Consider the following 57,075-nt stretch of genomic DNA (forward strand, 5'->3'; position numbering starts at 1 on the left):
ACAAAAAGAAGCAGTACGGTTCCGATCTGCATAGCGATTCCTTATCTGAAGATGTCAGTGAACGACGTTGGGCCGATTGTAGCGGTCTGGTCACCGATAAGGACGGTTTCACGGCCCAACAAATAAAGGATTTGTTTCTGAATCCCCAGGCGTGACCCGTAATATTTCCGTCATCGTGGTCACGCCGGCGTTCACTTTATCGATGCCGGCCATGCGCAAGCTGTTCATGCCCTGCGCGAGCGCCTCACGGCGTAGCGCCTGTATGTCCGTACCGGGAGTCACCAGCGCCTTGAGCGCTGGGTCCAACGGCATGATTTCATACAGCCCGGCTCGGCCTCGATAACCGCTGTCACGGCATTCCACACAACCGACGGCCTCGTAGCAGCCTATGTTCTCTACATCCGTCACACGCTTGCAGTGGGGGCACAAAACCCTCACCAGACGCTGCGCCATGACGCCTATGAGTGTGGCCTTGATCAAATAATGAGCAATGCCAAGCTCCTGCAGTCGGCTGATGGCGCTGGGCGCATCGTTGGTATGCAGGGTCGAGAACACCAGGTGCCCGGTCAGTGCGGCCTGTATGGCCATCTCGGCGGTTTCCCGGTCACGGATTTCACCGATCATGATGATGTCCGGATCCTGGCGCAGCAGGGCGCGGACGCCGCTGGCAAAGGTGAGGTCGATATTGTGTTGGACCTGCATTTGATTGAACGCCGGCTCGACCATTTCAATCGGGTCTTCTACCGTGCACAGGTTGACCTCTCGGGTCGCCAGTTGCTTGAGGGTGGTGTAGAGGGTGCTGGTCTTGCCCGAGCCGGTCGGGCCTGTGACCAGGATGATGCCATTGGCTTGCCGAGTCATGGCGTGCCAGCGCTGCTGATCGGCGCTCGACAAGCCCAACTGGTCGAAGTCCTTGAGCAGCACCTGAGGGTCAAAAATCCGCATCACCAGCTTTTCGCCAAACGCCGTCGGCAGGGTCGAAAGGCGCAATTCCACTTCGGCGCCTGCCGGGTTCCTGGTCTTGACGCGACCATCCTGGGGTTTGCGTTTCTCGGCCACATTCATTCGCCCAAGACTTTTCAAGCGGCTGACCACTGCGGTGGTGACCTGAGGCGGAAATTGATAGACGTCATGCAACAGCCCGTCGATGCGAAAACGCACCCGACCCTGATCGCGACAGGGTTCGATATGAATATCGCTGGCCCGTTGGGCAAAGGCGTATTGCAACAGCCAGTCGACGATATTGACGATATGCGCGTCATTGGCATCGGGCTCCTTGTCGCTGGCGCCGAGGCTGAGCAGTTCGACGTTGCCGGGTACCGCCATTTTCTGATCGGCGCCGCTGACTGACTTGGCCAAGCGGTAAAACTCGTGGAGGCAGCGCTGGATATCGCGGGGGTTGGCCACCACGCGCTTGATGGTGCGTTTGAGCACTTGAGCGAGCCCGGCTTCCCAGCCGCTGATGTACGGTTGGGCGCTGGCGATCGTGACGCTTTGGGCATCCACGGCGACCGCAAGAATGCCGTGGCGCTGGGCGAAGGCATGGGACATCAACGGCACCACGCTCGCCACGTCGATCTTCAACGGGTCGATGCGCAGGTAAGGCTGACCTGCATGTTGTGCCAGCCATTGGGTCAGGGTCTCAAGACAAGGGCCTTGGGCTGCGATGCATTCCAGGGGGTGTTGAGTGCAAGATGCTGCCTGAATGCTATGCGCCGCCTGTGCGGTAATCAGCCCCTGCTCGATCAACGCCGGCAATAATTGGTGCAGTTCCAAGGGGTGGTCGAGGGAGGCAGCGGTCATGCAGGTTTCCTGGGTGGTTTGCGGTGTAATCCCAGACTAGTCAGTCGCTGGAAATCCTCGTTCCCAGGTGTATTGCAGGTTTTTACCGTGCCGTCGCCGCCAGTGCCTGAGGCCGCTCGGCATCAGCCGGCCACAACTCCAGGTCGCAGACACTGATCAGGTTTCGAATCTTTTCACCGATGACTTGGGCACGGTGCCAGCTAAGGCCGTCGATCACGATATCGATATTCAGCAGGTCGGCGTCCCGGCTCATATTGACGTGGGCTGGCGTCAGGAACTGCAGCGCAAAGTAGTTCAGCACCCGGCACAGCACGTCGGGCTCAGCCTCGGCGACGATCCGATAGTGCGCCTGACAGTGGGCGCTGTTGACGGCCCACGCATCGACGCGGGTGACAGGGTGGGCGGTTTCGACGGCGTGCATACTGACTCTCCAAAATCGACTGGAGGAATTTTCACATTCGCCTAGGGAGATTTCTTATCTAAGATGAGCCTTATTGGCGCATTATCGAATCAATCAATTCAAAAAATACACCTCTAAAGGTATTTCTATGCACAGCGAGTTGGACGTCTACGATCGCCGCATTCTGGCCCTGCTGCAAGAGGACGCCTCGCTCTCCAGCGCACAGATCGCCGAACAGGTCGGCCTGTCGCAGTCTCCGTGCTGGCGACGCATTCAGCGGCTCAAGGAAGAGGGCGTGATCCGGGGCCAGGTCACCCTCTTGGACCGCAAGAAAATCGGGCTCAACACGCAGATTTTCGCCGAGATCAAACTCAACGCTCACGGCCGCTCCAACTTCACTGAGTTCACCGAAGCGATTCGCGGATTTGCGGAGGTGTTGGAGTGTTATGTGCTGATGGGGTCGGTGGATTTTCTGCTGCGCATCGTCACCTCGGACATCGAGGCGTATGAGCGGTTTTTCTTCGAGAAGTTATCGATGGTGCCGGGGATCCAGGAGGTCAACTCCATCGTGGCGTTGTCGGAGATCAAGTCCACTACCAGCCTGCCAGTATTGCGCTGACAGGGCGGGCCTCATCGGGAGCAAGCCCCCTCCCACACAATGTGGGAGGGGGCTTGCTCCCGATGGCGATTTTACAGGCGCAGGAGGGTCTTCCAGGCCCGGTTCTGATACACCGCAATCGCCTGGTGCATACGCGCATCCAGCGATTCATCGGTGATCGGCTGGTTAGCCAACTGCGCCAGCTTGTTCAGCTCGCCGTACAAACGGTCCAGTTCCGCAATGTCTACCACATGGCGCGCATGGTGCAGCCAGGCCTGGATGCGTTCGATGCGCGGCAGTTGCTCGGCGAGGTCTTCGGGCTGTTGCTGGTAGCGCGGCAGTTGCAGGGCGACGGCGTCGTCGGCCAGCAGGCGTGGCAGCCAGTTGGTGATTTGCGCAGCGCCCTGGCGGTTGCCGCGCACGTTACGCTCGGCGGTCCAGGTGCGGGCCAGCAGCCAGCGCGAGGTATTCAGTGAGAACAGGCCCCAGCGTACATCTTGCAATTCTTCGATGAACTGCTCCGGCGCGGCTTTGCGAATGTCTTCATCGTCGTCACCGGCCTGGACCAGCGGGCGCCAGTCTTCCAGCAGTGCATCCAGGGCGCTGCGCAGTTCGCTGGTGGATTGGCGCGGCGCGGCCTGGCCGAGGCTGCCGATCAGCGCGCGCAACTCACCCAGGTTCTCGACCCAGTCCTGCAGCAAGCGCCAGTGGCCGTTGAAACGGTATTGCTCGGCCAGGCGCTGGCTGCTGCCCAACAGGTGCCACATGATTGCGGCGAAAGCATCATCCAAAGGCATTTCGGCGTGGATCTGCGGTGCCGGCAGGCTCAATGAGTAGCTGCTCGCGTCATACAGGCGGTAGCCGCGCTCGGCTTTGCTGATGTCACAGGGCATCAGCGCCAGGGTCGCAGCCAGTTCGGCGGCCAGCTCCAGCAGGGCGGCGGGTTCGCCTTCGCGCAATTCCAGTTCCAACTCGCAGATTTCTTCCTTCTGCTTGCCGACCACCACATGGCCCAGGTCCAGGGCGGCTTCGATCACCACCTTGGCCTTGCCACGGCCCCAAGCGATTTCGGCGCGTTCACGCACGAAGTCGGTGGTGAAGATCGGCTTGAGGGTCTTTTTGTCCAACTCGGCCAGTTGCTCGGGCCAGCACTCGCCGTCGAGTTTCTTCACATCGAGCTTGGCTTTGGGCAGGTCCCAGTTGTACTCGTTGCGTTCCGACAAGCCGGCGACGCTTTGGCCGCGGGTCTTGAGGGTCTGAATGATGTCGTCACCGTCCTTGCGCAGGCGCAGGGCGACCTTGGCCTGCGCCAGGTCGCGCTCGGGGGTGTCGAAGTATTGATTCATCAACTCACGGCGTTCCCAGCCACTTTTGTTGCGTTTTTTCAGTAGCGGGTGCTCACGTAGCGCGGCGAGTGTTTCGCGGCTGACGCGGAGCTTGATTTCGGTTTCTTTCTGCATGGCCGGAAAATCCAGGATCGGGAGCGCAGCCGGGGAAAAGTGTGGCTGCCAAGGTCGTGCAGTGTACAGGACTGAGCCCGGCAACGTGCCGCAACGGTTTATTGTGTTGGGCAGATGCCTCTATAGTGAGGTTCATCCGGGAAGTTGGGAGACCGCGCATGCCGTTACCGTCCATGAAAGAGCAGTTCGCCGCCTTGATCGCCGCGCCGTCGGTGAGTTGCACCCAAGCGTCTCTCGACCAGACCAACCGCCCGGTGATCGATCTGCTCGCCGCGTGGCTGGGCGACTTGGGTTTCGCTATCGACATCCAGCAAGTCAGCCCTGGCAAGTTCAACCTGCTCGCCAGTTTCGGCAGCGGCCCCGGTGGCTTGGTGTTGGCGGGCCATAGCGATACGGTTCCTTATGATGAGGCGCTGTGGAAGACCGATCCGCTCAAGCTGACGGAAGTCGATGGCCGTTGGGTGGGGCTGGGCAGTTGCGACATGAAAGGATTTTTTGCCCTGGCCATTGAAGCGGTGTTGCCGTTGCTGGACCAGCCGTTCAAGCAGCCGCTGCTGATCCTCGCCACCTGTGACGAGGAAAGCTCCATGTCCGGCGCGCGTGCCCTGGCCGAGGCGGGGAGGCCGTTGGGACGGGCGGCGGTGATTGGCGAGCCAACTGGGCTCAAGCCGATTCGCCTGCATAAAGGCGTGATGATGGAACGTATCGACATCCTTGGCCGCAGCGGCCACTCGTCGGACCCAAGCCTGGGCCACAGCGCCCTCGAAGCCATGCACGATGCCATCGGCGAACTGCGCGGCCTGCGCCTGGCCTGGCAGCGTGAGTATCGCAATGCGCAATTCAGCGTGCCGCAGCCGACCATGAATTTCGGCTGTATCCACGGCGGCGACAACCCTAATCGCATCTGCGGCCAGTGCTCCCTGGAGTTCGACCTGCGACCTTTGCCAGGCATGGACCCCGAGGTGCTGCGTGCGGCGATCCGGCAGAAGCTCGAACCCTTGGCCGAGCGTCATAAGGTCAAGATCGACTACGCGCCGCTATTCCCCGAAGTGCCGCCTTTCGAGCAGCCCGAAGACACCGAGTTGGTGCGGGTGGCGGAACGTTTGACCGGTCATCGTGCTGAAGCAGTAGCGTTCGGCACCGAAGCGCCTTATCTTCAGCGCCTTGGTTGTGAAACCCTGGTGCTTGGCCCCGGCGACATCGCCTGCGCCCACCAGCCGGGCGAGTACCTCGAAATGTCACGCTTGACGCCTACAGTGCGTCTATTGCGGGAATTGATCGAACATTACTGCCTGAAACCTGCATAAATTAACCTTTGCCCATTCGTACATAAGGAGAGCGAGCGTGTCGCCAAGCCTGTTCCGACGATAACCATCAGCCCGCTGTGCGTTTTTGCGACTCATCCTTTTTCGGCTGCTTTTTATTACAGGCCCAGGTGTTATGCCCGAATACGTTAATTGGCTTCGTCACGCTTCGCCCTATATCAATGCCCACCGCGACTGCACCTTTGTGGTCATGCTGCCTGGCGACGGTGTGGAACATCCCAACTTCGGCAATATCGTCCACGACCTGGTGCTGCTCCACAGCCTGGGCGTGCGGCTGGTGCTGGTGCACGGTTCGCGTCCGCAGATTGAAACCCGCCTTGAAGCACGCGGCCTGACCCCGGCTTACCACGAAGGCTTGCGCATCACCGATGCGGCGACGCTGGAGTGCGTGATCGACGCTGTCGGCCATCTGCGTATCGCCATCGAAGCGCGCCTGTCCATGGACATGGCCTCGTCGCCCATGCAGGGCTCGCGCCTGCGCGTGGCCAGCGGCAACCTGGTGACGGCGCGCCCGATTGGCGTGCTTGAGGGCGTTGACTATCACCACACCGGCGAAGTCCGCCGGGTCGACCGCAAAGGCATCAACCGCCTGCTGGACGAGCGCTCTATCGTGCTGCTGTCGCCGTTGGGCTACTCGCCTACCGGGGAAATCTTCAACCTGGCCTGCGAAGACGTCGCCACCCGCGCCGCCATCGACCTGGGTGCCGACAAATTGCTGCTGTTCGGCGCCGATCCCGGCCTGATCGATGAGAACGGCCGTCTGGTACGTGAATTGCGCCCGCAGCAAGTGCCTGCGCACCTGCAACGCCTGGGCAGCAACTATCAGGCCGAGCTGCTCGATGCCGCTGCCGAAGCCTGTCGGGGTGGAGTAGGGCGCAGCCATATCGTCAGCTACGCCGAAGACGGCGCCTTGCTCACCGAGCTGTTTACCCGCGACGGCGGCGGTACGCTGGTGGCCCAGGAGCAATTCGAACTGGTGCGCGAAGCGGCGATTGAAGACGTCGGCGGTTTGCTGGACCTGATCAGCCCGCTGGAAGAGCAGGGCATTCTGGTGCGTCGTTCGCGGGAAGTGCTGGAGCGGGAAATCGAACAGTTCAGCGTGGTCGAGCGCGAAGGCATGATCATCGCGTGCGCAGCGCTGTATCAGATTGCGGATTCGGATGCGGGCGAGCTGGCGTGCCTGGCGGTGAACCCGGAGTACCGCCACGGCGCACGCGGCGATGTGTTGCTCGAACGCATCCAGACCCGTGCACGTGCTCAGGGGTTGAAGACCTTGTTCGTGCTCACCACGCGCACGGCCCACTGGTTCCGTGAGCGCGGTTTTGTGCCGAGCAGCGTGGACCGCCTGCCGTCGGCGCGTGCGTCGCTGTACAACTATCAGCGCAACTCCAAGATCTTTGAAAAGGCCCTGTAAAAGAGTACGGCTCTGTGTGGGAGCTGGCTTGCCTGCGATAGCAGCGCCTCGGTTTATCTGAACGACCGAGTTGCTGGCATCGCAGGCAAGCCAGCTCCCACCGAAGACTGTATTTATTGTGTGATGAATTTGTCGGTCACATAGGCCGAATAGTCCGGCAACACCGTCTCCACCTTGGCTTGCTCTTTCAAGAACTTCGCCGTCTCCCCAATCGCCTTCGCCGTACCGCCCTTGAGCAGCGCTTCGGTCTGTTGTGCCTGCGCATCGGGAAACGTCGTGCCCGCCAGCAACTCTGGAATATCGTCGGCATTGGAGCCTGTCAATTTGGCGATCTTCTGCACCGGTTCCGAATCCACCGTCCAACTGTCTTTATGCGCGGCATAGTCGGCGAATGAATCGAGGGTGACCTTGGCAAACCTGGCCACTACCTCAGGATGTTTTTCGGCGAAATCCTTGCGTGCTACCCACACTTCAAACGTCGGTGCGCCCCATTGGCCCACCTGCGCCGCATCGGTCAGGGTTTTGCCGGTCTTGCGGATTTCGCCCAGGGCCGGTGACCACACGAATGCGCCGTCGATATCGCCGCGCTTCCAGGCGGCGGCGATTTCGGCCGGTTGCAGGTTCACCACTTTGACTTGTTTAGTGTCCAGCCCCCAATGCTTCAGGGCGCCGAGCAGGCTGTAATGGGAGGTTGAGACGAAGGGTGTGGCGATGGTTTTGCCGATCAGGTCTTCGGGTTTGTCGATGCCACTGCCATTACGCACTACCAGGGCTTCAGAAGCGTTGATCTGTGCCGATACGATAAACGCGACGATGGGTAGATTGCGCGAAGCGGCTGCGGCGAGGGGGCTGGAACCGAGGTTGCCGATTTGTACATCACCCGAGGCAATGGCCGTGACCACCTCCGGGCCACTGTTGAACCGGCGCCAGGCGATTTTCTCACCAATGGTTTTTTCGTAGAGGCCGTCAGCCTGGGGGACTTTGCTGGGATCGATGCCGGTCTGGTAGCCGACCGTCAAATCGGCCGCGCTGACACCAAAAGAAAGTAATACCGATACAAAAACTGTAACAAATTGACGGGAGGATGTGCGTTTGGCCATGATGGCGTCGCCTTTTTGATCGTGAGTGACGTATGCAACCGTACGGTCACACTAATCGATCTAAAAAAGCACTGGTAAATACCCTTTAGGAATTAGCTTATGGAGCGGTTCGTGTCACTCGACCCACCCGCTTCACGCATCCGCTTATTCCCGAATCGTATGAAAAAGAATGAAACAATTCTTTTTGGGTGTATGAAAAACTCATTACCCTGCAGGGACCAAATCAACTGCGATTAGACGAAGGTAGTAGACACACAAGGTTACGATTGACTTGCTAGTCACTATCTGGCGCTAATCGCGCATCTGTGGATCCAGGGCGTCAGACCCGGGGCCAAAGAAATACAAAAATTAGAAACGAGAGGAGCGGTACATGAAGAAGTCCACCTTGGCTGTGGCTGTAGCTTTGGGCGCAATCGCCCAGCAAGCAGGCGCCGCCGGTTTCATCGAAGACAGCAAGGCCACACTGGGCCTGCGTAACTTCTACATCAACACCGACAACCGTGAAGGTGCTGGTGCGAACAAGAACGAAGAGTGGGGCCAAGGCTTCGATCTGCGTTTCATCTCCGGTTACACCCAAGGCACCGTCGGCTTCGGTCTTGACGCTATCGGCCTGCTGGGTGTTCGCCTGGATTCCGGCGGCGGCACCAACGGCGCGACCGCCAGCTCGTATGGCGGCACCATCTTCCCGAGCAAGTCCAATGGCGAAGCCGTTGATAACTACTCCAGCCTGGGCCTGACCGCCAAAGCGAAGATCTCCCAGACCGAACTGAAGCTGGGTACCTTGCAACCCAAGCTGCCGGTCATCGTGACCAACGATGGTCGTATGCTGCCGCAGACCTTCCAGGGTGGCCAGATCACCTCCAGCGACATCAAGGACCTGACCCTGGTTGCCGGCCAGATCGAAAAAGCCAAGGGCCGTAACTCCAGCAACAACGAAAGCCTGTCCATCTCCGGCGCCAACAGCCGTGGCGTGAACTGGCGTTCGAGCAACAAGTTCTACTACGCCGGTGGTGACTACAAGATCACCAAGGACCTGACCGCCCAGTACTACTACGGCAACCTGGAAGATTTCTACAAGCAACACTTCCTGGGCCTGACCCACAACTGGGCTATCGGCCCTGGCGTGCTGAAGTCTGACCTGCGTTACTTCAACAGCTCCGACGACGGTAACAACGGCAACCAGTCTGCCTACTTCTCCACAGGCAACTACGGTGGCGTCAACTCCGGTCGTGGCAAGGTCGACAACAACCTGTACAGCGGCCTGTTCCTGTACTCGGTTGCCGGCCACACCTTCGGTGGCGGTTACCAGGTCAGCAACGGCAGCAGCGACTTCCCTTGGCTGAACCAGGGTGACGGCTCGTCGGCCTACATCACTACCGACATGCAGATCCAGAAGTTCGCCCGTGCCGGCGAGCGCACCTGGCAAGCTCGCTACTCCTACGACTTCGCCAAGGTGGGCGTACCTGGCCTGACCGCTGGTGTGGTTTACCTGAAGGGTGATCATATCGACACCGTTGCCAGCAACCGTGCCGAGTTCACCGGCCAGTCCGAGTGGGAACGTGACATCACTGTTGCCTACGTCGTACCGGAAGGTCCGCTGAAAAACGTCGGCGTGGCGTGGAAAAACGCTATGTGGCGCAGCGACATCGCCAACGCACGTAACCAGGACGAAAACCGCCTGATCGTCAGCTACTCGATCCCGCTGTTGTAAGACTGTAAAGCCTTGCCCGGCGCAATGCCGGGCAAGGTGTACTGCTTTCAAGTCGGGCTCAACCCCCGCAAGCCCCTCCTGAAACCCTCTTTACTACAGCGACTCAAGGCCTTCTCGAACCTTGAAAACAATGTTGATCTTCGCCTGTGCCCAAGTCCAATGAACACATTTTTAATATTCCTTTATCGTCTAGATAAATCGATATTTATTCTTTTTAAATAATTTCAAATCCATGCACAGTGGGCTCCATAAGCACTCATCAGGAGCCACACCATGAGCCTAAGACTGGGCGACATCGCCCCCGACTTCGAACAGGATTCCAGCGCCGGCAAGATTCGCTTCCACGAATGGCTGGGCGACAGCTGGGGTGTGTTGTTTTCCCACCCGGCAGACTTCACCCCGGTGTGCACCACCGAGCTGGGCTTCACCGCCAAGCTCAAGGACGAATTCGCAAAACGTGGCGTCAAGGCCATCGCCCTGTCGGTAGACCCGGTGGACTCGCATCACAAGTGGATCGAAGACATCAATGAGACCCAGAACACCGTGGTCAACTTCCCGATCCTGGCCGACGCCGACCGCAAGGTCTCGGACCTCTACGACCTGATCCACCCCAACGCCAGTGACACCCTCACCGTGCGCTCTTTGTTCGTGATCGACCCGAACAAGAAGATCCGTCTGACCATCACCTACCCAGCCAGCACCGGGCGCAACTTCCATGAAATCCTGCGGGTGATCGACTCGCTGCAACTGACCGACAACCACAAGGTCGCCACGCCCGCCAACTGGCAGGATGGGGATGAGGTGGTGATCGTGCCGTCGCTCAAGGACGAGGAAGAGATCAAGAAGCGCTTTCCAAAGGGCTACCGCGCGGTGAAGCCGTACCTGCGGCTTACCCCACAACCCAACCGCTGACACAGATCCCATGTGGGAGGGGGCTTGCTCCCGATGGCGGTCTGTCAGTTACCAAATACTTACCTGACCCACCGCTATCGGGAGCAAGCCCCCTCCCACATGTTAAGTGCATTTTCAAAGTAAGCATGCAGGGGTTTTCAGGCCGTTTTCACGGCCTTTTTTTTCGCCTGGCGATTGATAAACGGCTTATGTATTTATGGAATAAACAAATGAATAAATAAGATTTATAGATATATAAATCTGCTGATAAGGTCTATCCCATCTTGGCGCCATCGCCGCACAGCGAACCGCCGACACTTGCTCAAGGAATCTCCTGCATGCTGGTCGTAACACTTGGAGGCAGTCCCAGCCAGCGTTCGCGCTCCGGGGTGTTGCTGGATAAAACCCGTCAATGGCTGCAACAGCAGGGCGTGGAAGTGGTGAGTTACCAGATACGCGACTTCCCGGCTGAAGACTTGCTGCACGCACGGTTCGACAGCCCCAAGGTCATCGACCTGTTGCAACAGGTGGCCAATGCCGACGGCCTGGTGATCGCCACACCGGTGTACAAGGCGTCGTTTTCCGGCGCGCTGAAAACCGTGCTGGACCTGCTGCCCGAACGTGCCTTGGCCCATAAGGTGGTATTGCCGATGGCTACCGGCGGCAGCATCGCCCACATGCTGGCGGTGGACTACGCCCTGAAGCCGGTGCTGTCGGCTCTCAAGGCCCAGGAATTGCTCCACGGCATTTTCGCCGAAGACAGCCAGATCGCCTATGGCGAAGGCAGCGTCCAGGCGCAACTGGTGCCGGTACTTGAACGACGCTTGCACGAAGCCCTGGAGCAGCTCTACAGCGCCATGGCCCGACGCCCCAAGCCGCTGGACCCCGATGTGTTGAATGAACGCTTGTTGAGTGCTCGCTGGAGCATCTGACCCTTACCCGAAAATCGAGAAACACTCACCTTACTCAGCCGCCAACGGCCAAGCAGGTGCAGCCAAAACCCTAATCGCAACTGTGGAGAGAGCGCCATGCGCACTGTCATCTTGCGTCGTGGTCTGGTCGCACTGTTTGCTGCGGCTGTGTCCTTCGGCGCCATTGTTCAAGCCCAAGCCGCCGAGACCCTGCGGATCGGTTATCAGAAGTACGGCACCCTGGTGCTGCTCAAGGCCAAGGGCACCCTGGAAAAACGCCTGGCCGCCCAAGGTGTGCAGGTGCAGTGGACCGAGTTTCCCGGCGGCCCGCAGTTGCTTGAGGGCCTGAATGTCGGCTCCATCGACTTCGGCGTCACCGGTGAAACGCCACCGGTGTTTGCTCAGGCGGCCGGCGCCGACTTGCTTTACGTCGCCTACGAACCGCCTGCGCCTACCAGTGAAGCGATCCTGGTGCCCAAAGACTCACCGATCAAATCGGTCGCCGAGCTCAAAGGCAAAAAGGTTGTGCTCAACAAAGGCTCCAACGTGCATTACCTGCTGGTGCGAGCCCTGGAAGATGCCGGCCTCAACTACACCGACGTGAAAACCGTATTCCTGCCACCTGCCGATGCCCGTGCCGCCTTCGAGCGCGGCAGTGTGGATGCCTGGGTGATCTGGGACCCGTACCAGGCCGCCGCCGAGAAACAACTGCAAGCCCGTACCCTGCGTGACGGCACCGGCATTGCCGACAACCATCAGTTCTACCTGGCCACCAAACCCTACGCCGAGCAACACCCTGAAGTGATCAGGGCGCTGGTGGAAGAAGTGCGCGCGGTGGGCGAGTGGTCCAAGGCCAACCCGCAGGAAGTCACCGAACAAGTCGCACCGCTGCTGGGCCTGCCCGCCGACATCACCCTGACCTCGGTGAAACGCCAGGGCTACGGTGCGCTGTTCCTGACCCCGGAAGTGGTCGCGGCCCAGCAGAAAATCGCCGACAGCTTCTACCAGCTCAAACTGATCCCCAAGCCCTTGAGCATCAAGGACGTGATCTGGACGCCACCCGCCGCGGTTGCTAAAGCGCCGTAATCCGATTCCTTCAGGAGACAACTCCATGAGCCTCAATATTTTCTGGTTCCTGCCTACCCACGGCGACGGCCATTACCTTGGCACCGCCGAAGGCGCCCGCGCCGTCGATCACGGTTATTTGCAACAAGTGGCCCAGGCCGCTGACCGCCTGGGTTTCGGCGGGGTGTTGATCCCTACCGGTCGCTCCTGCGAAGACTCGTGGCTGGTGGCTGCCTCGCTGATTCCAGTGACCCAGCGTTTGAAATTCCTGGTTGCTCTGCGCCCCGGGATCATTTCCCCGACGGTCGCCGCACGCCAGGCCGCCACCCTGGACCGGTTGTCCGGTGGTCGTGCGTTATTCAACCTGGTGACTGGCGGTGACCCGGAAGAGTTGGCTGGCGATGGCTTGTTCCTCAGCCACGAAGAACGCTATCAGGCATCGGTGGAGTTCACGCGCATCTGGCGCCGCGTGCTCGAAGGCGAAACCGTGGACTACGACGGCGAGCACATCAGCGTCAAAGGCGCCAAGCTGCTCTACCCACCGGTCCAGCAACCGCGCCCGCCGCTGTACTTCGGCGGTTCCTCCGAAGCGGCCCAGGACCTGGCAGCCGAGCAGGTGGAAATGGTCCTGACCTGGGGCGAGCCGCCGGCTGCTGTCGCGGAAAAAATCGCCCAGGTTCGCGCCAAGGCCGAGAAACTCGGGCGTACCCTGCGCTTCGGCATTCGCCTGCATGTGATTGTGCGCGAGACCAACGAAGAGGCCTGGAAAGCCGCCGACAAACTCATCTCCCATCTGGACGACGACACCATTGCCCGCGCCCAGGCGTCGCTGGCGCGTTTCGATTCGGTCGGTCAGCAACGCATGGCCGCTTTGCATGGCGGCAGCCGTGACAACCTGGAAGTCAGCCCCAACCTGTGGGCCGGCGTCGGCCTGGTGCGTGGCGGAGCAGGCACGGCGCTGGTCGGCGATGGCCCGACGGTTGCGGCGCGGGTCAAGGAATACGCGGACCTGGGTATCGACACCTTTATCTTCTCCGGTTATCCACACCTGGAAGAGTCGTATCGGGTCGCCGAACTGTTGTTTCCGCATCTGGATATCGAACGTCCCGAGTTGCCGAAAAGCGCCGATTACGTCAGCCCGTTTGGCGAGATGGTCGCCAACGACATCCTTCCCAAAGCTGCGTCACAGAGTTGAGGCGCCGTTATGGACTTTGAAAAATTCAGCCATCGCGTGGCGCCCTGGGTGCTGCCGATCTTGTTGCTGGCGGTGTGGCAGTTGTCGGTGTCGGCGGGGTGGTTGTCGACGCGCATCCTGCCGGCGCCGAGTGCGGTGATCGAAGCCGGAGTCAACCTGGTGGTCAGCGGCGAAATCTGGACACACCTGGCCATCAGTGGCTGGCGTGCCGGCCTGGGCTTTGTGATCGGCGGCAGCATTGGTTTGGCCCTGGGCTTTATCACCGGGTTGTCGAAGTGGGGCGAGCGCTTGCTGGACAGCTCTGTGCAGATGATTCGTAACGTGCCGCACCTGGCGCTGATTCCACTGGTGATCCTGTGGTTCGGCATTGACGAGACCGCGAAGATTTTCCTGGTGGCACTCGGCACGTTGTTCCCGATCTACCTGAACACCTATCACGGTATCCGCAACGTCGACCCGGCGCTGGTGGAAATGTCGCGCAGCTATGGCCTGTCGGGGTTCAGCCTGTTCTGGCAAGTCATCCTGCCTGGCGCGCTGCCGTCGATCCTGGTGGGCGTGCGCTTTGCCCTGGGCTTTATGTGGCTGACGCTGATCGTGGCGGAAACCATCTCGGCCAGTTCCGGCATCGGTTACCTGGCGATGAATGCCCGTGAGTTCCTGCAAACCGACGTGGTGGTGCTGGCCATCGTGATGTACGCGATCCTCGGCAAACTCGCCGACCTGGCGGCGCGTGGCCTGGAACGGGTATGGCTGCGCTGGCACCCGGCGTATCAAGTCAAAGGAGGTGCGGCATGACAGCTCAACAACCCCCGCGCCTGCTCAAGGGCATTCCCCTGGCGGTGCGCAAGTTGCGCAAATCCTTCGGCACTCGCGAAGTGCTCAAGGACATTGACCTGCATATTCCGGCCGGTCAATTCGTGGCCGTGGTAGGTCGCAGTGGCTGCGGCAAGAGTACCTTGTTGCGCCTGCTGGCGGGGCTGGACAAGGCCAGTGGCGGCGAGCTGCTGGCCGGCTCCGCGCCGCTGCACGAGGCGATTGAAGACACACGATTGATGTTCCAGGAAGCGCGTTTGCTGCCGTGGAAAAAGATCATCGACAACGTCGGCCTCGGCCTTACGGGCAACTGGCGCCCCAGGGCGCTGGAGGCCCTGGAAGCGGTGGGTCTGGCCGAGCGCGCCAATGAATGGCCGGCGGCCTTGTCCGGTGGCCAGAAGCAGCGTGTGGCGTTGGCCCGTGCGCTGATTCACCAGCCGCGGCTGTTGCTGCTCGATGAGCCGCTGGGCGCACTGGACGCCCTGACCCGCATCGAGATGCAGCAACTGATCGAGAACCTCTGGCGCAAGCACGGTTTCACTGTGTTGCTGGTGACCCACGATGTCAGCGAAGCCGTGGCGATTGCCGACCGGGTGATTCTGATCGAAGACGGCGAAATCGGTCTCGACCTCGCCGTCGACCTGCCACGCCCACGGGCCCGTGGTTCACACCGCCTGGCCGCGTTAGAGGCCGAGGTGCTCAACCGCGTGCTGTCGCTGCCCGGTTCACCGCCGGAACCCGAACCTGTTTCACCGCTGCCGACGCAATTGCGTTGGGCTCAATAACCCACACAGGAAAAACATCATGACTATTAAAGCCATCAACGTGCGTAACCAGTTCAAAGGCACCATCAAGGAAATCGTGGTCGGTGACGTACTGTCGGAAATCGATGTGCAGACGGCGTCGGGTATCGTTACTTCGGTGATTACCACGCGCTCGGTGAAAGAGCTGGAGCTGGTGATCGGCAGTGAAGTGATTGCCTTTGTGAAATCGACTGAGGTGTCGATTGCCAAATTGTGATTGCTTGAGATCGCTATCGGGGGCAAGCCCCCTCCCACACTAGACCGCGTTTATTCAGGAACAATAAGGTCAAAATGTGGGAGGGGGCTTGCCCCCGATAGGGCCGGCCCAGCCAACACAAGGCTCACCGCTTGGGCAGATACGCCGGCAAATAAAGCCCCACATAGGCATCAAACACGCGCATCCCTTCTTGCGCCATACGCGGCGTGATCAGCCCATGCTGATGCACTGAGCGCGCATACACGCGGTCGCTCAACTCCAGCGCCAGGGCAAATACATCCACATCCTTGGGCAAGCTCGGCACTTCGAAGTGGCGGTTGAACACCTCCAGCATCAAGTCCCCCAACTCCAGGTCATGCTGACGATCGGCCTGGGTGACTTCGGTCAGCCCGTGTTGGGCCAGGATCAACTGGCGTGCAGCGGCGTCCTGGTCATAAACGGTGAGCATGCGTTGTTCAACGATGCAGGACAGGTCGCGCCAATGCCTGAGTGACTCATGCTCGATAGGCGCCTGGATGGCGGCGCGGAAAGCGGCGTGTACGTCAGAAGTCAACGCCTCCAGCAACGCCGGCACGCTGGCGAAGAAGTGATACACCGACGACGGTGGAATCTGCGCCCGGTCGGCCACGCTGTAGATCGACAAACTCGCCACGCCTTCGGTGGCCAGCAAGGTGCGGGCGGCTTCAAGGATCGCGTCGATCCGGGCCTGGCTGCGGGCGCGGGGTTTGCGAGGGGCGGCGGGGCGGGTGGTCATGGATGTCTCCTACAAGGCAGCGGGCATTGTATGAGCAGGGAGGTGTGTTGTCTTCCAGACCGCCATCGGGAGCAAGCCCCCTCCCACAGTTGACCCCATTCCAAGTGTGGAACTCGGTCAGTGTGGGAGGGGGCTTGCCCCCGATGAGGTCGACTCGGTCTCCCAGGATAAACCCATAAAAAAACGCCACAGCCCAAAGGCCTGTAGCGTTTTTTCACAGCTGCAACCGCTTACACGGTATGCAGGTACCAGTTGTACTCAAGGTCGGAGATGGAGTGTTCAAACTCTTCCAGCTCACTTTCCTTACACGCAACAAAGATATCGATGTATTTAGGATCGATGTACTTGGCCATCACCTCGCTGTCGTCCAACTCGCGCAGGGCATCGCGCAGGTTGTTCGGCAGGCTTTGCTCGTTCTGCTCGTAGCTGTTGCCTTCCACCGGAGCGCCCGGTTCGATCTTGTTGGTCAGACCGTGGTGTACACCCGCCAGGACCGAAGCCATCAGCAGATAAGGGTTGGCATCGGCACCGGCCACGCGGTGTTCGATACGCACGGCATCGGAAGAGCCGGTGGGTACGCGAATCGCTACGGTGCGGTTGTCCAGGCCCCAGCACGGCGAGTTCGGCACATAGAACTGTGCGCCGAAACGACGGTAGGAGTTGACGTTGGGGCACAGGAACGCCATTTGGGCGGGCAGGGTCTCCAGCACACCGCCGATCGCGTGACGCAATGCGGCGTTCTGCTCGGGATCCTCGCTGGCAAAGATGTTCTTGCCGTCCTTGTCCAGAATGGAGATGTGTACGTGCAACCCGTTGCCTGCCTGCCCTGGGTAAGGCTTGGCCATGAAGGTGGTGTCCATCTCATGGTCGTAGGCGATGTTCTTGATCAGGCGCTTGAGCAGTACTGCGTAGTCGCAGGCCTTGATCGGGTCGGCCACGTGGTGCAGGTTCACTTCGAACTGCGCCGGGGCACTTTCCTTGACGATGGCATCGGCCGGAATGCCTTGCTCCTTGGCACCTTCCAGAATGTCCTGGAGGCAGTCGACGTATTCGTCGAGGTCGTCGATCAGGTAGACCTGTGTCGAGTGCGGGCGTTTGCCGGAGATCGGCGAGCGGGGCGGTTGTGGGCGGCCGTTCACGTTCTCCTGGTCGATCAGGTAGAACTCAAGCTCGAAGGCGGCGCAGATGGTCAGACCGAGGTCGTCAAACTTGCTTACAACTTGGCGGAGCACTTCGCGCGGGTCGGCGAAGAAAGGTTCACCTTCAAGTTCGTGCATGGTCATCAGCAATTGCGCGGTAGGGCGCTTTTGCCAGGGTTCATTGCACAGGGTGTCGGGGATTGGATAACAGATTCGGTCAGCATCACCGATGTCCAGGCCCAGGCCGGTGCTTTCCACCGTCGAGCCATTGATATCCAGGGCAAATAAAGAGGCAGGCAGGTTAATGCCCTTCTCGTAAACCTTGTGGAGGCTGGTGCGTTCGATGCGCTTGCCGCGCACCACACCATTCATATCCGCAATTAGAAGGTCTACGTACAGAACCTCAGGATGATCCTTAAGGAACGCGTTCGCTTCGTTAAGCTGAACGGCACGCGGGGGTACCGACATGATGCAACACCTTTGTTGTTAAAAATATCAATCATTGATCTTTTCTGGTTTCAGTCAACCCGAACGGCTTGCCGAAGTCAAGCGAGGCATTTTTTGCCCTAAAAAAGCGCCATGAAGCCTTTTTTGGGGCTTTTTGGGGCGGTTTTTTGGGTTTAAAGGTCTTTGGACCTGCAGGCTTGAGCGGGCCGTGTTGTATTTTTTACGGGGGTGTTGTGTAAAAAAATGAACAAGGCTAAGCTCGATTCAAACCCATAACAGCAATAATACCGGGGTGCTTCATGTTTCACCTGCCGCCATTCGGCGTCTCTGCGTGCTTGCGCCACACATTGTGCGCAGTCCGTTCGTCCCGCGTGAATGCTCACGCACCGGCCAATATTCTTGACGGCCCGTCCGACCTCCTCTTTACCAACGCCTGCGCCACCCACCCGCCCATATTCGCCGTGCCGATCATGATTCTGCACAACTTTGGCGTGAGGAATGCAACCCTTGGGCAAATGGCAGGTAAGCTCCTACCCTGAATGAACAAACGACGCGGATGCTGCGTCAACCAACGCCTGGCTTTTAACGGATGCCAGGAAACCCAGCCCAGAGGCATTTATGAGTAACAACCTCGACCAGCTCACCGATTGGTTGAAAGACCACAAGATCACAGAAGTCGAATGCATGATTGGCGACCTCACCGGTATTACCCGGGGCAAGATCTCGCCGACCAACAAGTTCATCGCCGAAAAAGGCATGCGCCTGCCCGAAAGCGTTCTGTTGCAGACCGTGACCGGCGACTATGTCGAAGACGACATCTATTACGAATTGCTCGACCCGGCCGACATCGACATGATCTGCCGCCCCGACCAGAACGCGGTATTCCTGGTGCCCTGGGCCATCGAGCCCACTGCTCAGGTGATCCACGACACCTACGACAAGCAAGGCAACCCGATCGAGCTGTCGCCGCGCAACGTGCTCAAGAAAGTCCTCAAACTCTACTCCGACCGCGGCTGGCAGCCCATCGTGGCGCCGGAGATGGAGTTCTACCTGACCAAGCGTTGCGAAGACCCGGACTTTCCGCTGCAACCGCCGATTGGCCGTTCCGGGCGCCCGGAGACTGGCCGCCAGTCTTTCTCTATAGAAGCGGCCAACGAATTCGACCCGCTGTTCGAAGACGTCTACGACTGGTGCGAACTGCAGGAGCTGGACCTCGACACCCTGATCCACGAAGACGGCACCGCGCAGATGGAAATCAACTTCCGTCACGGCGATGCCCTGTCCCTGGCCGACCAGATCCTGGTGTTCAAGCGCACCATGCGTGAAGCCGCGCTCAAGCACGACGTGGCTGCCACCTTTATGGCCAAGCCGATGACCGGCGAGCCCGGCAGCGCGATGCACCTGCACCAGAGCATCATCGACATCGCCACCGGCAAGAACGTCTTCTCCAATGAAGACGGGACCATGAGCCAGCTGTTTCTCAACCACATTGGTGGCCTGCAGAAGTTCATCCCTGAATTGCTGCCGCTGTTCGCCCCGAACGTGAACTCGTTCCGCCGCTTCCTGCCCGACACCTCGGCGCCGGTGAACGTGGAGTGGGGCGAAGAGAACCGCACCGTCGGCCTGCGCGTTCCAGATGCCGGCCCACAGAACCGCCGCGTGGAGAACCGCCTGCCGGGCGCCGATGCCAACCCCTACCTGGCGATTGCCGCCAGCCTGCTGTGCGGCTACATCGGCATGGTCGAAGGCCACAACCCGAGCGCGCCAGTAGTCGGCCGTGGTTACGAGCGCCGCAATCTGCGTCTGCCGTTGACCATCGAAGATGCCCTTGAGCGTATGGAAAACAGCAAGACCATCGAGAAATACCTGGGGCAAAAGTTCATCACAGGCTACGTCGCGGTCAAGCGGGCCGAGCATGAAAACTTCAAGCGCGTGATCAGTTCGTGGGAGCGGGAATTCCTGCTCTTCGCCGTCTGATGCGCCGGGCGCGCCCTTCAAACGGCGCGCCCTTCACTGAAAAGTCTAGGAGATTGGTATGTCCAGCAACAACCCGCAAACCCGTGAATGGCAAGCCTTGAGCAATGATCACCACCTGGCGCCGTTCAGCGATTTCAAGCAATTGAAAGAGAAAGGCCCAAGGATCATCACCAAAGCCCACGGCGTTTACCTGTGGGACAGCGAAGGCAACAAGATCCTCGACGGCATGGCCGGCCTGTGGTGCGTGGCGATCGGCTATGGTCGCGACGAACTGGCTGACGCCGCCGCCAAACAGATGAAAGAGCTGCCGTACTACAACCTGTTCTTCCAGACCGCTCACCCGCCGGTGCTTGAACTGGCCAAAGTCATTTCCGAAGTCGCGCCCGCCGGCATGAACCATGTGTTCTTCACCGGCTCCGGCTCCGAAGGCAACGACACCATGTTGCGCATGGTCCGCCACTACTGGGCGATCAAGGGCCAGCCGAACAAGAAAACCATCATTGCCCGCAAGAACGGCTACCACGGTTCCACCGTGGCCGGCGCCAGCCTGGGTGGCATGACTTATATGCATGAGCAGGGCGACCTGCCTATCCCGGGCATCACCCACATCGCTCAACCCTACTGGTTTGGCGAAGGCGGCGACATGAGCCCTGAAGAATTCGGGATCTGGGCCGCCAACCAGCTGGAAGAGAAGATTCTGGAGTTGGGCGTGGACAACGTCGGCGCCTTTATCGCCGAGCCGATCCAGGGAGCCGGTGGCGTGATCGTGCCACCCGCCACCTACTGGCCGCGCATCAAGGAAATTCTCGCCAAGTACGACATCCTTTTTGTCGCCGACGAAGTGATCTGCGGTTTTGGCCGTACCGGTGAGTGGTTCGGTAGCGATTTCTACGACCTCAAGCCACACATGATGACCATCGCCAAGGGCCTGACCTCAGGCTACGTGCCCATGGGCGGCCTGATCGTGCGCGACGAAGTGGTGGCGGTGCTCAACGAAGGGGGCGATTTCAACCACGGTTTTACCTACTCCGGCCACCCGGTCGCAGCGGCCGTGGCCCTGGAAAACATCCGTATCCTGCGCGATGAAAAAATCGTCAGCCGTGTACACGACGAAACGGCACCGTATTTGCAGAAACGTCTGAGGGAACTGGCTGACCACCCGCTGGTGGGCGAAGTGCGCGGCGTGGGTATGCTCGGTGCGATCGAGCTGGTGCAGGACAAGGCCACGCGCAAGCGTCATGAAGGCAAGGGCGCCGGCATGATCTGCCGAACCTTCTGCTTCGAGAATGGCCTCATCATGCGCGCCGTGGGCGACACCATGATCATTTCGCCGCCGCTGGTGATCAGCCAGGCAGAAATCGACGAGCTGGTGACCAAGGCCCGTCATTGCCTGGACCTGACGTTGGCGGCATTGCAGGGCTGAGTAGATAAATGCGGGGGCCGGTTGAAAGCGGGCCCCTGAACTTGCCAGACTGTCGTCCTGTTTTGTTGCCCTTTGGCTGGGCCCGAAACATAAACAATGTGCGGCCCAAAAAAGAAAAATCGGAGCATCACCCAATGAAGGCATTAGGTTTGAAAAACGCTGGCAAGACCCTCCTCGCCTTGTCCCTGATGGGCGCAATGGCGGGCGCGGCCCAGGCAGACAATAAAGTGCTGCACGTGTACAACTGGTCTGACTACATTGCACCGGACACCATCGCCAACTTTGAAAAAGAGTCGGGCATCAAGGTGGTGTACGACGTGTTCGACAGCAACGAGACCCTGGAAGCCAAGTTGTTGGCAGGCAAGTCCGGCTACGACATCGTTGTGCCGTCGAACAACTTCCTGGCCAAGCAGATCAAGGCCGGCGTGTACCAGGAGTTGGACACGTCCAAGCTGCCTAACTACAGCAACCTGAACAAATCCCTGCTCAAAGCCGTGTCGGTCAGCGACCCGGACAACAAGCACGCGTTCCCGTACATGTGGGGTTCGATCGGCATCGGCTACAACCCGGAGAAGGTCAAGGCCGCGCTGGGCGTGGACAAGATCGATTCGTGGGATGTGCTGATGAAGCCGGAAAACATCGCCAAGCTGAAAAGCTGCGGCGTGAGCTTCCTCGACTCGCCAACCGAAATGCTGCCAATCGCGCTGCATTACCTGGGCCTGCCGACCGACAGCCAGAAGAAAGCCGATCTCAAGCAGGCTGAAGACCTGTTCTTGAAGATCCGTCCTTCGATCGGTTACTTCCACTCGTCCAAGTACATTTCCGACCTCGCCAACGGCAACATCTGCGTGGCCGTGGGTTACTCGGGTGACATCCAGCAAGCCAAGTCCCGGGCGGCTGAAGCCGGTGGCAAAGTCAAAGTCGCCTACGACATTCCGAAAGAAGGCGCCGGCAGCTTCTTCGACATGGTCGCTATCCCCAAGGATGCCGAAAACGTCGAGGCCGCCTACACCTTCATGAACTACCTGCTCAAGCCGGAAGTGATGGCGAGCATCACCAACAGCGTGCGCTTCCCGAACGGTAACGAGAAGGCCACCGCACTGGTAGACAAAGACATCACCAGCGACCCGGGCATCTACCCGTCGGCGGACGTGCAGGCCAAGCTCTACGCGATTGCCGACTTGCCGGCCGCGACCCAGCGTGAAATGACCCGTAGCTGGACCAAGATCAAGTCGGGCAAGTAAGCCCTGGCAGCTGTGGGAGGGGGGTAAGCCCCTCTCCCACAAATTAGATCAAAGAAAGTTTTGCCGGATCGGTTTATCGAGGGTAAGTTGCGCGCCGGTTTTGTTGCCGGGCAACAACTTTGGGCCCAACTATTTAAGAGGACCTCCACTTGCCAATTTCTTTATTTCGCAAAGCCTTGCTGGTGGGTGCAGGTATCACGCTGGCTGTCAGCGTGCAGGCCGCATCGACGGTGCATGTTTATAACTGGTCGGACTACATCGGCCCCGACACCCTGGCCAACTTTGAAAAGGCCACCGGCATCAAGCCCGTGTATGACGTGTTTGATTCCAACGAAACCCTGGAAGGCAAGTTGCTCGCCGGGCGTACCGGCTATGACGTGGTCGTGCCGTCCAACCATTTCCTCGGCAAGCAGATCAAGGCCGGGGCGTTCCAGAAGCTCGACAAGTCACTGCTGACAAACTACGCCAACCTTGACCCGGCCCTGCTCAAGCGCTTGGAAAAGAACGACCCGGGCAACCAGTACGCGGTGCCGTACCTGTGGGGCACCAACGGCATTGGCTACAACGTCGATAAGGTCAAGGAAGTGCTGGGCGTCGACCATATCGATTCCTGGGCGGTGTTGTTCGAACCGGAAAACATGAAGAAGCTCGCCACCTGCGGTGTGTCGTTCATGGATTCGGCCGATGAAATGCTGCCGGCAGTGCTCAACTACATGGGCCTGGACCCTAACAGCACCAACCCGGCCGACTACAAGAAGGCCGAAGAGAAGCTGCTCAAAGTGCGGCCCTACGTGACTTACTTCCACTCCTCCAAATACATCTCGGACCTGGCCAACGGCAACATCTGCGTGGCTGCCGGTTTCTCCGGTGATGTGTTCCAGGCCAAGGCCCGCGCGGCCGAGGCGGGCAAGGGCGTGAACATCGCCTACGCAATTCCCAAGGAAGGCGGCAACCTCTGGTTTGACGTACTGGCGATCCCCAAGGATGCGAGCAACGTTAAAGAGGCTCATGCCTTCATCAACTATTTGCTGCAACCTGAGGTGATCGCCCAGGTCAGTGATTACGTCGGTTACGCCAACCCTAACCCCGGGGCGGACAAGCTGATGGAACAATCGATACGCACCGACGCAGCGGTTTACCCACCGCAGGCGGTTCTCGAGCGGACATTCGTCAACTTCGAGCTACCCCCGAAAGTGCAGCGTTTAATGACCCGTAGCTGGACCAAGGTCAAGACGGGCAAGTAAGGCTCAAACTATCCAAGGCTGGCCCGTATTGGGCGAGCTGCACTCTTTTTTTGGGAGTTTCGTAAATGGCAGTTGCCTCCGGCGCCTATAAGAAAGCCCTCGAGGGCGACCAGACACCGAAAAAGGTGCTGGTCAAAATCGACCGGGTCACGAAGAAGTTCGACGAGACGATTGCGGTGGACGATGTGTCCCTGGAAATCAAGAAAGGCGAGATCTTCGCCTTGCTCGGCGGTTCGGGTTCAGGCAAGTCCACCTTGCTGCGTATGCTCGCAGGTTTCGAGCGCCCAACCGAAGGCCGCATCTACCTGGACGGCGTGGACATTACCGACATGCCGCCCTACGAGCGGCCGATCAACATGATGTTCCAGTCCTATGCGCTGTTCCCGCACATGACCGTGGCGCAGAACATCGCGTTCGGCCTGCAGCAGGACAAGATCCCCAAGGCCGAAGTCGACGCCCGCGTGGCCGAGATGCTCAAGCTGGTGCAGATGAGCCAATACGCCAAGCGCAAGCCGCACCAGCTGTCCGGCGGCCAGCGCCAGCGTGTAGCCCTGGCCCGTTCCCTGGCCAAGCGCCCCAAACTCTTGCTGCTCGATGAGCCGATGGGCGCCCTGGACAAGAAGCTGCGCTCGCAGATGCAGCTTGAGCTTGTAGAGATCATCGAGCGCGTCGGCGTGACGTGCGTGATGGTGACCCACGACCAGGAAGAGGCCATGACCATGGCCGAGCGTATTGCGATCATGCACCTGGGCTGGATCGCCCAGATCGGCAGCCCGATCGACATCTACGAAACCCCTACCAGCCGCCTGGTGTGCGAGTTCATCGGCAACGTGAACATCTTCGACACCCAGGTGGTGGACGACGCCGAAGGCCATGCGGTGCTCAAGTGCCCGGACCTGGATCGCGACATCTACGTGGGCTACGGCATCGCTACTTCGGTGGAAGACAAGTCGGTGACCTACGCGATTCGCCCGGAAAAACTGCTGGTCACCACCGAAATGCCGACCTGCGAGCACAACTGGTCCAGCGGCAAGGTGCACGATATCGCCTACCTGGGCGGTCACTCGGTGTTCTATGTGGAGCTGCCGAGTGGCAAGCTGGTGCAGTCCTTCGTCGCCAACGCCGAACGCCGTGGCCAGCGCCCAACCTGGGGTGATCAGGTTTACGTGTGGTGGGAAGACGACAGCGGCGTGGTACTTCGCTCATGAACATGAAGAAATTCAAGCGGCGCTTGGATCGCATAATCCCCAATGGCAAGCAGGTGGTCATCGGGATTCCATTCCTCTGGCTGTTTCTGTTTTTCGCACTGCCGTTTTTCATCGTATTGAAAATCAGCTTTGCCGAAGCCGACGTGGCGATCCCGCCCTATACCGAGATCTACACCTACGTTGAGCAAAAGCTGCAAGTGGTGCTGAACCTGGCCAACTACAGCCTGTTGGCGGGCGACGAGTTGTACATCGCCGCCTACCTGGGCTCGTTGAAGATGGCGTTCTTCAGCACGCTGCTGTGCCTGCTGATCGGCTACCCGATGGCCTACGCCATAGCCACCGCGCGCAAAGAGATGCAGACCGTGCTGGTGTTGCTGATCATGATGCCGACCTGGACCGCGATCCTGATCCGCGTGTATGCGTGGATGGGCATCCTCAGCAACAACGGTTTGCTCAACGGCTTCCTGATGTCCATGGGGCTGATCAGTGAACCGTTGCAGATCCTCAACACCAACATCGCGGTGTATATCGGCGTGGTCTACTCGTACCTGCCGTTCATGATCCTGCCGCTGTACGCCAACCTGGTCAAACACGACCAGAGCCTGCTCGAAGCTGCCTCCGACCTCGGTTCGAGCACCTTCAACAGCTTCTGGAAAATCACCGTGCCGCTGTCCAAGAACGGCATCATCGCCGGCTGCATGTTGGTGTTTATCCCAGTGGTGGGCGAGTTCGTGATCCCGGAACTGCTCGGCGGCCCGGAAACCCTGATGATCGGTAAAGTGTTGTGGCAGGAATTCTTCAACAACCGTGACTGGCCGGTGGCTTCTGCCTTGGCCGTGGTGATGCTGGCGATCCTGATCGTGCCGATCATTCTGTTCAACCGCAGCCAGGCCAAAGAGCTGGAGGGCAAGATATGAAGCGCTTTCGTTTCTCCAGCTTCATGCTGGTCGCAGGCTTGTTGTTTATCTACCTGCCGATGTTGATCCTGGTGATCTACTCGTTCAACGAATCCAAGCTGGTGACGGTGTGGGGCGGTTGGTCGATCAAGTGGTACGTGGGCCTGCTGGACAACACCCAGTTGATGGGCTCGGTGGCCCGTTCCCTGGAAATCGCCTGCTACACGGCGGTGGCCGCGGTGGCGCTGGGCACGTTGGCGGCATTTGTGCTCACGCGTATCAGCCAGTTCAAGGGCCGTACGCTGTTCGGCGGCCTGGTGACGGCACCGCTGGTGATGCCTGAAGTGATCACCGGCCTGTCGCTGTTGCTGCTGTTCGTGGCCATGGCGCAGATGATCGGCTGGCCCCAGGAACGTGGCATCGTCACCATCTGGATCGCGCACACGACGTTCTGTGCGGCGTATGTGGCGGTGGTGGTGTCGGCGCGCTTGCGTGAGCTGGATTTGTCGATCGAAGAAGCCGCGATGGATTTGGGCGCGCGGCCGTGGAAGGTGTTCTTCCTGATCACCATCCCGATGATCGCGCCGTCGCTGGCGGCGGGCGGCATGATGTCGTTTGCGCTGTCCCTGGATGACCTGGTACTGGCCAGCTTTGTATCGGGCCCGGGTTCCACCACCTTGCCGATGGAAGTGTTCTCGGCGGTGCGCCTTGGGGTTAAACCCGAGATCAACGCGGTGGCGAGCCTGATCCTGTTGGCGGTGTCGTTGGTGACCTTCCTGGTGTGGTTCTTCAGCCGTCGGGCCGAAGAGCATCGCAAGAAGGCCATCCAGCAAGCCATCGAAGAAGCCGCGGCTGACGGCTGGCAACAGCCGGACAAGCGCCGGGCGCCTGCACCGGTCTAACTGCCGGAATGCGCTAAAAAATGTGGGAGCTGGCTTGCCTGCGATAGCGGTGTGTCAGTCGACGGATGAATCGACTGACACACCGCTATCGCAGGCAAGCCAGCTCCCACATTTGATTGCATTTCAGGCTAATTACATCGCCCAAGGCGACGTGCGAATCACCTGCACAAAATTCATCGGCCTGAACCCCGGCTCCTGATCCACCAGCACATCGGTCTTCACGTTGCCAAACGTGGTCTGCGGGCGATGGCGCAAGCCGTCGGCAAACGCGCAGATGATGCACTCCTTGAACCCTTCACCGCGTGGATGCGCATGCACCACCGCTTCGCGCTGCACCGTGGAAAATGCGGCGTAGTCCATGCCCAGCACGTCCATCTCCACCCCGGCGGTCACCAGCGCCACGGTGGGGCGCAGGTGTTGCGGCACACCCGGTGTGGTGTGCAGGGCGATGGACAACCACACTTGTTCGATATCGTCATCGCTCAGCCCGTAAGGCTTGAGGAACGCGGCGGCGGCATTGGCACCGTCCACTTCGAAACGCTGGTCGTCACTGCGATGACCTTCCACCAGGCCCAGGTCGTGGAACATTGCGCCGACATACAGCAGCTCCGGGTTGTAGGCCAGTTGCTTGCGCTCTCCGCTCAAGGCGCCGAACAGAAATACCCGGCGCGAGTGGTGGTACAGCAGGTCGGATTCGATGTCGCGGATGTATTCAGTGGTGGCTTTGGCCAAGGCGCTGTCGGGGATTTTGATGCCGGCGATGGTGGTGTTCATGGTGGTGCTCCTCTGGAAAGCATCCAGTCTGTTCGCGCTTGGGCGACGCAGCTATCGAGACGAGGGCGCGTTTTCGGCCAATGTGCTGCCACATCGCGCCAAGGCTGCGCGCGATCTAATGTGGGAGTTGGCTTGCCTGCGATAGCATCACCTCGGTATACCTGATGAGCCCAGGTGTCTGCATCGCAGGCAAGCCAGCTCCCACAGGGTTTTGCGTCAGCCCAGAGATAAAGGTCTCCCATGCACAAAACCGTCGCGATCCTGATCTTCCCCGGCGTCCAGTCACTGGACGTGACCGGGCCCATGGATGTGTTCTGCGAGGCCAACCGCTTCCTGGCGCCTGACGATCACTACCGCCTGGAGGTGATCGGTTTCGGCCACGGCACTCTGGCTGCCTCCAATGGCCTGTCATTGCAGGCGCACAAGCACTACAGCGAAGCCCGGCAGCCCTACGACCTGTTGCTGGTAGCGGGCGGCCCGCAACTGCCTTTCGAAGATTTCGGCCCTCAGTTTGATGAGTGGCTGCGCGGTGCCGCTGCCAGGGCACAGCGCTTCGGCTCGATCTGCAACGGCGCCTTCATGCTGGCCCGCGCCGGTCTGCTGGACGGTAAAACTGTCACTACCCACTGGAATGACGCCGCCAGCCTGGCGCGCCTGTGCCCTTCTGCCCAGGTCGAGGCCGACCGTCTCTATGTGCAGGACGGTAACCTCTACACCTCGGCCGGGGTCACGGCGGGTATCGATCTTTCGCTGTACCTGCTGGCCCAGGATCACGGCCCGGAAGTGGCGCTGAGCGTGGCCAAGCGCCTGGTGGTGTTCACCCAACGCTCGGGCGGGCAATCGCAGTTCAGCCCGTTTCTCACTCCCCATGCCGAGGCCACTTCGGCGGTGGCGCTGGTGCAGTTGTACGTGCTGGCCAACCTGACCGGGGATTTGACCATTGCCGATTTGGCCAGGGCGGCCAATATGAGTGCGCGCAATTTCTCCCGGGTGTTCGCCCGTGAAGCGCGGATCACGCCGGCGGAATTTGTCGAGAGAGCGCGGGTGGATGCGGCGCGGGTGATGCTCGAAAGCAGCCCGGCGCCACTCAAGACGGTGGCCTATCAATGCGGATTTCGCGACGCCCAGCACATGCGCAGCGTGTTCAATCGCCGCCTGGGCGTCACGCCGCAACAGTTCAGGCTTAACTTTGCGGCGCCGGTGTAGCGATAAACAGCTATCTGGCAGGCAACAGTTTCAGGGTGCCTCGGGTATTGGCCGTCACTTCCTCATCACTGAAATGCGCCTGCTCATACCCGCCTTCGATATAGCTTTGCGCCTGATCACCATAGTGAGCATCAAACGGTACGCCGCTTTGCCCCACTGGGTTGATGGTCAGTGCGTGGGCAGGGTCGGCGAAGTCGATCAGGCGCCGTGTCGAAGGCCCATAGGTCACTGGCCATGGCGCCGGGCCGATCGCGGCGGTCTGGTTATTCGGCACTTCGTGGCTGCCCGGTGCGGCGAACGGGCCGACGTTGAAGAGCTTATCCAGCGGTTTCTGCATGCCCAGCGGATGACCATGGGTCAAGGTGTGCGCCTTGCCCCACTGCCACTGCGCCGGGTCGTCGCCGAAGGTCGTCTTGAGGTGGGCCAGGCTGTTGTCCCAGGCGAGCTTGACGATATCCGCGCGCTTGCCATCCCACCAGGGTGAGTCCGCCGAGGCTGCCAGGCGTGGCAACGCGGCGTCGATCACACGGGTGGTGATCAGGCTCTTGAACAGTGCATCGCCCAGCTTCGGGTGGAAGGTCGCGTCGGCAAGGTTGAACAGGAACTGGTTGAACAGCGTGGCGCTGGTGGAGTCCAGCGGGTAGTCGCCTTTCCAGCTTGCGAGCTGTTCCACCAGCTTGAGCTGAGCCGGGTCCTTGATCCCTTCGCGCAGCACCGGCAGCAGCGGTGCGAGCAGGCGTGGGCCGTAGGCGGTGGTGGTGCCCAGTTGCAAAGCCTGGCTGTTGCTTACATCCCACTTCACGCTGTTGTCGCTCAACTGCGCGTTCAACTGCTGGCCACGGTCCGCGAGGTTGTAGTAGCCCGGGATCTCCATGCCGGTGGGCGATACCGGTTGGGCGTTGGCGGAGACCACATAGCCACGTGCCGGGTTCTCTTCCTGGGGGTTGGCGCTGAACGGGTAGAAGCCCAACTTGTCGGCCTGGGCGGTGCTGCCATCGAGGATGAACGCCGGGTTGACGCCGGCCGGGCGGATCGGCAACTGCGCTGCCGCCCACCAGCCGATATCGCCCTTGGCATTGGCCCATATGATGTTCAGGCCCGGTGCCGACACCTTGGCGGCCGCGGCACGTGCCTTGGCCAGGGTATCGGCGCGGTTGAGTTGGTAGAAGCCGTCGAGGATCGGGTTTTCGGTGTCCAGGAACGCCCACCACATGGCAATTGGCGTGCTGCCCGCGTTCTCGCCGAGCACGTCATTGATGATCGGGCCGTGGGGCGAACGGCGCAGCGTGAGGGTCACCGGCGCCTGGCCCTTGACCTGGATCTGTTGCTCGCTGCTGGTCATGTCGACCCATTGGCCGTGATACCAGACCTGGTTGGGGTTGTCCGGGTTGACCTTCTCGGCGACCAGATCAAGGTCGTCGTTCTGGAACATGGTCAGGCTCCAGCCGAAGTCCAGGTTGTGCCCCAGGAACGCCACCGGCACCAGCGCGTTGTGATAGCCGTACAGCTCAAAGCCTGGCGCCTGCAACTGCGCCTCGTACCACACCGATGGCACCGAGAAGCGAATATGCGGGTCACCCGCCAGCAACGGCTTGCCGCTTTTGGTATGGCTGCCGCTGACGGCCCAGGCGTTGCTGCCCTCGAACTGCGGCAGGCCGTTGTCGGCCAGGGCCTGCTCACTCAGGGCGGCGATGGCGCCGAGGGTTTGCCAGTCACTGGCCGCCAGGTTGAGCGCACCCTTGGGTTGCCAGTCGAGATCGAACACTTTCAGGTAGTCGCTGCCCAGATGGTCGCGCACGTAAGTCAGCACCGGCTCGGTACGAAAGGCGGCGGCAAAGCTGTAAGCCATGTACCCGGCGACGCTGATGCTGTCCTCGACGGTAAAGCGGCGCTTGGGGATGCCCAGCACGTCGAACTCCATGGGGCTGGCGTGGCTGTCCTGATATTGGTTGATCCCGTCCAGATAGGCTTGCAGGGCTTTGGACGACGCTGAGTCGGGGTCCATGTGCTCTGCGTAGCTCAAGGCGCGCTCACGAATGCGCAGGCTGCGAAACAGCTTGTCGGTCTCAAGCAGTTTGGGCCCCAGCACTTCGGCCAGTTCGCCACGGGCCAGGCGCCGCATGACCTCCATCTGGAACAGCCGGTCCTGGGCATGCACATAGCCCAGGGCGCGGTACAGGTCAGCCTCGTTCTCGGCACGGATATGCGGTACGCCACGGTCGTCGTAGCGCACCGTGACCGAGCTTTGCAGGTGGGCCAGCGGCACTGTGCCCTGACGCGTGGGCTGCTTGCTGTAGACATACCAACCGGCGCCGAGGGCGACCAGCGCAATCAGCACCGCGAAAATCTGCAAGACGCGCTTCATGAACATTCCTTACCAGAGTGGACGGGCTACTGATCCTCAGGCCACGAACAATAGCAGCCTACCGCGAGGGTGTGAGTGGCATTCACTTCGCGTCCGGTTCCAAGGGCCTTGAGAATGGGTTCGATAAAACTGTTGCTGGCATTGCACGTCAGCCCTTCGCTGTAGGGGCCGAAATAGGCCAGTTTGCCTGTGCGGTCCCAGATGCCCACGGCCGGGCTGGCGGGTATGCGATCGGCGCCGGGCAGGGCGTCGAGGATTTTCATGTGGCGCAGGTTGTCGGGCAGGGTGCCGTGGCTACCGGCTTTTTGCAGGGCGTAAAACTCGACCCCTTGGGGCTCGTACTGCTCGATCAGCTCACCCAGGTGTTGCTGGTTGCCGACATTGCACGGGCAGGCCGGGTCCCAGAAGTGCACCAGGCGAATCGGGCCAGGGCCGCTGAGGGCGGCGGGCAGTTGCAGCGCATCGCCGGAGAATACCGCCGTGTGCTCGCTGAAGGCGCGCAGGTAGCGGCCCTGGAACCAGTCATACGCGGCCCACAGCACGCCGGCGCAGATAACCAGGATCAGGCTGGCGAACAGGGCGTTGCGGTAAGGCGGTCGCATTCAAAGGTATCCTCGCAGGTCGCGTAGCTTGCCATGCTTGTCCTGACAGATGAATATCGCAGCTCGATATTCATCTTCACCGCCAGTCTGGAAGCCTTTATGCCCGTCACCTTTGACCCTGATCATCTGCGCGAAAGCTTGCGGCCCCTGGTGGACGCGCAACCGCTTAGCGCCGAGGCAAGGGTCTATCAACGTTTCTATGGGCTTGACCTGGCCGCTCGCAAGGTGCCGGCGGTGAGCCGGTTGGGGCGCCTGGAGGTGGGCGGGTTTGAAGTGGTGGCCCAGGTATGGTGGCCGCCTGCGCCGGTGGCAACGATGTTCATGTTCCACGGTTTCTACGACCACATGGGGTTGTACCGCCATGTGGTGGATTGGGCGTTGGACCAGGGCTTTGTGGTGATCGCCTGCGACTTGCCGGGCCACGGCTTGTCCAGCGGCCCGCGCGCCAGCATCGATGAGTTTGCGGTGTACCAGAGCGTGGTGCAGGCGTTGTTCGCTGAGGCCAAGGCGCTGCAATTGCCGCAACCCTGGCACCTGTTCGGGCAAAGCACCGGCAGCGCCATTGTGGTGGATCACTTGCTCAACCACGGCGCCGACAGCCCGGCCCAGGGCAAGACCTTCCTGCTCTCACCGCTGGTGCGGCCGCGTGCCTGGGGATGGTCGCAGGTCAGCTATTACCTGCTGCGCCCGTTCGTCAAAGGCATTGCCCGACGCTTCAGCGATAACTCCAACGACCCTGCGTTCAAACCGTTCCTTGAAGCCGACCCACTGCAGCCGCGCCAATTGCCCACCGCTTGGGTAGGGGCGCTGGCGCGCTGGATCAAACGCATCGAAGCCGCACCCCGCAGCCCACGGCGGCCGGTGATCGTGCAGGGTGAGGAAGATATGACGGTGGATTGGCAACACAATTTGCAGGTGCTGCGCGGTAAGTTCGACCGGCCCGAGGTGTTGATGCTGCCGCGGGGCAGGCATCACCTGGCCAATGAGATTCCAGAGATTCGTAATGAGTACTTCGAGTACCTCACCGATCACCTGAACTAACGCATTTTAAATGTGGGCGGGGGCAAGCCCCCTCCCACAATTACTGCGTCAGGCTTGAGGTGCTTTGGCCGACAGCCAGCCCTGCGCGAATGGCTGCCAGGGCCGCCTGGTAATACGCCTTACCTTCCGGCGATTCGGCAAACGTAGCGAACTCTTCCAGCTCCGGGTCGGACAAATCCCGGTAGACGTACAACAGCGTGTTGTTCAGGTCCTTGTCGATTTGTTGCATCAACCGTTCGCGCTGCCCATTCAACATACCCTGGGCCTGACCGCCGCCAAGCAAACCGGGGATCATCTGGCTCAAGCTGTCGGCCGCTACACCGGCAATCGCCAGGCTGACTTCTGCACCGGCCTCGCGCGCGGGCAGGGCTTGGGCCAGATGGCCGATGATCAGGCTGCGGGTGGCGTCGGCCTGGATTTTCGGCAAGCCCTGGGCGTTTTTCGCCAACTGGTCGCGGCGCGTGGCCAGCAATTCTGCGGCGACGATCTTGCGGCCCAGGGGCGATTGGAAGAACGCCAGGGCCGGTTTCGGGTTGGCCAGGTGCTTGCGCAGTTGCGCCTCGGCACGCTGATCCATGGCTTGGGCGCCAAAGCGCTTATTACTGTTGTCCACCAGCGCCTGGTACACCACCGGCGGCAGGCTATTGCGGTAGCGTTGCTGGGCGGCACTGAGGGCGTCATTGAAATGCGCACGTTGTTCGGCCCAGCCGGCAACCTTGTACAACTGGTCATGGCCGTCTGCCCAGGCGGGCAAAACGCAGAACATCAACACGGTAAAAAACAAACGACGCATATGGACTCCTGTCAGTCGGCCACTATTGTCCGTGTCGGGCGTAGGATTTGTCGAGAAGTCCTATCAGACAGCTGATTTAAAGTGCATTCGGGCGCTCGACGGCGCTGTCGGATTCTCAGGCGTATGGATACTATGCGCGCCATGCAAATATCCCTCGATGACCCGCTGCTGCAACGTATCGTTGACGACTTGGCCGAAAAAGGCTGGTCGCAGCAGAATGGCTTCCTGCCCCAGGCTCTGACCCTGGAACTGGCGGCTGAGTGCCATAAACGTGCGGCCGAAGGTGAGCTGGCACCGGCGGCAGTCGGGCGCGGGCCGGCCCAGGAGATTCGCGAGGGTATTCGCGGTGATCATATTCAGTGGCTGGAAGAGGGCGACGCGGCGGTTTGCGACACCTATATGGCCGTCATGGACAGCCTGCGCCTGGCAATGAACCGCAGCCTGTTCCTTGGGCTGGAAGATTTCGAAAGCCACTTCGCGATGTACCCGCCCGGTGCGTTTTACCTCAAGCATGTGGACCGCTTTCGTGACGACGACCGGCGCATGGTCTCGGCGGTGATCTACTTGAACGACGCCTGGCTGCCCGAGCATGGTGGCCAGTTGCGCATGTACCTCAAGGGCGGCGTCGAATATGACGTGGTGCCCACCGGTGGCTGCCTGGTGGTGTTTTTGTCGGGCGAGGTACCCCACGAGGTACTGCCGGCCACGCGGGAGCGCCTGTCCCTGACCGGCTGGTTTCGCCGGCGGGGCAACGAGCCGTTTTAGGCAGGCAAAGGATTCTAAAGTCTTGCCTTGAACAAAATGTGGGAGGGGGCTTGCTCCCGATAGCGGTGGCTCAGTCAACAGATGCCGTGACTGGCACTCAGTAATCGGGAGCAAGCCCCCTCCCACATTTGACCTACTGTGTCTTGACTATCGGTGTTTGGCTTTCAAACCACTTCTGCGCCAGCGCCTTCAAGCGGCCATCCGCTTTCACCCGCTCCAGCGCCTTGTCCAGGCTGCTCTTGAACGCGGGGTTGCCCTTCTGAAACGGGATCACCAGTTCAGGTTTATCGTTATAAGCGGCGCTGAAATCGAAACGATCCTTCAGCTCGGCAGTCATAGCGATATGGTTGATTGCCACATCGTACTTGCCGGTCGCCACGCCGTTCATCAGGTCGGCATCATCGGTGGTGATAAACGAGGAGCGTACGTCCATTTCTTTCGCCAGTTGCTCACCCAGTTCCACTTCAAAGCCGGTGAGCTTGTCGCCTTCCTTGAAATTGAACGGCGGGGTGTTGGCTTCCAGGGCTATACGCAGTTCGCCGCGATCATTGACGTCATCGATCAGCTCGGCATGGGCCAATGGGCTCAGAAGGGCAAGCAACAGTAACAGGCCAGGCGAAAAGCGCATGGTCACTCCTAGAGAATTCGAATGGACGAGGCGCTGTTCAGCATCGTTTTGCTATGGTGTCGGGTGCCTTGGACCGCAATTTATCGCGAAGTTGTCATAACCCTACAGATTTCACTGAAAAACTGGAGAAGCGAATGAAAGCCCTTTTGTCCCGTGCAACCCTGGCGTCCCTGCTGCTGGGTGCTTCGATGTTGGCCAGCGCTGCCGACCAGCCGCGCACACCGGCTCCTGCTGGTGCTGAAGTGTTCATTGTCTCGCCCAAAGACGGCGCTACTGTCGACAAAACCTTCACCGTCAAATTTGGCATCAAGGGCCTGGACCTGGAGCCGATCGACAAACAGGTACCGGGCGCCGGCCATCATCACCTGCTGGTAGATCAGGAAGTGGGGGCGCTCAACGCAAACGAAGCGATCCCGGCCACGCCTACCTCGATTCACTTCGGCAAGGCGCAAACCGAGACCGAGCTGACCCTCACGCCAGGCAAGCACACCTTGCAACTGGTGGCTGGCGACAACGTGCATCGCCAGTTCGAGCCTACGGTAGCCTCGAAAGTCATCACGGTTAACGTCAAGTAAGATTTGTTCAGATGCAAAAAAGGGAGCCCCGAGGGGCTCCCTTTTTCGTGGTGCGGTTGAAACCTTAGAACAACACGCGGCTACGGATAGTGCCGTTGATGTGCTGCAGCTTCTCTTGCGCCAGGTCCGAGTACTCGGCGTCGACGTCGATGACCACGTAGCCGACCTTCTCGTTGGTCTGCAGGAACTGACCGGAGATGTTGATGCCGTTTTCCGCGAAGACCTTGTTGATCTCCATCATCACGCCCGGGATGTTCTGGTGGATGTGCAGCAGGCGGTGCTTGCCCGGGTGAGCCGGCAGGGCCACTTCCGGGAAGTTGACCGACGATACCGAGGTACCGTTGTCGCTGTACTTGACCAGTTTTTCCGAGACTTCCAGGCCGATATTGGCTTGGGCTTCAGCAGTGGAGCCGCCGATGTGCGGGGTCAGGATCACGTTGTCCAGGCCACGCAGCGGGCTTTCGAAGATGTCGTCGTTGGAGCGTGGCTCCACCGGGAACACGTCGATGGCGGCGCCGATCAGGTGCTTGTCCTTGATCGCGTCGGCCAGGGCATCGAGCTTGACCACAGTGCCGCGAGCGGCGTTGATCAGGATCCCGCCTTTCTTGATCGCGCGGATTTCCTTCTCGCCGATCATCCACTGGGTCTCGGCGGTTTCCGGAACGTGCAGCGTGACGATATCGGACATGCCCAGCAGCTCGGTCAGGCTGGCGACTTGAGTCGCGTTGCCCAATGGCAGCTTGGTCAGGGTGTCATAGAAGAACACCTGCATACCCAGGCCTTCGGCCAGCACCGACAGTTGAGTGCCGATCGAGCCGTAACCGACGATACCCAGCTTCTTGCCGCGGATCTCGAAGGAGTTGGCCGCGCTTTTGATCCAGCCGCCACGGTGGCAGGAGGCGTTCTTCTCTGGGATACCGCGCAGCAGCAGGATGGCCTCGGCCAATACCAGCTCCGCTACGGAACGGGTGTTGGAGTACGGGGCGTTGAACACCGCGATACCGCGTTCGCGCGCTGCGTTGAGGTCAACCTGGTTGGTGCCGATGCAGAAACAACCGACCGCCACGAGTTTCTTGGCGTGGTCGAAGATCTCTTCGGTCAGCTGAGTGCGGGAGCGAATGCCGATAAAGTGCGCGTCGGCGATCTTTTCCTTGAGCTGGGCTTCCGGCAGAGAACTGGTGATGTACTCAATGCTGGTGTACCCGGCGGCTTTCAGAACGTCGACAGCCGATGGGTGGACGCCTTCCAGAAGAAGGAACTTGATCTTGCTCTTATCGAGAGAAGTCTTGCTCATCTGCGTAAACCTGTATCCCGGAGAAAATTGGCAGGGAGTCGAGCAGCGCAAGCTGACCCGGACGGCAGGAAAGCCGTCACCGCAGAAACGCCCTTTGGGTCTGTCCTGCGGGGGCGGTATGCTAGCATACGCACCCCGCTAAACACCTATTCCTGCGACGTGAAGCGTTCTCAGGATGACCATGAATTGTTCGAGAGTTCTGTCGATGACCCATCCTGCACTGATTGATGAGCTAAAGACCCTGGTTGAGCCCGGCAAAGTGCTGACCGATGCCGACTCCCTGGAGGCTTACGGCAAGGATTGGACCAAGCACTTCGCCCCCGCGCCCAGCGCTATCGTGTTTCCCAAGACCACTGAGCAGGTGCAGGCCATCGTCCGTTGGGCCAACGAGCACAAGGTAGCACTGGTGCCGTCCGGTGGGCGCACCGGCCTGTCGGCAGCGGCAGTCGCGGCCAATGGCGAAGTGGTGGTGTCGTTCGACTATATGAACCAGATCCTCGACGTGAACCTTACCGACCGCACCGCCGTGTGCCAGCCGGGCGTGGTCACCAAGCAATTGCAGAACGTCGCTGAAGAAAACGGCCTGTACTATCCGGTGGATTTTGCCTCGTCCGGTTCCAGCCAGATTGGCGGTAATATCGGCACCAATGCCGGCGGGATCAAGGTGATTCGCTACGGCATGACCCGCAATTGGGTGGCCGGCATGAAAGTCGTTACCGGCAAGGGCGATGTGCTGGAACTGAACCGCGACCTGATCAAAAACGCCACCGGCTACGACATGCGCCAGCTGTTTATCGGCGCTGAGGGCACCCTGGGGTTTGTGGTCGAAGCCACCATGCGCCTGGACCGTGCCCCGAAAAGCCTCACCGCCATGGTACTCGGCACCACCGACTTCGACTCGATCATGCCGGTGCTGCACGCGTTCCAGAGCAAGCTGGACCTGACCGCCTTCGAATTTTTCTCCGACAAGGCCCTGGCTAAAGTCCTCGGCCGTGGCGATGTGCCGGCGCCATTCGAAACCGAGTGCCCGTTCTACGCGCTGCTGGAATTCGAAGCCACCACTGAAGAAGTCGCCAACCATGCGCTGGAAACGTTCGAGCATTGCGTCGAGCAGGGCTGGGTACTGGACGGTGTGATGAGCCAGAGTGAAACCCAGTTGCACAACCTGTGGAAGCTGCGCGAGTACATCTCCGAGACCATCTCCCACTGGACACCGTACAAGAACGATATTTCGGTCACCGTCTCCAAAGTGCCGGCATTCTTGAGCGAAATTGATGCGATCGTCGGCGAACACTACCCGGATTTCGAAATCGTCTGGTTCGGTCATATCGGTGACGGTAACCTGCACTTGAACATCCTCAAGCCCGAAAACCTGAGCAAGGACGAGTTCTTCGCCAAGTGTGCCACCGTGAACAAGTGGGTGTTCGAAACCGTCGCCAAGTACAACGGCTCGATTTCCGCCGAACACGGCGTGGGCATGACCAAGCGTGATTACCTGACCTACAGCCGCTCGCCGGTTGAAATCGAGTACATGAAGGCTGTGAAGGCCGTGTTCGACCCGAACGGGATCATGAACCCTGGCAAAATCTTCGCGGTTTAACCGCACCTGAAGGAGTCGTTCCATGAGCTACCAGCACAAGTATGTCGACGGCACCAACATCCACTTCCCTGTGGGCAAACTGGTGTGCATCGGGCGTAACTACGTCGAACACGCCAAGGAGCTGGATAACCCGGTGCCCACCGAGCCTTTGCTGTTCATCAAGCCCGGTAGCTGCGTGGTGCCGTTGGAAGGTGGTTTTGCGATTCCCACCGAACGCGGTTCGGTGCATTACGAGGTGGAAATCGCGGTGTTGATCGGCAAGCCGTTGTCGAACAAGCCAAACCGCGAAGAAGTCCTCGACGCCATCTCCGGCTTCGCCCCGGCGCTGGACCTGACCCTGCGCGACAAACAGGCCGAGCTGAAATCCAAGGGCCTACCGTGGGAAATCGCCAAGTGCTTCGACGGCGCGGCGGTGCTTGCCCCCTTCGTCGTCAGCAGTACCTTTGCGGACGTGACCGACATCGGCATACGCCTGACCATCAACGGCGAAGTGCGCCAGGATGGCAACAGCGCGCAGATGCTCAACCCGATCGTACCGATGATCCAGCACATGGCGGGCTGCTTCTCCCTGCAGGCGGGTGATGTGATTCTCACCGGCACTCCGGCAGGCGTAGGCCCGTTGAATGTGGGGGATGAGCTGGTGTTGGAGCTGGCGGGTGTGAACCGTTTCGAAAGCGTCGTGCGCTAAGTAACGGCCAAACTGTGGGAGGGGGCTTGCTCCCGATAGCGATGGGTCAGCTACAAATAAGCTGGCAGACAGGCCGCAATCGGGAGCAAGTCGAATCGTCGCACCGCCCCTCCCACATTGGTTTTGTGTATATCCCAAGTATGGGCTTTTGCATTTTTTTCACACGCCATCCGGATAATCCCAGCCTCTTGCGCGCAGGCCGTTGAATCCTGTGCTATCCCATACAGCTGACTTTCCGGAAAAGCGCTCAATGGCCGTGCCTCTACCCACTTCGAAAACCTCGCTTCGCTCGCGCTTGTCCATGCGCTGGTATTCCTGGGTATTTTTGGCCGGTGCCGTTCTGTATGGCGTGGCCTGGGCCATGCACTGGGATGATCGCGGTGTGCTGTGGGTGCTGGAGCGCTTCGAGAGCCCGGTTGAACGCCAGGAGAGTGTTTGGCTCCCGGACTATCAGGCGGTCATCGACGCCAAGCCGCTGCCCGGTATGGAGAAGGATGAGGCTTCCGACCTGTCCTACAACCCCCAGACCAAAACCCTGTTTTCCGTCATGGGCAAAAACCCGTTTCTCGTGGAGCTGAGCCTGCAAGGCGACGTATTGCGCAAGATGCCGCTCAATGGCTGGAACAATCCTGAAGGCGTGACGGTGATGGAAAACGGCTCGATGGCCGTGGTAGACGAACGCGACCACACCGTGACCGTGGTAAAGGTGGACGCCGGCACCACGGCGCTGAACAAAGCTGATTTCCCAAGCCATGACCTGGGCCCCTCCAAAGACCAGAACAAAGCCTTTGAAGCGGTCGCGTGGGACAAGCGCAATCAGCAGCTTGTACTGGGCGAAGAGCGGCCGCCGGCCTTGTTCACGTGGAAGAGCGATGGCAACACGCTGACCGGCGACAAGCAAAAGCTGGCCAGCACCGAACTGGATGTGCGCAACCTTTCGGCCTTGTCCATTGACCCGCGCACTGGGCACTTGCTGGTGCTGTCGGCCGATTCCCACCTGTTGCTGGAACTGGACGAAACAGGCGAGCAAGTCAGCTTCATGACCTTGCTCGGTGGCTTCAACGGCCTGAAAGACACCATCCCGCGCGCCGAAGGGGTGACCCTGGATGAGAGCGGCAACCTGTACATGGTCAGTGAACCCAACTTGTTCTATCGTTTTGAAAAGCAGAAATAACTGACGAATTACGTCAGACTTTTCTTTATAAACGGCATTCGCCAGACAGTTCGGCGCGTTTAAGTTTAAATTCAGGCGACCTTGATATCTATTCGCCAGTTTTTTCACTGAGCCCGCCCCGATGCGTCGACTTGCCCGCCCCAAACCTGCTGTTTTCATCTTGCTGTTGCTTGCCCTGGTTGCCGCCGGGGTCGTTGCGCAGCAGTTTCGTCTGTTCGAGCGTGCCTGGTTCAACTGGCAGGTGTGGCGCCAGCCTGCCGATGAGCGCGCCATTGGCCTGGCAGATTACCGCGTGACCCTGGAAGGCCAGGTGATCGAAGGGCTCGACGATGATGTCTCGGCCCTCACTTACGATCCGGTGCGCAAAAGCCTGTTTACCGTCACCAATAAAAACGCCGAGCTGGTGGAGCTGTCCCTGGAGGGCAAGATCCTGCGACGCATTCCACTGGTGGGGTTTGGCGATGCAGAGGCTGTGGAGTTTATCAGTGACAACATTTACGTCATCAGCGATGAGCGCCAGCAGCGGCTGATCAAGGTGCATGTGGACGACGACACAACCTTCCTCGACGCCGCCGACGCGGAGCAGATGACCCTCGGCGTACATATCGGCAGCAACAAGGGGTTCGAGGGCCTGGCCTATGATTCGGTGGGCAAGCGTCTGTTCGTCGCCAAGGAGCGCGACCCGATGCTGATCTATGAAGTGCATGGCTTCCCGCATTTCAAGGCGGAAAAAACCTACTCGGTGCACGTGATCAACAACCCCAAGCGCGATGCCGGACTGTTTGTGCGCGACCTGTCGAGCCTGCAATACGACGAGCGCAGCGGCCATCTGCTGGCGCTGTCGGATGAATCGTTCCTGGTCTTGGAACTGGACATCGACGGTCGCCCCTTAAGCAGTTTGTCGTTGCTTAAAGGGCGCCATGGTCTGAGCAAGCGTGTGCCTCAGGCCGAAGGGATTGCCATGGATGACGAGGGCACGCTGTATATGGTCAGCGAGCCGAACCTGTTTTACGTGTTCAAAAAACCCTGATCAGAACATCCATTGCACGCCCAGCGTATAGCCGGTCTGGCTGCCTTCGGCATGACCCAGGCGGCCATTGACCTCGGCATACACCCCCAACTGCGGGGTGATCGCCAATTGGCTGCCGATTTGTGCGCGACCAAAGCTCTTGTCTGCTGAGCCGAGCCGAGCGGTGCGCGCCTGGCCATCGGCGCGGGCTGTCAGTTGCAGGTCATCCAAGCGGCCATCGGCCATTTCCTTGACCCAGGCGATGTCTGCATACGGCATCAGGCTCAGGCTGTAGGGCAGGGCGACAGCGCCACGCACGCGCCAGCCGAGGCTGGCTTGCAGGGAGTCGAAAGACTGCTCTTCATACTGCAGGGCGGTGCGCAGGTTCTGTTTTTCGTGGAACGTGTCGATGCGGTAGTGGCTGTAGTCCAGGCCGGCGAAAGGCCCGCTCTTGAGCGCACCGAAGTCAAAGTCGTAGCCGCCCAGCACCCGCGCGCCCAACGCCAGGGCATCAGTCTCGCCCGTCAGTTGCTGATTGAGCAGGATCGGCCCGCCATTGGCCTGGATGATCAGGTTGCGTTTGGAATCGAAACGCGTGTGGCCGATGCTCAGGTCACCGGCCAGCCAGCTTGGCCCGCCATCATTGAGCAGCGCGTACACGGCTGCCTGCCAGGTGTCGCTGTCCAGTTTGCCGCGATGCTCCAGTTTGTCGCGCCCGTTGAGGTAGCTCAGGCTGGCACCGATATTCAGGCTTGGGGTCAGCTGATAATCGCCAAGGGCGTGCAGGCCCAGGCGTCGGGCTTCGGGGTTGGGGGCCGTGTCGAAACCGCTGTCCGGGCTGTATTCGCCGTCCACGCCGATCTCGCCATCAAAGCTGCCCACCTCGCGGCTGGCGGCCTGCAGGGTCAGCCAGCGGCGATCGTGCAGGCGCACCATGGCTTGATGCTGACGTTGCAGGTTGTCCTGCATGTTGCGTGCGACGGCACCGCCGGACGCCGTCGAGGCCATCAGGTCGGCGTTGGTCAGTTCCAGCACCAGGCGGCTGAGCAAGCGTGAATAGTCACGCAGGCGCTGGTCGATGCGCGCCTGGCCGAAGGCATCGGTGAGTACGCCTTTGTTGTCTTCGCTCGGGTCGTGCCAGGTCGAGCCGCCTGGGATTTTCGGGTTGTCGGTCTGGGTATAGCCGTCCAGATCGCCCAGTTCCCAGTTGGTGGCTTCTACATAAAGGATCGGGATATTCAGCGGCTCGAAAGGTTCACCATCACTGCAGCAGCCTGTGCCTTTGGGGTATTGCGGGTCCAGGCCGGGGTTGGTGAACAGCGGGATATTCAACTCCTTGGCGATCTGAAACGTGTGCTCGCGCAATGACGCCAGGGCCGGGTTGTCGGTGCTGTTCTGGCCGGCGTGGGCATACATCATGTCGCCGGTGATCAGGCTGTCGAGATTGATCATCGCAAGCATATTGGCGCGCTGGCTGGCGCTCAGCGAGTCAACAAAGGCCCGGGAGCCGCGCAAACCTTCTTCTTCCGCGCCGAATCCGACGATTTGCAGGCCATTTTCCAATGACAGGCCGCCGAGGTTCTTCGCCACCTCAGTCAGCACGCTGGCACCGGAGCCATTGTCATCCAGGCCTTGCAGGGTCGGGCGGCCGAAGTAGGTGTCGAAATGCGCGCCAATCACCACGTACTGCGGCTTGGTGCCGGCGGCGTAGGCCACCACGTTTTGCGCAGCACGGCTGCCGCTGCTCCAGGTGAAGTCCTGGCGGCTGATGGAATAGGCCGCGCCCATCTGGCTCTGCATCCAATCAGCAGCGCCGGCAAAATTGGCCGTGCCGCGATAACGACCGGGGTAGTCATTGATCAGTTTTTCCAGGGTGGTGTTGGCGTGCTGGCCGTACTCGTAAGCTTGGGCTTGCGCGGACAGCAGGGCACCGGCAACGCTGATGGCGAGGGCTAGGGGCTTTATCACAAGGTCTTCCTTGAGGTGATGGGAATGTTCAAAGCCCAGACCCTTTGCACAATGCGCGCCTCATTCCGTGGGCGGCTGCAAATTGGCGCATTGTTAAACGCGTGGGTCGCGTGGCTGTAATTTGTATCCGATTGGATACCAGGCGGGGCAGGGGATGCCGTGACAGAGCGCACGGTTTTGGAGGGGAGTGCTGCAAATGTGGGAGGGGGCTTGCTCCCGATTGGGTGTATCAGTACCAGATATTCTGACTGACACACTGCTATCGGGAGCAAGTCGAATCGTCGCACCGCCCCTCCCACATTGGAGTTGTGGTGTTGTTAAGCCTTGAGGGTTTTCACGCCTTCCGGGGTGCCCAGCAGCAACACATCGGCCGGGCGCGCTGCGAACAGGCCGTTGGTGACCACGCCCACGATGGCGTTGATCTGCGTCTCCAGCTCAACGGGGTTGGTGATCTGCATATTGAACACGTCGAGGATGATGTTGCCGTTGTCGGTCAATACACCTTCGCGGTACACCGGGTCGCCGCCCAGTTTCACCAGCTCGCGGGCCACGTGGCTGCGAGCCATTGGGATGACTTCCACCGGCAGCGGGAAGGCGCCGAGCACCGGCACCAGCTTGCTGGCATCGGCAATGCAGATGAAGGTCTTGGCCACGGCCGCGACGATTTTCTCGCGGGTCAGGGCTGCGCCGCCGCCCTTGATCAGGTTCAGGTGTTCGTCGCTTTCATCGGCGCCGTCCACGTAGAACTCCAGGTCGCTCACGGTGTTGAGCTCGTACACCGGAATGCCATGGCCTTTAAGGCGTGCAGCGGTGGCTTCGGAACTCGCCACGGCGCCGTCGAACGCGCCCTTGTGCTGGGCCAGCGCGTCGATAAAGCAGTTGGCAGTGGAGCCGGTGCCGACACCGACGATGCTCTTGTCGTCGAGTTTGGGAAGGATTAAATCGACGGCGGCCTGGGCCACTGCCTGTTTGAGTTGATCCTGGGTCATGCGGGCTCCGGAACGGGCGGGGAGTTATCGAGGGGCGCGAGTATAACCCAACAAAACCTCCGGATTCGTGTGGTCGCCCGCCCAAACGCTGGGTTAGACTCCTTGGCCCTGCCCAACTCGTGAAGTAGATGCCTGCCGATGCTTGAAGACTACGTCAAAAAGATCCTCACCTCGCGCGTGTATGACATCGCCGTGGAAACTCCCTTGCAGACTGCCCGCCAGCTCTCCGAGCGGTTGGGCAACAAGGTCTGGCTCAAGCGCGAAGACTTGCAGCCGGTGTTCTCGTTCAAGATTCGCGGCGCCTACAACAAGCTGACCCAATTGAGCAGCGAGGAACGCGCCCGTGGCGTGGTCACGGCATCGGCGGGCAACCATGCCCAGGGCCTGGCCCTGGCGGCCAAGGTGCTGGGGGTCAAGGCCACCATCGTGATGCCCAAGACCACCCCGGAGATCAAGGTCGAAGGCGTGCGCTCGCGGGGCGGCAAAGTGGTGCTGCACGGTGATTCCTTCCCGGAAGCCCTGGCCTATTCGCTCAAGCTGGTCGACGAAAAAGGCTACGTCTACATTCACCCCTACGATGATCCACACACCATTGCCGGGCAGGGCACCGTGGCGATGGAAATCCTGCGCCAGCACCCGGGGCCGCTGGACGCGATTTTCGTACCGGTGGGCGGCGGCGGGCTGATCGCCGGTATTGCGGCGTATGTGAAATACCTGCGTCCGGAAATCAAGATCATCGGCGTCGAGCCGGACGACTCCAACTGCCTGCAAGCCGCCATGGCGGCAGGCGAGCGCGTGGTGCTGCCGACCGTGGGAATCTTTGCCGATGGCGTGGCGGTGGCGCAGATCGGTCAACACACCTTCGACATCTGCAAGGATCATGTGGATGAAGTGATCACCGTCAGCACCGATGAAATCTGCGCGGCGATCAAGGATATCTACGACGACACGCGCTCCATCACCGAGCCGGCAGGCGCGTTGGGCGTGGCCGGGATCAAGAAGTACGTCGAGACTCGCGGCGTCAGCGGCCAGACCTTTGTCGCCATCGACTCTGGCGCCAACGTCAACTTCGATCGCCTGCGCCATGTGGCCGAGCGTGCCGAGCTGGGTGAAGGCCGCGAAGCCATCATCGCGGTAACCATCCCCGAGCAGCCGGGCAGTTTCAAGGCGTTCTGCGAGGCCGTGGGCAAGCGCCAGATCACCGAATTCAATTACCGCTACCACTCCGGCAGCGAAGCGCACATCTTCGTCGGCGTGCAGACCCACCCGGAAAACGATCCGCGCAGCGCACTGATCGCCAGCCTGACCAGCCAGGGTTTCCCCGTGCTGGACCTGACCGAAAACGAACTGGCCAAGTTGCACATTCGCCATATGGTGGGCGGCCATGCGGCCAAAGTCAGCGATGAGGTGGTGTTTCGCTTCGAATTTCCGGAGCGTCCGGGCGCCTTGTTCAACTTTTTGCACAAGCTGGGCGGGCGCTGGAACATTTCGATGTTCCACTATCGCAACCACGGTGCAGCGGACGGGCGTGTGGTCGCCGGGCTGCAAGTGCCGGCGGACGAGCGTCACCTGGTGCCGGCAGCCCTGGCTGAAATCGGCTACCCGTACTGGGATGAAAGCGAAAACCCGGCCTACCAGTTGTTCCTCGGTTGAGCGACTACGCTGACTGAGCGGCCTTTAAGGAATCGAGACCATGGAAACACTGACCACCCTCAAGGTTATCCACATCACCGCCACCGTGTTGCTGCTGCTCAGCGGCCTCGGCCTGGCCGTACTGGCCTGGCGTAAACGCAGTGCCGGCCCGGCGGTCATCGTGCAACGCCCATGGGCGTTCGTGTGGCTGCTGATGGGCATTTGCCTGGTCAGTATGCCGTTCACCGGTTGGTGGCTGGTGCACCTGATCGGCTGGCCCCTGGGGCAGACCTGGATTTTAGGCTCCAGCATCCTCTACACCGTGGCGGCGCTGGCGTGGTTCTGGCTGGTGGCGCGCCTTAATCGCCTGCGCAAAGGTGAGGGCGGCAGCCTGAATTTTACCCTGGTGCTGGCGGTGGTCAGCCTGGTGGGGTTTGTGGCGATTGCAGGGCTGATGGGCGCCAAGCCGGTTTAAAGCGTTAGATCGCGTCGCCTTCATCGCAGGCAAGCCAGCTCCCACAGGGGAATGCATTCCAAATGTGGGAGCTGGCTTGCCTGCGATAGCGTCATCAGCTGCGCAGAGTGATCACCGGCCAGCCCCGCTTCTGCGCTTCAGCGCGCAAATTCGGATCCGGATCCACCGCCACCGGATGCGTCACCTGCTCCAGCAACGGCAAATCATTCATCGAGTCGCTATAGAAGTAGCTGTCTTCCAGGCTGTACCCAGTCTCTTCCAGCCAGCGATTCAAGCGCGTCACTTTGCCTTCTCGAAAGCACGGCACATCAGTGCTGCGCCCGGTGTAGCGGCCGTTTTCCATCTCGCATTCGGTGGCGATCAGGGTGTCAACGCCTAGCCGTGCGGCAATTGGCGCAGTGACGAAGCGGTTGGTGGCGGTGATGATCACCAGCTTGTCGCCCGCGGCGTGGTGCTGGGCCAGCAGTTCCACCGCCTTGGGCAGCACGATCGGCTCGATGCAGTCGCGCATATAGTCGTTGTGCCACTCGTCCAGTTGGGCCATCTCGGTGCGGCCGAGGATTTCCAGGCAGAAGTTCAGGTAAGCGGCGTTATCCAGCTTGCCGGCCAGATAGTCCTGGTAGAACTCGTCGTTGCGGGCCTTGTAGGCCACCGGGTCGAGAATCCCACGCTCACACAGGTAATCGCCCCAGGCGTGATCGCTGTCACCGCCGAGAAGGGTGTTGTCCAAGTCGAATAAAGCCAGGCGCATTGCAGTTACTCGCTGAAAAGTCTGTAAAAAGGCGTCCAGAATACGGTCTTTTCACAAGAGTGCACATAAGGTAAGAAGCCTCGTTGCCGCTGGAACAATCTTTGTGGAACAATGCGGCGACATGCGTTTGCGAGGTTGTTGCCGTGATCGACCCCGATGGTTTCCGTCCTAATGTCGGGATTATTCTTACGAATGATGCCGGACAGGTGCTATGGGCTCGCCGAATCAACCAAGATGCCTGGCAGTTTCCTCAAGGTGGGATAAACCCCGACGAAACCCCTGAAGACGCCTTGTACCGTGAGTTGAACGAAGAAGTCGGCCTTGAGCGTGAAGATGTGCAGATTCTGGCCTGTACCCGTGGCTGGTTGCGCTATCGTTTGCCGCAACGCCTGGTGCGTACCCACAGCCAACCGCTGTGCATCGGCCAGAAGCAGAAATGGTTTCTTTTGCGCCTGATCTCCAACGAGCAGCGGGTGCGGATGGATTTGACCGGTAAACCGGAGTTCGATGGCTGGCGTTGGGTCAGCTATTGGTACCCGTTGGGCCAGGTGGTGACATTCAAGCGCGAGGTTTACCGCCGCGCTCTCAAAGAGCTTGCCCCGCGCCTTTTAGCGCGCGACTGACGACGGAGTTCGACCCCGAGCCATGCTCAATACGCTGCGCAAGATCGTCCAGGAAGTTAACTCCGCCAAGGATCTCAAGGCGGCGTTGGGGATTATTGTGTTGCGCGTCAAGGAAGCCATGGGCAGCCAGGTCTGCTCGGTTTACCTGCTGGACCCCGAGACCAACCGTTTTGTGCTGATGGCCACGGAGGGCTTGAACAAGCGCTCCATCGGCAAGGTCAGCATGGCGCCCAATGAAGGTCTGGTGGGCCTGGTGGGGACGCGTGAAGAACCCCTGAACCTCGAACATGCGGCCGACCACCCGCGTTATCGCTACTTCGCCGAAACCGGTGAAGAGCGCTACGCCTCGTTCCTGGGGGCGCCGATCATCCACCACCGCCGTGTTGTCGGCGTGTTGGTCATCCAGCAAAAAGAACGTCGCCAGTTCGATGAAGGTGAAGAAGCCTTCCTGGTGACCATGAGCGCGCAGTTGGCCGGGGTTATCGCCCACGCCGAAGCCACCGGCTCGATCCGCGGCCTGGGGCGCCAGGGCAAGGGCATCCAGGAAGCCAAGTTCGTCGGCGTGCCCGGTTCGCCGGGGGCTGCGGTGGGTACGGCGGTGGTCATGCTGCCGCCGGCCGACCTCGATGTGGTGCCGGACAAGACCGTCCACGATATCGAAGCCGAAATCAAACTGTTCAAGACTGCCCTGGAGGGCGTGCGCGCCGACATGCGCAACCTGTCGAACAAGCTGGCCACCCAGCTGCGCCCCGAAGAGCGTGCGCTGTTCGACGTGTACCAGATGATGCTCGACGACGCGTCCCTGGGTAACGAAGTCAAAACCGTGATCAAGACCGGCCAGTGGGCCCAGGGCGCGTTGCGCCAGGTGGTCACCGATCACGTCAACCGTTTCGAAATGATGGACGACGCCTACCTGCGCGAGCGGGCTTCGGATGTGCGCGACCTGGGTCGCCGCTTGCTGGCGTACCTGCAGGAAGACCGCAGCACCAACATGGTCTTCCCCGATAACACCATCCTGGTCAGCGAAGAGCTGACGGCCACTCAGCTCGGCGAAGTGCCTGAGGGCAAGCTGGTGGGCCTGGTCTCGGTATTGGGCTCGGGTAACTCCCACGTCGCGATCCTGGCCCGGGCCATGGGCATCCCGACGGTGATGGGCCTGGTGGACCTGCCGTACTCCAAGGTCGACGGCATCGACATGATCGTCGATGGGCATCGCGGCGAGGTATTTACCAACCCCAGCGACGTGCTGCGCAAGCAATACGCCGAAGTGGTGGAAGAAGAGAAGCAACTGGCCCAGGGCCTCGATTCGTTGCGCGAGCTGCCGTGCGTCACCCTCGACGGCCACCGCGTGCCGCTGCTGGTCAACACCGGCCTGCTGGCGGATGTGGCCCGCGCGCAACAACGCGGCGCCGAAGGGGTGGGGCTGTACCGCACCGAAGTGCCGTTCATGATCAACCAGCGTTTTCCGAGCGAGAAGGAGCAGCTGGCGATTTATCGCGAGCAACTGCAGGCCTTCCACCCGCTACCGGTGACGATGCGCAGCCTGGACATCGGCGGCGACAAGTCACTGTCGTATTTCCCCATCAAGGAAGACAACCCCTTCCTTGGCTGGCGTGGCATTCGCGTTACCCTCGACCATCCTGAAATCTTCCTCGTCCAGACCCGCGCCATGCTCAAGGCCAGCGAGGGGTTGAACAACCTGCGTATCCTGCTGCCGATGATCTCCGGCACCCATGAGCTGGAAGAAGCCCTGCACCTGATCCACCGTGCCTGGGGCGAAGTACGCGACGAAGGCGCCGACGTACCGATGCCGCCGATTGGCGTGATGATCGAAATTCCCGCAGCGGTATACCAGGCCAAGGAGTTGGCGCGGCAGGTGGACTTCCTCTCGGTGGGCTCCAACGACCTGACCCAGTACCTGCTGGCGGTGGACCGTAACAACCCACGGGTGGCCGACCTCTACGACTACCTGCACCCGGCGGTGTTGCAAGCGTTGCAACACGTGGTACGCGACGCCCATGCCGAAGGCAAGCCGGTGAGTATCTGCGGTGAGATGGCTGGCGACCCGGCCGCTGCGGTGTTGCTGATGGCGATGGGCTTTGACAGCCTGTCGATGAACGCCACCAACTTGCCGAAGGTGAAGTGGATGTTGCGCCAGGTTGACCTGGGCATGGCCAAGGATTTGCTCGCGCAGTTGATGACCATCGACAACCCGCAAGTTATCCACAGCTCGTTGCAGTTGGCGCTGAAGAACCTCGGGCTGACCCGGATGATCAACCCGGCCTCGGCGAAAACCCTCTAGACCGAGGCGCCTTCATCGCAGGCAAGCCAGCTCCCACAGGGAACTGCATTCCAAATGTGGGAGCTGGCTTGCCTGCGATGACGTCAGTCCAAGCGCCGTCAGATTTCCAGTTCGACCTCGCCCAGCCGCCCGCCGTGTGGGCCAAAGCTACGCTCCAGCATCCTGCGCGTCCCATCGGCATTCACAATCAGCGCCGTGCTGGCCCGTGTCCCATAACTGGGGCTGGCGATAAACACGCTCGATAGCAGGTTTTCGGTCGCCAGGCCTACGCCGGTGTCCGGCAGTTCAGCAAACGGGGCGGTCTGCGGGTCGCTGAGAATTCCCAGCAGTGCCTTAGGCTCGGGGTTCTCCAGTACTGCGCTGAACGCCGCCTTGGCCTTCACCAACTTAGGCCAGGGCGTATCCAGCCCGGCATTGGATAACCCGTAAACCCCAGCCTTCAGCAGCGTAGGCTCGGTATCATTGGCGTTGTAATGCCACAGCTCGTCCCGCGTCCCCACCAGCAGGTTAAACCCGGCATATTCAATCGAACGTCGATTAACGTCGGCTAAGTAGTCATCAATGGGCAGCGACCCACTGAGAAAGCGCGCCACCAGCTCGCCCCGCGACTTGCGTGCCGGTGGCTGGTGCGGGTCGCGGATATTGGTCAGCGCAGCGAAACGCCCATCCGAGTTGACACCCAACCAAGTGCCCCCGGCCTCCTGATCGCGGCCAGCATAGACCTGCGGCGCATCCGGCCACTGGGCCAGCGGCAGGCTGGGGCGGGCATAGAACTCATCGCGGTTGGCCGCGACGATCAGCGGTTGGGCATGGCCTGGTCGCCAGGCGAAAACAATCAGGCACATCGGGTGACCCCTTTTGTGTTTTTGCCACTCTACCCACAGATGTGCAGGCGTTCCATCGTAACGAAGTTGGGCCGTTCACCTTCCATCCGTTAACATGCCGGGCTATTTGGCGTGTATGTGAACTTCTTAATTTGATCTCGCCGCTGTAACGCAGGCTTAATCGCACATCGGCATGGTCCGGTGCGTCATGACTAAATGTTTTAAAGAGGAGTCGCAATGCTGCCTTACCCGCAGATCGACCCGGTGGCCCTGGCCATTGGTCCGCTGAAAATCCATTGGTACGGGTTGATGTACCTGATCGGCATCGGCGGTGCCTGGCTGTTGGCTTCCCGGCGCCTGAACCGTTTCGACCCGACCTGGACCAAGGAGAAGCTCTCCGACATGGTGTTCTGGATGTCGATGGGGGTGATCGTCGGCGGGCGCCTGGGGTATGTGCTGTTCTACGACCTGTCTGCGTATATCGCCAACCCGACGCTGATTTTCGAAGTGTGGAAGGGCGGCATGGCATTCCACGGCGGGTTTGTCGGCGTGATGATCGCTGCGTGGTGGTTCGGGCGCCGCAACGGCAAGTCGTTCTTCCAGTTGATGGATTTTGTGGCGCCGTTCGTGCCGATCGGCCTGGGTGCCGGGCGCATTGGCAACTTTATCAACGCCGAGTTGTGGGGCAAGCCGACCGACGTGCCGTGGGCCATGGTGTTCCCGCCGTTCAGCGACCCGGCGCAACTGCCGCGCCACCCGTCGCAGCTGTATCAGTTCGCGTTGGAAGGTGTGGCGCTGTTCCTTATTCTTTACCTCTTCTCGCGCAAGCCACGCCCTACCATGGCCGTGTCGGGTATGTTCGCGCTGTTCTACGGGATTTTCCGCTTTATCGTCGAGTTCGTTCGGGTGCCGGATGCGCAGTTGGGCTACCTGGCGTGGGGCTGGCTGACCATGGGTCAGGTGCTCAGCCTGCCGATGATCCTGGCGGGCCTGGGCATGTTGTGGTGGGCTTACAACCGCCCGCAGCCGCTGAAGAACGCCGCGCTTTAAATTCGAACGCCGAGGTTTGCCCGCCTCGGCTTCAACGATACAGGTACTCACATGAAGCAATATCTCGAACTGCTGCACGACGTCGTGACCAATGGCCTGACCAAGGGCGACCGCACCGGCACCGGCACCAAGGCCGTGTTCGCCCGTCAGTATCGGCATAACCTGGCCGACGGCTTCCCGCTGCTGACCACCAAGAAACTGCACTTCAAAAGCATCGCCAACGAGCTGATCTGGATGTTGAGCGGCAACACCAACATCAAATGGCTCAACGAAAATGGCGTGAAGATCTGGGATGAGTGGGCCACCGAAGACGGTGACCTGGGCCCGGTGTACGGCGAGCAGTGGACCGCCTGGCCTACCAAGGACGGCGGCACGATCAACCAGATCGACTACATGGTGCACACGCTCAAGACCAACCCCAACAGCCGCCGCATCCTGTTCCACGGCTGGAACGTCGAGTACCTGCCGGACGAAACCCAGAGCCCGCAGGAAAACGCGCGCAACGGCAAGCAAGCCCTGCCGCCGTGCCACTTGCTGTATCAGGCGTTCGTGCATGACGGCCATCTGTCGATGCAGCTGTATATCCGCAGCTCTGACGTATTCCTGGGGCTGCCGTATAACACCGCCGCGCTGGCGTTGCTGACCCATATGCTGGCCCAGCAATGCGACCTGATCCCTCACGAGATCATTGTCACCACTGGCGACACCCACGCTTACAGCAACCACATGGAACAGATCCAGACCCAGTTGGCGCGCACGCCGAAAAAGCTGCCGGAGCTGGTGATCAAGCGCAAGCCTGCTTCGATCTACGACTACAAGTTCGAAGACTTCGAGATCGTGGGCTACGACGCGGACCCAAGCATCAAGGCCGACGTGGCTATCTAACGGCCCAACGCGGTAAAAAACTGTGGGAGCTGGCTTGCCTGCGATAGCGGAGTGTCAGGCGACATCAATGTCGCGGGCCCACCGCTATCGCAGGCAAGCCAGCTCCCACATGGGTTGCGTGTTCGCTTGAGTTTAGTGGCCGTGGCTTCGGCCCACATGTGAAGGCTCGGCCTCACTGGCCGCAATCCCGCCGCTGACCTCCAACTGCTGCAAAATCCCGCACTGATCCCCACCGCCGCAACGTTGGCGCAGGTCCAGCAGTTGTTCCTGCAAGGCCAGCAATCCGTCGATCCGCGCTTTCACGTGGTGGATATGTTCGTCGATCAACGCATTCACGCTTTCGCACTGGTCCTGGGGGCTGTCGCGCAGCCCTAACAGGCTGCGGATTTCTTCGAGGGTCATGTCCAGGCTGCGGCAGTTGCGGATAAAGATCAGCCGCTCGGTGTGCGCCTGGGTATAGACCCGGTAGTTGCCCTCAGTGCGCGCAGGCGGTGGCAGCAGGCTTTCCTTCTCGTAATAACGGATGGTTTCCACCGGGCAGTCGGTGAGTTTGGCCAGTTCGCCGATCTTCATCGCAGCAATCTCCAAATGGGTGCTTGACCCTATAGTGGCTACAGGGTCTTTACTTGGCAACAGGCACCTTTACGGACGCGACCTGATGAGCCACTCCATTCACACCCCGCACAAGCACGACCACAAGCACGATCATGACCATGCTCATGATCACCCGCACGATCATGGTCACGATCACCCACATGATCACGCCCCGGCAAAACTCACGCCGGTGGATAGCCACGGCCACTCAGGCTCATGCTGTTCCGGCGCTGCCGGGCCTGCCGTGGTGACCCTGAGCGAAGCGCCCACCGCCGGCTCGCGCCTGAGCACTTTCCGCATCGAAGCCATGGACTGCCCCACCGAGCAGACGCTGATCCAGAACAAACTGGGCAAGCTCGCCGGCGTGCAGCAACTGGAATTCAACCTGATCAACCGCATCCTCGGTGTCACCCATGACCTGCCGAGCACGGCGCCGATCATTGCGGCGATCAAGTCCATCGGTATGCAGGCCGACCCTATCGAGGAAGGCAGCCCCACCGCCGCGCCGCCGGCCAAGAAGCATTGGTGGCCATTGGCAGTGTCGGGCGTGGGCGCCCTGGGTGCCGAAGTGCTGCACTTCACCGGTGTGGCACCGACTTGGGTGATCGCACTGGTGGCGCTGGTGTCGATCCTCAGCGGCGGCTTGACCACCTACAAAAAGGGCTGGATTGCCCTGAAAAACCTCAACCTGAACATCAACGCGCTGATGAGCATCGCGGTGACCGGCGCCATCCTGATTGGTCAGTGGCCGGAAGCGGCGATGGTGATGTTCCTGTTTACCGTGGCCGAGTTGATTGAAGCCAAGTCCCTGGACCGGGCGCGCAATGCCATCAGCGGCTTGATGCAGATGACCCCGGAGCAGGCCACCGTGCGCCAGGCTGACGGCTCATGGATGGAACAAGAGGTCAAAAGCATTGAACTTGGTGCGATCGTTCGAGTAAAACCCGGCGAGCGTATCGGCCTGGACGGTGAAGTCACTGCCGGTCAATCCACCATCGATCAGGCACCGATCACCGGGGAAAGCCTGCCGATTGAAAAGACCATCGGCGATAAAGTCTTCGCCGGCACCATCAACCAGGCCGGTTCCCTGGAGTACAAAGTCACTGCGGCGGCCAACAACTCGACCCTGGCGCGAATCATCCACGCCGTGGAACAAGCCCAAGGCGCACGGGCGCCGACCCAGCGCTTTGTCGACAGTTTTTCCAAGGTCTACACCCCGGCGGTGTTCCTGTTTGCCCTGGGCGTGGCGGTGATTCCGCCGCTGTTCATGGCGGGCGTGTGGTTCGACTGGATCTATCGCGCTCTCGTGCTGCTGGTGGTGGCATGCCCGTGTGCCTTGGTGATCTCCACACCGGTGACCATCGTCAGCGGCCTGGCCGCCGCAGCGCGCAAAGGCATCCTGATCAAGGGCGGCGTGTACCTGGAGGGCGGTTACAAGCTCGACTACCTGGCGCTCGACAAGACCGGCACCATCACCCACGGCAAACCGGTGCAAACCGATTACCTGCCGCTGTTCCCGAATCTTGAAGACAGCGCCCCGGCCCTGGCCGCCAGTTTGGCCGGGCGTTCCGACCACCCGGTGTCCCTGGCGATCGCCAACGCAGCTGTGGATAAAAACCTGGCGCTTCACGTTGTGGATAACTTCGAGGCTCTGGCCGGGCGCGGTGTGCGCGGCGACATCAACGGCCAGACCTATCACTTGGGCAACCACCGCCTGGTGGAAGACCTCGGCCTGTGCTCAGAGGCGTTGGAAGAAAAACTCTTCGCCCTGGAAAAACAAGGCAAGTCCGTGGTGCTGCTGCTGGACAAATCCGGCCCGCTGGCGCTGTTTGCCGTGGCCGACACCGTCAAGGACAGCAGCCGCGAAGCTATTGAGCAATTGCACGACCTGGGCATCAAAACCCTGATGCTCACCGGCGACAACACCCACACCGCCCAGGCGATTGCGACCCAAGTCGGCATCGACCAGGCCCAGGGTGACCTGTTGCCCACCGACAAGCTGCAAGCCATCGAAACCCTATACGGCCAAGGCCATCGGGTGGGCATGGTCGGTGATGGCATCAATGACGCGCCGGCTCTGGCCCGTGCCGAGATTGGCTTCGCCATGGCTGCAGCAGGCACCGACACCGCCATCGAGACCGCCGACGTGGCGCTGATGGATGATGATCTGCGCAAGATTCCGGCTTTCATTCGGCTGTCGCGCCAAACGTCGAGTATCCTCAAGCAGAACATCGCCCTGGCGCTGGTGATCAAGGCGATTTTCCTGGCCGTGACCTTCATGGGCATGGCGACCATGTGGATGGCGGTCTTCGCCGACATGGGCGTGAGTTTGCTGGTGGTGTTCAATGGCCTGCGCCTGTTGCGCAAATAGAGGATGAGAGGGTGGTGTGCTGAGTGCTGAGTTAAAGGCGTTTTTCATGGTCGCCCGCCTGGGCAGTATCACCCAGGCGGCGAAAAAACTCGGCCTGAGCCAGCCCACGGTGACCACCCAGATTCGCAACCTGGAAAGCCAATACGGCGTTGAGCTGTTCTATCGCGGTGGCCGTCGCCTGACGGTCAGCGAAGAAGGTGCGCGGCTGTTGCCGATGGTCAAGACGCTGTTGCAGCAGGAAGCGGATATCGAGTTTTTCCTGCGCAACAATGGTCAGGTCCAGGGCGCGCTGCGGATTGCCGCGACGGCGCCGTATTACATTCTCGACCTGGTCAAAGCCTTTCGTGAACGCCTGCCGCACGTGGAAGTGTCGGTGGAAATCGGCAACTCCCAGCAGGTGCTCGAAGCGCTGGATGATTACCGCGTCGACGTTGCGGCCTCTTCGCAATTGCTGGACGACCCGCGCCTGATCCGCCGCGTGCTGGGCACCGACCCGCTGGTGCTGGCGGTACATCGCAATCACCCGTTGGCCAAGCTTGAACATGTGTCGTTGAGCGCGCTGGCCGGGCATACGCTGTTGATGCGTGAAGCCGGCTCCACCACCCGCAGGCTGACCGAAGAACTGTTGAAAAGCGGCGGCGTGGGGTATGGGCCGTTGCTGGAGATTGGCAGCCGTGAGTCGATTCGCGAGGCGGTGCTGCGCAATATCGGCATCAGCATCATCGCTCGCCAGGAAGTGCCCCATGATCCGCAATTGCGTGTGCTGACCATCGAGAATGCGCCGCAGATTCCGGAGTATCTGTATTGCCTCAAAGAGCGTAAAGGTGCACGGCTGCCGGCGGCATTCCTTGGCCTGGCTCAGGAAATGTCGCCAATTTAAGTTCTGTGGCTGGCTTGAGGGCCAATCGGGAGCAAGCCCCCTCCCACATTTTGACCGCATTCTCATGTTGGAACCCGGTCAACTGTGGGAGGGGGCTTGCTCCCGATAGCGGTAGGACAGGCAACTCAGCTCCATGAGTCCTACACAAATCCACCAATACCACTATCACCCCGTTTTGCCTTTCTGCCACACCAACTACGCATTGCCTCCCTAGCATGGCCTTCATCCGTTCGATGAGGTGCCTTGCATGAACACAGCCCTGACCCAACCCGGCGCG

At 60.3% G+C, this 57,075-nt stretch carries 53 protein-coding genes (2 of these 53 running past the window's edge); 35 read left to right on the forward strand and 18 right to left on the reverse strand.

The features are described from left to right. From E3O56_RS04880 to E3O56_RS04890, 3 genes are all read right to left on the reverse strand, one after another. A protein-coding gene (locus E3O56_RS04880) for an SPFH domain-containing protein (protein WP_003195285.1) crosses the window boundary here: on the reverse strand, positions 1–32 show its beginning. Its footprint begins 889 nt before the window's first position; 32 of the gene's 921 nt are visible here — the first part of the coding sequence; the start codon lies at positions 30–32; its stop codon lies beyond the left edge, outside the window. A gap of 76 nt (positions 33–108) precedes the next feature. Beyond that, positions 109–1,803: a GspE/PulE family protein gene (locus E3O56_RS04885; protein ID WP_248127933.1), complete on the reverse strand. Its 1,695-nt coding sequence runs from the start codon at positions 1,801–1,803 to the stop codon at positions 109–111. 82 nt (positions 1,804–1,885) lie between these two features. Beyond that, the gene (locus E3O56_RS04890) at positions 1,886–2,224 is read right to left on the reverse strand and encodes a hypothetical protein (RefSeq protein WP_032878844.1); all 339 of its coding nucleotides are present in this window, start codon (positions 2,222–2,224) and stop codon (positions 1,886–1,888) included. A gap of 127 nt (positions 2,225–2,351) precedes the next feature. On the opposite strand from E3O56_RS04890, the gene E3O56_RS04895 reads away from it, so the two are divergent. Further along, complete coding sequence (locus E3O56_RS04895) at positions 2,352–2,822, forward strand: Lrp/AsnC family transcriptional regulator (RefSeq protein ID WP_005792372.1); 471 nt, start codon at positions 2,352–2,354, stop codon at positions 2,820–2,822. A gap of 71 nt (positions 2,823–2,893) precedes the next feature. Here the strand turns inward: E3O56_RS04895 and E3O56_RS04900 are convergent, their stop codons facing one another. Then, complete coding sequence (locus E3O56_RS04900) at positions 2,894–4,261, reverse strand: CYTH domain-containing protein (protein ID WP_005792371.1); 1,368 nt, start codon at positions 4,259–4,261, stop codon at positions 2,894–2,896. 158 nt (positions 4,262–4,419) lie between these two features. Here E3O56_RS04900 and argE point away from each other — a divergent pair, with 158 nt between their 5' ends. Together argE and argA are read left to right on the forward strand one after the other, a co-directional pair. Further along, a complete protein-coding gene (gene argE, locus E3O56_RS04905; RefSeq protein WP_103734196.1) occupies positions 4,420–5,568 on the forward strand; it encodes an acetylornithine deacetylase in 1,149 nt (382 codons plus the stop codon). A 133-nt stretch (positions 5,569–5,701) separates the two neighbouring features. Beyond that, the gene (argA, locus tag E3O56_RS04910) at positions 5,702–7,000 is read left to right on the forward strand and encodes an amino-acid N-acetyltransferase (protein WP_005792368.1); all 1,299 of its coding nucleotides are present in this window, start codon (positions 5,702–5,704) and stop codon (positions 6,998–7,000) included. A 113-nt stretch (positions 7,001–7,113) separates the two neighbouring features. Here the strand turns inward: argA and tauA are convergent, their stop codons facing one another. Next, positions 7,114–8,100, reverse strand: coding sequence for a taurine ABC transporter substrate-binding protein (gene tauA / locus E3O56_RS04915; protein ID WP_248127934.1), 987 nt, complete (start codon positions 8,098–8,100; stop codon positions 7,114–7,116). Between the two features lie 370 nt (positions 8,101–8,470). On the opposite strand from tauA, the gene E3O56_RS04920 reads away from it, so the two are divergent. From E3O56_RS04920 to E3O56_RS04955, 8 genes are all read left to right on the forward strand, one after another. Continuing rightward, the gene (locus E3O56_RS04920) at positions 8,471–9,811 is read left to right on the forward strand and encodes an OprD family porin (RefSeq protein WP_032878849.1); all 1,341 of its coding nucleotides are present in this window, start codon (positions 8,471–8,473) and stop codon (positions 9,809–9,811) included. A gap of 273 nt (positions 9,812–10,084) precedes the next feature. After that, positions 10,085–10,723: a peroxiredoxin gene (locus E3O56_RS04925; RefSeq protein WP_003195267.1), complete on the forward strand. Its 639-nt coding sequence runs from the start codon at positions 10,085–10,087 to the stop codon at positions 10,721–10,723. A 317-nt stretch (positions 10,724–11,040) separates the two neighbouring features. Further along, positions 11,041–11,634: an NADPH-dependent FMN reductase gene (gene ssuE, locus E3O56_RS04930; protein WP_032878851.1), complete on the forward strand. Its 594-nt coding sequence runs from the start codon at positions 11,041–11,043 to the stop codon at positions 11,632–11,634. Between the two features lie 96 nt (positions 11,635–11,730). Next, positions 11,731–12,699 carry a sulfonate ABC transporter substrate-binding protein gene (locus tag E3O56_RS04935; protein ID WP_032878852.1) on the forward strand — a complete coding sequence of 323 codons (969 nt, stop codon included), beginning with the start codon at positions 11,731–11,733 and terminating at the stop codon, positions 12,697–12,699. Between the two features lie 25 nt (positions 12,700–12,724). Further along, complete coding sequence (ssuD, locus tag E3O56_RS04940; protein ID WP_248127935.1) at positions 12,725–13,873, forward strand: FMNH2-dependent alkanesulfonate monooxygenase; 1,149 nt, start codon at positions 12,725–12,727, stop codon at positions 13,871–13,873. Positions 13,874–13,882: 9 nt separating this feature from the next. Continuing rightward, positions 13,883–14,668: an aliphatic sulfonate ABC transporter permease SsuC gene (ssuC, locus tag E3O56_RS04945; RefSeq protein WP_032878854.1), complete on the forward strand. Its 786-nt coding sequence runs from the start codon at positions 13,883–13,885 to the stop codon at positions 14,666–14,668. Further along, positions 14,665–15,471, forward strand: coding sequence for an aliphatic sulfonates ABC transporter ATP-binding protein (gene ssuB, locus E3O56_RS04950; protein WP_005792359.1), 807 nt, complete (start codon positions 14,665–14,667; stop codon positions 15,469–15,471). The genes ssuC and ssuB overlap by 4 nt, the downstream gene beginning before the upstream one ends. A gap of 19 nt (positions 15,472–15,490) precedes the next feature. Further along, positions 15,491–15,706 carry a TOBE domain-containing protein gene (locus tag E3O56_RS04955; RefSeq protein ID WP_003176783.1) on the forward strand — a complete coding sequence of 72 codons (216 nt, stop codon included), beginning with the start codon at positions 15,491–15,493 and terminating at the stop codon, positions 15,704–15,706. 124 nt (positions 15,707–15,830) lie between these two features. Here E3O56_RS04955 and E3O56_RS04960 read toward each other — a convergent pair whose 3' ends face one another. Beyond that, complete coding sequence (locus tag E3O56_RS04960; protein ID WP_248127936.1) at positions 15,831–16,460, reverse strand: TetR/AcrR family transcriptional regulator; 630 nt, start codon at positions 16,458–16,460, stop codon at positions 15,831–15,833. A gap of 230 nt (positions 16,461–16,690) precedes the next feature. Continuing rightward, positions 16,691–18,067, reverse strand: coding sequence for a glutamine synthetase family protein (locus E3O56_RS04965; protein WP_003213894.1), 1,377 nt, complete (start codon positions 18,065–18,067; stop codon positions 16,691–16,693). 597 nt (positions 18,068–18,664) lie between these two features. On the opposite strand from E3O56_RS04965, the gene E3O56_RS04970 reads away from it, so the two are divergent. The 7 genes from E3O56_RS04970 (at position 18,665) to E3O56_RS05000 (ending at position 26,940) form a co-directional block, all read left to right on the forward strand. Next, positions 18,665–20,023 carry a glutamine synthetase family protein gene (locus tag E3O56_RS04970; RefSeq protein ID WP_003195249.1) on the forward strand — a complete coding sequence of 453 codons (1,359 nt, stop codon included), beginning with the start codon at positions 18,665–18,667 and terminating at the stop codon, positions 20,021–20,023. Positions 20,024–20,081: 58 nt separating this feature from the next. Beyond that, the gene (locus E3O56_RS04975; RefSeq protein WP_103734202.1) at positions 20,082–21,446 is read left to right on the forward strand and encodes an aspartate aminotransferase family protein; all 1,365 of its coding nucleotides are present in this window, start codon (positions 20,082–20,084) and stop codon (positions 21,444–21,446) included. Between the two features lie 149 nt (positions 21,447–21,595). Beyond that, positions 21,596–22,690 carry a polyamine ABC transporter substrate-binding protein gene (locus tag E3O56_RS04980; RefSeq protein ID WP_032803992.1) on the forward strand — a complete coding sequence of 365 codons (1,095 nt, stop codon included), beginning with the start codon at positions 21,596–21,598 and terminating at the stop codon, positions 22,688–22,690. Between the two features lie 149 nt (positions 22,691–22,839). After that, on the forward strand, positions 22,840–23,934 hold the full coding sequence (locus E3O56_RS04985; protein ID WP_005792355.1) for a polyamine ABC transporter substrate-binding protein: 1,095 nt from the start codon (positions 22,840–22,842) through the stop codon (positions 23,932–23,934). 65 nt (positions 23,935–23,999) lie between these two features. Then, the gene (gene potA / locus E3O56_RS04990) at positions 24,000–25,142 is read left to right on the forward strand and encodes a polyamine ABC transporter ATP-binding protein (RefSeq protein WP_003195240.1); all 1,143 of its coding nucleotides are present in this window, start codon (positions 24,000–24,002) and stop codon (positions 25,140–25,142) included. 35 nt (positions 25,143–25,177) lie between these two features. Continuing rightward, complete coding sequence (locus E3O56_RS04995; protein WP_231989070.1) at positions 25,178–26,059, forward strand: ABC transporter permease subunit; 882 nt, start codon at positions 25,178–25,180, stop codon at positions 26,057–26,059. After that, a complete protein-coding gene (locus E3O56_RS05000) occupies positions 26,056–26,940 on the forward strand; it encodes an ABC transporter permease subunit (protein WP_003195236.1) in 885 nt (294 codons plus the stop codon). Before E3O56_RS04995 ends, E3O56_RS05000 begins: the two co-directional genes overlap by 4 nt. 132 nt (positions 26,941–27,072) lie before the next feature. Here the strand turns inward: E3O56_RS05000 and E3O56_RS05005 are convergent, their stop codons facing one another. Then, complete coding sequence (locus E3O56_RS05005) at positions 27,073–27,714, reverse strand: HD domain-containing protein (protein ID WP_248127937.1); 642 nt, start codon at positions 27,712–27,714, stop codon at positions 27,073–27,075. 240 nt (positions 27,715–27,954) lie between these two features. Here E3O56_RS05005 and E3O56_RS05010 point away from each other — a divergent pair, with 240 nt between their 5' ends. Then, a complete protein-coding gene (locus E3O56_RS05010) occupies positions 27,955–28,920 on the forward strand; it encodes a GlxA family transcriptional regulator (RefSeq protein WP_103734203.1) in 966 nt (321 codons plus the stop codon). 10 nt (positions 28,921–28,930) lie between these two features. Here the strand turns inward: E3O56_RS05010 and E3O56_RS05015 are convergent, their stop codons facing one another. Both E3O56_RS05015 and E3O56_RS05020 read right to left on the reverse strand, forming a co-directional pair. Continuing rightward, on the reverse strand, positions 28,931–31,285 hold the full coding sequence (locus E3O56_RS05015; protein ID WP_248127938.1) for a penicillin acylase family protein: 2,355 nt from the start codon (positions 31,283–31,285) through the stop codon (positions 28,931–28,933). A gap of 26 nt (positions 31,286–31,311) precedes the next feature. After that, the gene (locus E3O56_RS05020; RefSeq protein WP_032878865.1) at positions 31,312–31,887 is read right to left on the reverse strand and encodes a DUF6436 domain-containing protein; all 576 of its coding nucleotides are present in this window, start codon (positions 31,885–31,887) and stop codon (positions 31,312–31,314) included. Between the two features lie 99 nt (positions 31,888–31,986). On the opposite strand from E3O56_RS05020, the gene E3O56_RS05025 reads away from it, so the two are divergent. Then, positions 31,987–32,928 (forward strand): alpha/beta hydrolase, encoded by a 942-nt coding sequence (locus E3O56_RS05025; RefSeq protein ID WP_248127994.1) that lies wholly within the window; start codon positions 31,987–31,989, stop codon positions 32,926–32,928. A gap of 40 nt (positions 32,929–32,968) precedes the next feature. On the opposite strand, the gene E3O56_RS05030 is transcribed toward E3O56_RS05025, so the two are convergent. Beyond that, complete coding sequence (locus tag E3O56_RS05030) at positions 32,969–33,721, reverse strand: DUF2059 domain-containing protein (RefSeq protein WP_032878866.1); 753 nt, start codon at positions 33,719–33,721, stop codon at positions 32,969–32,971. A 132-nt stretch (positions 33,722–33,853) separates the two neighbouring features. Here E3O56_RS05030 and E3O56_RS05035 point away from each other — a divergent pair, with 132 nt between their 5' ends. Beyond that, positions 33,854–34,486, forward strand: a complete 633-nt coding sequence (locus tag E3O56_RS05035; RefSeq protein ID WP_005792345.1) for a 2OG-Fe(II) oxygenase — start codon at positions 33,854–33,856, stop codon at positions 34,484–34,486. 133 nt (positions 34,487–34,619) lie between these two features. Here the strand turns inward: E3O56_RS05035 and E3O56_RS05040 are convergent, their stop codons facing one another. Next, the gene (locus E3O56_RS05040; RefSeq protein ID WP_248127939.1) at positions 34,620–35,114 is read right to left on the reverse strand and encodes a transporter substrate-binding domain-containing protein; all 495 of its coding nucleotides are present in this window, start codon (positions 35,112–35,114) and stop codon (positions 34,620–34,622) included. 134 nt (positions 35,115–35,248) lie between these two features. Here E3O56_RS05040 and E3O56_RS05045 point away from each other — a divergent pair, with 134 nt between their 5' ends. After that, positions 35,249–35,689, forward strand: coding sequence for a DUF4399 domain-containing protein (locus E3O56_RS05045; RefSeq protein WP_103734207.1), 441 nt, complete (start codon positions 35,249–35,251; stop codon positions 35,687–35,689). Between the two features lie 64 nt (positions 35,690–35,753). Here E3O56_RS05045 and serA read toward each other — a convergent pair whose 3' ends face one another. Next, entirely contained in the window at positions 35,754–36,983 is a 1,230-nt protein-coding gene (gene serA, locus E3O56_RS05050; protein WP_005792342.1) for a phosphoglycerate dehydrogenase, read from the reverse strand. A gap of 205 nt (positions 36,984–37,188) precedes the next feature. Between serA and E3O56_RS05055 the strand changes: the two genes are divergently transcribed. The 4 genes from E3O56_RS05055 to E3O56_RS05070 all read left to right on the forward strand — a co-directional run bounded on the left by E3O56_RS05055 (position 37,189) and on the right by E3O56_RS05070 (position 41,475). Then, on the forward strand, positions 37,189–38,583 hold the full coding sequence (locus E3O56_RS05055) for an FAD-binding oxidoreductase (protein ID WP_103734208.1): 1,395 nt from the start codon (positions 37,189–37,191) through the stop codon (positions 38,581–38,583). Between the two features lie 22 nt (positions 38,584–38,605). After that, complete coding sequence (locus tag E3O56_RS05060; RefSeq protein ID WP_032878871.1) at positions 38,606–39,271, forward strand: fumarylacetoacetate hydrolase family protein; 666 nt, start codon at positions 38,606–38,608, stop codon at positions 39,269–39,271. Positions 39,272–39,521: 250 nt separating this feature from the next. Continuing rightward, on the forward strand, positions 39,522–40,445 hold the full coding sequence (locus E3O56_RS05065; RefSeq protein ID WP_248127940.1) for an SdiA-regulated domain-containing protein: 924 nt from the start codon (positions 39,522–39,524) through the stop codon (positions 40,443–40,445). 121 nt (positions 40,446–40,566) lie between these two features. Beyond that, a complete protein-coding gene (locus tag E3O56_RS05070; protein ID WP_122735848.1) occupies positions 40,567–41,475 on the forward strand; it encodes an SdiA-regulated domain-containing protein in 909 nt (302 codons plus the stop codon). On the opposite strand, the gene E3O56_RS05075 is transcribed toward E3O56_RS05070, so the two are convergent. Beyond that, positions 41,476–43,422 carry an autotransporter domain-containing protein gene (locus E3O56_RS05075; RefSeq protein WP_248127941.1) on the reverse strand — a complete coding sequence of 649 codons (1,947 nt, stop codon included), beginning with the start codon at positions 43,420–43,422 and terminating at the stop codon, positions 41,476–41,478. Positions 43,423–43,739: 317 nt separating this feature from the next. Further along, positions 43,740–44,411, reverse strand: coding sequence for a ribose-5-phosphate isomerase RpiA (gene rpiA / locus E3O56_RS05080; RefSeq protein WP_099585891.1), 672 nt, complete (start codon positions 44,409–44,411; stop codon positions 43,740–43,742). 138 nt (positions 44,412–44,549) lie between these two features. On the opposite strand from rpiA, the gene ilvA reads away from it, so the two are divergent. Together ilvA and E3O56_RS05090 are read left to right on the forward strand one after the other, a co-directional pair. Further along, positions 44,550–46,064: a threonine ammonia-lyase, biosynthetic gene (gene ilvA, locus E3O56_RS05085; RefSeq protein ID WP_032878878.1), complete on the forward strand. Its 1,515-nt coding sequence runs from the start codon at positions 44,550–44,552 to the stop codon at positions 46,062–46,064. Positions 46,065–46,104: 40 nt separating this feature from the next. Beyond that, positions 46,105–46,518 (forward strand): DUF2269 family protein, encoded by a 414-nt coding sequence (locus E3O56_RS05090; RefSeq protein ID WP_078822576.1) that lies wholly within the window; start codon positions 46,105–46,107, stop codon positions 46,516–46,518. 94 nt (positions 46,519–46,612) lie between these two features. Here the strand turns inward: E3O56_RS05090 and E3O56_RS05095 are convergent, their stop codons facing one another. Further along, on the reverse strand, positions 46,613–47,269 hold the full coding sequence (locus tag E3O56_RS05095) for an HAD family hydrolase (protein WP_032878883.1): 657 nt from the start codon (positions 47,267–47,269) through the stop codon (positions 46,613–46,615). Between the two features lie 143 nt (positions 47,270–47,412). Between E3O56_RS05095 and E3O56_RS05100 the strand changes: the two genes are divergently transcribed. Further along, entirely contained in the window at positions 47,413–47,892 is a 480-nt protein-coding gene (locus E3O56_RS05100) for an RNA pyrophosphohydrolase (RefSeq protein ID WP_003176750.1), read from the forward strand. 22 nt (positions 47,893–47,914) lie between these two features. Then, on the forward strand, positions 47,915–50,194 hold the full coding sequence (gene ptsP, locus E3O56_RS05105) for a phosphoenolpyruvate--protein phosphotransferase (protein WP_005792331.1): 2,280 nt from the start codon (positions 47,915–47,917) through the stop codon (positions 50,192–50,194). A gap of 98 nt (positions 50,195–50,292) precedes the next feature. Here the strand turns inward: ptsP and E3O56_RS05110 are convergent, their stop codons facing one another. Continuing rightward, a complete protein-coding gene (locus E3O56_RS05110; protein ID WP_223017744.1) occupies positions 50,293–51,039 on the reverse strand; it encodes an NRDE family protein in 747 nt (248 codons plus the stop codon). A gap of 216 nt (positions 51,040–51,255) precedes the next feature. On the opposite strand from E3O56_RS05110, the gene lgt reads away from it, so the two are divergent. Next, positions 51,256–52,068 carry a prolipoprotein diacylglyceryl transferase gene (lgt, locus tag E3O56_RS05115; protein ID WP_005792329.1) on the forward strand — a complete coding sequence of 271 codons (813 nt, stop codon included), beginning with the start codon at positions 51,256–51,258 and terminating at the stop codon, positions 52,066–52,068. A 51-nt stretch (positions 52,069–52,119) separates the two neighbouring features. Further along, positions 52,120–52,953, forward strand: coding sequence for a thymidylate synthase (locus E3O56_RS05120; RefSeq protein WP_005792328.1), 834 nt, complete (start codon positions 52,120–52,122; stop codon positions 52,951–52,953). A 132-nt stretch (positions 52,954–53,085) separates the two neighbouring features. Here the strand turns inward: E3O56_RS05120 and cadR are convergent, their stop codons facing one another. After that, positions 53,086–53,526, reverse strand: a complete 441-nt coding sequence (gene cadR / locus E3O56_RS05125) for a Cd(II)/Pb(II)-responsive transcriptional regulator (RefSeq protein WP_103734214.1) — start codon at positions 53,524–53,526, stop codon at positions 53,086–53,088. Positions 53,527–53,611: 85 nt separating this feature from the next. Between cadR and E3O56_RS05130 the strand changes: the two genes are divergently transcribed. The 3 genes from E3O56_RS05130 to E3O56_RS05140 all read left to right on the forward strand — a co-directional run. Next, positions 53,612–55,918 (forward strand): heavy metal translocating P-type ATPase, encoded by a 2,307-nt coding sequence (locus E3O56_RS05130; protein ID WP_248127942.1) that lies wholly within the window; start codon positions 53,612–53,614, stop codon positions 55,916–55,918. Positions 55,919–55,934: 16 nt separating this feature from the next. Next, positions 55,935–56,798, forward strand: a complete 864-nt coding sequence (locus E3O56_RS05135; RefSeq protein ID WP_248127943.1) for a LysR family transcriptional regulator — start codon at positions 55,935–55,937, stop codon at positions 56,796–56,798. A gap of 247 nt (positions 56,799–57,045) precedes the next feature. Further along, positions 57,046–57,075 carry the beginning of a putative 2-aminoethylphosphonate ABC transporter ATP-binding protein gene (locus E3O56_RS05140; RefSeq protein WP_078822573.1) on the forward strand. Its footprint extends 1,035 nt past the window's final position, so only the first 30 of its 1,065 coding nucleotides appear in the window; it begins with the start codon at positions 57,046–57,048; its stop codon lies off the right edge, out of view.

The organism is Pseudomonas sp. W2Aug9, from assembly GCF_023127755.1.
Taxonomy (GTDB): domain Bacteria; phylum Pseudomonadota; class Gammaproteobacteria; order Pseudomonadales; family Pseudomonadaceae; genus Aquipseudomonas; species Aquipseudomonas synxantha_A.

Bases quoted from the DNA above. Each gene is read 5' to 3' on its own strand.
- E3O56_RS04925 (WP_003195267.1), top strand. From the start codon at position 10,085: ATGAGCCTAAGACTGGGCGACATCGCCCCCGACTTCGAACAGGATTCC.
- E3O56_RS05060 (WP_032878871.1), top strand. From the start codon at position 38,606: ATGAGCTACCAGCACAAGTATGTCGACGGCACCAACATCCACTTCCCT.
- E3O56_RS04970 (WP_003195249.1), top strand. From the start codon at position 18,665: ATGAGTAACAACCTCGACCAGCTCACCGATTGGTTGAAAGACCACAAG.
- E3O56_RS04895 (WP_005792372.1), top strand. From the start codon at position 2,352: ATGCACAGCGAGTTGGACGTCTACGATCGCCGCATTCTGGCCCTGCTG.
- rpiA (WP_099585891.1), bottom strand. From the start codon at position 44,411: ATGACCCAGGATCAACTCAAACAGGCAGTGGCCCAGGCCGCCGTCGAT.
- E3O56_RS05015 (WP_248127938.1), bottom strand. From the start codon at position 31,285: ATGAAGCGCGTCTTGCAGATTTTCGCGGTGCTGATTGCGCTGGTCGCC.
- E3O56_RS05020 (WP_032878865.1), bottom strand. From the start codon at position 31,887: ATGCGACCGCCTTACCGCAACGCCCTGTTCGCCAGCCTGATCCTGGTT.
- E3O56_RS04900 (WP_005792371.1), bottom strand. From the start codon at position 4,261: ATGCAGAAAGAAACCGAAATCAAGCTCCGCGTCAGCCGCGAAACACTC.
- E3O56_RS04955 (WP_003176783.1), top strand. From the start codon at position 15,491: ATGACTATTAAAGCCATCAACGTGCGTAACCAGTTCAAAGGCACCATC.
- E3O56_RS04920 (WP_032878849.1), top strand. From the start codon at position 8,471: ATGAAGAAGTCCACCTTGGCTGTGGCTGTAGCTTTGGGCGCAATCGCC.
- E3O56_RS05030 (WP_032878866.1), bottom strand. From the start codon at position 33,721: ATGCGTCGTTTGTTTTTTACCGTGTTGATGTTCTGCGTTTTGCCCGCC.
- E3O56_RS05110 (WP_223017744.1), bottom strand. From the start codon at position 51,039: ATGTGCCTGATTGTTTTCGCCTGGCGACCAGGCCATGCCCAACCGCTG.
- serA (WP_005792342.1), bottom strand. From the start codon at position 36,983: ATGAGCAAGACTTCTCTCGATAAGAGCAAGATCAAGTTCCTTCTTCTG.
- E3O56_RS05130 (WP_248127942.1), top strand. From the start codon at position 53,612: ATGAGCCACTCCATTCACACCCCGCACAAGCACGACCACAAGCACGAT.
- E3O56_RS04965 (WP_003213894.1), bottom strand. From the start codon at position 18,067: ATGTCGGTACCCCCGCGTGCCGTTCAGCTTAACGAAGCGAACGCGTTC.
- E3O56_RS05095 (WP_032878883.1), bottom strand. From the start codon at position 47,269: ATGCGCCTGGCTTTATTCGACTTGGACAACACCCTTCTCGGCGGTGAC.
- E3O56_RS05040 (WP_248127939.1), bottom strand. From the start codon at position 35,114: ATGCGCTTTTCGCCTGGCCTGTTACTGTTGCTTGCCCTTCTGAGCCCA.
- lgt (WP_005792329.1), top strand. From the start codon at position 51,256: ATGCTGCCTTACCCGCAGATCGACCCGGTGGCCCTGGCCATTGGTCCG.
- ssuE (WP_032878851.1), top strand. From the start codon at position 11,041: ATGCTGGTCGTAACACTTGGAGGCAGTCCCAGCCAGCGTTCGCGCTCC.
- E3O56_RS05070 (WP_122735848.1), top strand. From the start codon at position 40,567: ATGCGTCGACTTGCCCGCCCCAAACCTGCTGTTTTCATCTTGCTGTTG.
- E3O56_RS05120 (WP_005792328.1), top strand. From the start codon at position 52,120: ATGAAGCAATATCTCGAACTGCTGCACGACGTCGTGACCAATGGCCTG.
- E3O56_RS04890 (WP_032878844.1), bottom strand. From the start codon at position 2,224: ATGCACGCCGTCGAAACCGCCCACCCTGTCACCCGCGTCGATGCGTGG.
- E3O56_RS04885 (WP_248127933.1), bottom strand. From the start codon at position 1,803: ATGACCGCTGCCTCCCTCGACCACCCCTTGGAACTGCACCAATTATTG.
- tauA (WP_248127934.1), bottom strand. From the start codon at position 8,100: ATGGCCAAACGCACATCCTCCCGTCAATTTGTTACAGTTTTTGTATCG.
- ssuC (WP_032878854.1), top strand. From the start codon at position 13,883: ATGGACTTTGAAAAATTCAGCCATCGCGTGGCGCCCTGGGTGCTGCCG.
- E3O56_RS04935 (WP_032878852.1), top strand. From the start codon at position 11,731: ATGCGCACTGTCATCTTGCGTCGTGGTCTGGTCGCACTGTTTGCTGCG.
- E3O56_RS05010 (WP_103734203.1), top strand. From the start codon at position 27,955: ATGCACAAAACCGTCGCGATCCTGATCTTCCCCGGCGTCCAGTCACTG.
- argE (WP_103734196.1), top strand. From the start codon at position 4,420: ATGCCGTTACCGTCCATGAAAGAGCAGTTCGCCGCCTTGATCGCCGCG.
- ilvA (WP_032878878.1), top strand. From the start codon at position 44,550: ATGCTTGAAGACTACGTCAAAAAGATCCTCACCTCGCGCGTGTATGAC.
- E3O56_RS05025 (WP_248127994.1), top strand. From the start codon at position 31,987: ATGCCCGTCACCTTTGACCCTGATCATCTGCGCGAAAGCTTGCGGCCC.
- E3O56_RS04975 (WP_103734202.1), top strand. From the start codon at position 20,082: ATGTCCAGCAACAACCCGCAAACCCGTGAATGGCAAGCCTTGAGCAAT.
- E3O56_RS05055 (WP_103734208.1), top strand. From the start codon at position 37,189: ATGACCCATCCTGCACTGATTGATGAGCTAAAGACCCTGGTTGAGCCC.
- ssuD (WP_248127935.1), top strand. From the start codon at position 12,725: ATGAGCCTCAATATTTTCTGGTTCCTGCCTACCCACGGCGACGGCCAT.
- E3O56_RS05005 (WP_248127937.1), bottom strand. From the start codon at position 27,714: ATGAACACCACCATCGCCGGCATCAAAATCCCCGACAGCGCCTTGGCC.
- E3O56_RS05035 (WP_005792345.1), top strand. From the start codon at position 33,854: ATGCGCGCCATGCAAATATCCCTCGATGACCCGCTGCTGCAACGTATC.
- potA (WP_003195240.1), top strand. From the start codon at position 24,000: ATGGCAGTTGCCTCCGGCGCCTATAAGAAAGCCCTCGAGGGCGACCAG.
- E3O56_RS05090 (WP_078822576.1), top strand. From the start codon at position 46,105: ATGGAAACACTGACCACCCTCAAGGTTATCCACATCACCGCCACCGTG.
- cadR (WP_103734214.1), bottom strand. From the start codon at position 53,526: ATGAAGATCGGCGAACTGGCCAAACTCACCGACTGCCCGGTGGAAACC.
- argA (WP_005792368.1), top strand. From the start codon at position 5,702: ATGCCCGAATACGTTAATTGGCTTCGTCACGCTTCGCCCTATATCAAT.
- E3O56_RS05065 (WP_248127940.1), top strand. From the start codon at position 39,522: ATGGCCGTGCCTCTACCCACTTCGAAAACCTCGCTTCGCTCGCGCTTG.
- E3O56_RS05000 (WP_003195236.1), top strand. From the start codon at position 26,056: ATGAAGCGCTTTCGTTTCTCCAGCTTCATGCTGGTCGCAGGCTTGTTG.
- E3O56_RS05045 (WP_103734207.1), top strand. From the start codon at position 35,249: ATGAAAGCCCTTTTGTCCCGTGCAACCCTGGCGTCCCTGCTGCTGGGT.
- E3O56_RS04960 (WP_248127936.1), bottom strand. From the start codon at position 16,460: ATGACCACCCGCCCCGCCGCCCCTCGCAAACCCCGCGCCCGCAGCCAG.
- ssuB (WP_005792359.1), top strand. From the start codon at position 14,665: ATGACAGCTCAACAACCCCCGCGCCTGCTCAAGGGCATTCCCCTGGCG.
- ptsP (WP_005792331.1), top strand. From the start codon at position 47,915: ATGCTCAATACGCTGCGCAAGATCGTCCAGGAAGTTAACTCCGCCAAG.